The organism is Mesorhizobium sp. M0815, from assembly GCF_040319995.1.
Taxonomy (GTDB): domain Bacteria; phylum Pseudomonadota; class Alphaproteobacteria; order Rhizobiales; family Rhizobiaceae; genus Mesorhizobium.
In genome coordinates, this window is sequence record NZ_JAMYOU010000026.1 from 1 (window position 1) to 56,888 (window position 56,888).

The 56,888-nt window shown below is 61.2% G+C and carries 52 protein-coding genes and 10 pseudogenes (1 of these 62 running past the window's edge); 10 read left to right on the forward strand and 52 right to left on the reverse strand.

Going from position 1 to position 56,888, the window contains the following annotated elements:
• Window positions 1-81: 81 nt before the first annotated feature.
• The 3 pseudogenes from NKI01_RS23840 to NKI01_RS23855 all read left to right on the forward strand — a co-directional run.
• Window positions 82-684 (forward strand): annotated as a pseudogene (locus NKI01_RS23840) (IS91 family transposase); the annotation flags it as partial.
• A gap of 390 nt (window positions 685-1,074) precedes the next feature.
• Window positions 1,075-1,885: pseudogene (locus tag NKI01_RS23845) on the forward strand (IS630 family transposase); the annotation flags it as partial.
• Window positions 1,862-2,804: pseudogene (locus NKI01_RS23855) on the forward strand (IS701 family transposase); the annotation flags it as partial. The pseudogenes NKI01_RS23845 and NKI01_RS23855, both read left to right, overlap by 24 nt.
• Window positions 2,805-3,149: 345 nt before the next feature.
• Here the strand turns inward: NKI01_RS23855 and NKI01_RS23860 are convergent.
• The 6 genes from NKI01_RS23860 to NKI01_RS23885 all read right to left on the reverse strand — a co-directional run bounded on the left by NKI01_RS23860 (window position 3,150) and on the right by NKI01_RS23885 (window position 6,482).
• On the reverse strand, window positions 3,150-3,428 hold the full coding sequence (locus NKI01_RS23860) for a hypothetical protein (RefSeq protein WP_352964855.1): 279 nt from the start codon (window positions 3,426-3,428) through the stop codon (window positions 3,150-3,152).
• The gene (locus NKI01_RS23865) at window positions 3,425-4,012 is read right to left on the reverse strand and encodes an amino acid kinase family protein (protein ID WP_352964858.1); all 588 of its coding nucleotides are present in this window, start codon (window positions 4,010-4,012) and stop codon (window positions 3,425-3,427) included. Before NKI01_RS23865 ends, NKI01_RS23860 begins: the two co-directional genes overlap by 4 nt.
• A 126-nt stretch (window positions 4,013-4,138) precedes the next feature.
• A complete protein-coding gene (locus NKI01_RS23870; RefSeq protein WP_352964860.1) occupies window positions 4,139-4,651 on the reverse strand; it encodes a hypothetical protein in 513 nt (170 codons plus the stop codon).
• Between the two features lie 12 nt (window positions 4,652-4,663).
• Window positions 4,664-5,140, reverse strand: a complete 477-nt coding sequence (locus NKI01_RS23875) for an aminotransferase class III-fold pyridoxal phosphate-dependent enzyme (protein WP_352964962.1) — start codon at window positions 5,138-5,140, stop codon at window positions 4,664-4,666.
• A complete protein-coding gene (locus NKI01_RS23880; protein WP_352964863.1) occupies window positions 5,041-5,385 on the reverse strand; it encodes a hypothetical protein in 345 nt (114 codons plus the stop codon). The genes NKI01_RS23875 and NKI01_RS23880 overlap by 100 nt, the downstream gene beginning before the upstream one ends.
• Entirely contained in the window at window positions 5,382-6,482 is a 1,101-nt protein-coding gene (locus NKI01_RS23885; RefSeq protein WP_502899461.1) for an IS5 family transposase, read from the reverse strand. Before NKI01_RS23885 ends, NKI01_RS23880 begins: the two co-directional genes overlap by 4 nt.
• Here NKI01_RS23885 and NKI01_RS23890 point away from each other — a divergent pair.
• Window positions 6,442-6,978 (forward strand): annotated as a pseudogene (locus NKI01_RS23890) (integrase core domain-containing protein); the annotation flags it as partial. The gene NKI01_RS23885 and the pseudogene NKI01_RS23890 sit on opposite strands and share 41 nt — an antisense overlap.
• On the opposite strand, the gene NKI01_RS23895 reads toward NKI01_RS23890, so the two are convergent.
• Window positions 6,943-7,650, reverse strand: a complete 708-nt coding sequence (locus NKI01_RS23895; RefSeq protein ID WP_352964867.1) for an aminotransferase class III-fold pyridoxal phosphate-dependent enzyme — start codon at window positions 7,648-7,650, stop codon at window positions 6,943-6,945. The pseudogene NKI01_RS23890 and the gene NKI01_RS23895 sit on opposite strands and share 36 nt — an antisense overlap.
• 1,021 nt (window positions 7,651-8,671) lie before the next feature.
• On the opposite strand from NKI01_RS23895, the gene NKI01_RS23900 reads away from it, so the two are divergent.
• Entirely contained in the window at window positions 8,672-8,887 is a 216-nt protein-coding gene (locus NKI01_RS23900; RefSeq protein ID WP_352964964.1) for a helix-turn-helix domain-containing protein, read from the forward strand.
• A gap of 27 nt (window positions 8,888-8,914) precedes the next feature.
• On the opposite strand, the pseudogene tnpC reads toward NKI01_RS23900, so the two are convergent.
• The 32 genes and pseudogenes from tnpC to NKI01_RS24055 all read right to left on the reverse strand — a co-directional run.
• Window positions 8,915-10,156 (reverse strand): annotated as a pseudogene (gene tnpC, locus NKI01_RS23905) (IS66 family transposase); the annotation flags it as partial.
• Between the two features lie 562 nt (window positions 10,157-10,718).
• Window positions 10,719-11,006: an exopolysaccharide production repressor protein gene (locus NKI01_RS23910; protein ID WP_352964966.1), complete on the reverse strand. Its 288-nt coding sequence runs from the start codon at window positions 11,004-11,006 to the stop codon at window positions 10,719-10,721.
• Between the two features lie 65 nt (window positions 11,007-11,071).
• Window positions 11,072-11,389, reverse strand: a complete 318-nt coding sequence (gene fdxB, locus NKI01_RS23915; protein WP_352548332.1) for a ferredoxin III, nif-specific — start codon at window positions 11,387-11,389, stop codon at window positions 11,072-11,074.
• Complete coding sequence (locus NKI01_RS23920) at window positions 11,386-11,589, reverse strand: CCE_0567 family metalloprotein (protein ID WP_352571114.1); 204 nt, start codon at window positions 11,587-11,589, stop codon at window positions 11,386-11,388. Before NKI01_RS23920 ends, fdxB begins: the two co-directional genes overlap by 4 nt.
• 25 nt (window positions 11,590-11,614) lie before the next feature.
• Window positions 11,615-11,704: a hypothetical protein gene (locus NKI01_RS30870; RefSeq protein WP_502899462.1), complete on the reverse strand. Its 90-nt coding sequence runs from the start codon at window positions 11,702-11,704 to the stop codon at window positions 11,615-11,617.
• Window positions 11,668-12,012 (reverse strand): DUF269 domain-containing protein, encoded by a 345-nt coding sequence (locus tag NKI01_RS23925; RefSeq protein ID WP_502899463.1) that lies wholly within the window; start codon window positions 12,010-12,012, stop codon window positions 11,668-11,670. Before NKI01_RS23925 ends, NKI01_RS30870 begins: the two co-directional genes overlap by 37 nt.
• 422 nt (window positions 12,013-12,434) lie before the next feature.
• A pseudogene (locus NKI01_RS23930) lies at window positions 12,435-13,594 on the reverse strand (TlpA disulfide reductase family protein).
• A gap of 1,349 nt (window positions 13,595-14,943) precedes the next feature.
• Complete coding sequence (locus NKI01_RS23935; protein WP_352964870.1) at window positions 14,944-15,831, reverse strand: universal stress protein; 888 nt, start codon at window positions 15,829-15,831, stop codon at window positions 14,944-14,946.
• Window positions 15,832-15,937: 106 nt separating this feature from the next.
• Window positions 15,938-16,723 carry a response regulator transcription factor gene (locus tag NKI01_RS23940; protein ID WP_352964872.1) on the reverse strand — a complete coding sequence of 262 codons (786 nt, stop codon included), beginning with the start codon at window positions 16,721-16,723 and terminating at the stop codon, window positions 15,938-15,940.
• A gap of 27 nt (window positions 16,724-16,750) precedes the next feature.
• Window positions 16,751-17,230, reverse strand: coding sequence for a NifX-associated nitrogen fixation protein (locus NKI01_RS23945; RefSeq protein WP_352964874.1), 480 nt, complete (start codon window positions 17,228-17,230; stop codon window positions 16,751-16,753).
• Between the two features lie 16 nt (window positions 17,231-17,246).
• Window positions 17,247-17,744, reverse strand: coding sequence for a nitrogen fixation protein NifX (gene nifX, locus NKI01_RS23950; RefSeq protein ID WP_352964876.1), 498 nt, complete (start codon window positions 17,742-17,744; stop codon window positions 17,247-17,249).
• Window positions 17,710-19,092, reverse strand: a complete 1,383-nt coding sequence (gene nifN, locus NKI01_RS23955; RefSeq protein WP_352964879.1) for a nitrogenase iron-molybdenum cofactor biosynthesis protein NifN — start codon at window positions 19,090-19,092, stop codon at window positions 17,710-17,712. Before nifN ends, nifX begins: the two co-directional genes overlap by 35 nt.
• A 9-nt stretch (window positions 19,093-19,101) precedes the next feature.
• Window positions 19,102-20,592: a nitrogenase iron-molybdenum cofactor biosynthesis protein NifE gene (nifE, locus tag NKI01_RS23960; RefSeq protein ID WP_352964881.1), complete on the reverse strand. Its 1,491-nt coding sequence runs from the start codon at window positions 20,590-20,592 to the stop codon at window positions 19,102-19,104.
• 56 nt (window positions 20,593-20,648) lie between these two features.
• Window positions 20,649-22,190 carry a nitrogenase molybdenum-iron protein subunit beta gene (gene nifK, locus NKI01_RS23965; RefSeq protein WP_352964883.1) on the reverse strand — a complete coding sequence of 514 codons (1,542 nt, stop codon included), beginning with the start codon at window positions 22,188-22,190 and terminating at the stop codon, window positions 20,649-20,651.
• A gap of 128 nt (window positions 22,191-22,318) precedes the next feature.
• Window positions 22,319-23,821, reverse strand: coding sequence for a nitrogenase molybdenum-iron protein alpha chain (gene nifD, locus NKI01_RS23970; protein WP_352964885.1), 1,503 nt, complete (start codon window positions 23,819-23,821; stop codon window positions 22,319-22,321).
• A gap of 99 nt (window positions 23,822-23,920) precedes the next feature.
• Window positions 23,921-24,814, reverse strand: coding sequence for a nitrogenase iron protein (gene nifH / locus NKI01_RS23975; RefSeq protein ID WP_023801970.1), 894 nt, complete (start codon window positions 24,812-24,814; stop codon window positions 23,921-23,923).
• Window positions 24,815-25,300: 486 nt separating this feature from the next.
• Complete coding sequence (locus tag NKI01_RS23980) at window positions 25,301-26,557, reverse strand: type II toxin-antitoxin system HipA family toxin (RefSeq protein WP_352964887.1); 1,257 nt, start codon at window positions 26,555-26,557, stop codon at window positions 25,301-25,303.
• The gene (locus NKI01_RS23985) at window positions 26,532-26,858 is read right to left on the reverse strand and encodes a helix-turn-helix domain-containing protein (protein ID WP_352964968.1); all 327 of its coding nucleotides are present in this window, start codon (window positions 26,856-26,858) and stop codon (window positions 26,532-26,534) included. The genes NKI01_RS23980 and NKI01_RS23985 overlap by 26 nt, the downstream gene beginning before the upstream one ends.
• Before the next feature lie 315 nt (window positions 26,859-27,173).
• Window positions 27,174-27,547: pseudogene (locus tag NKI01_RS23990) on the reverse strand (transposase); the annotation flags it as partial.
• An 84-nt stretch (window positions 27,548-27,631) separates the two neighbouring features.
• Window positions 27,632-28,868, reverse strand: a pseudogene (locus NKI01_RS23995) (NAD(P)/FAD-dependent oxidoreductase).
• A 54-nt stretch (window positions 28,869-28,922) separates the two neighbouring features.
• Entirely contained in the window at window positions 28,923-29,972 is a 1,050-nt protein-coding gene (gene fni, locus NKI01_RS24000; protein WP_352964889.1) for a type 2 isopentenyl-diphosphate Delta-isomerase, read from the reverse strand.
• An 85-nt stretch (window positions 29,973-30,057) separates the two neighbouring features.
• Window positions 30,058-30,960, reverse strand: a complete 903-nt coding sequence (locus NKI01_RS24005) for a terpene synthase family protein (RefSeq protein WP_352964891.1) — start codon at window positions 30,958-30,960, stop codon at window positions 30,058-30,060.
• On the reverse strand, window positions 30,957-32,507 hold the full coding sequence (locus tag NKI01_RS24010) for a hypothetical protein (RefSeq protein WP_352964894.1): 1,551 nt from the start codon (window positions 32,505-32,507) through the stop codon (window positions 30,957-30,959). Before NKI01_RS24010 ends, NKI01_RS24005 begins: the two co-directional genes overlap by 4 nt.
• Window positions 32,508-32,654: 147 nt before the next feature.
• The gene (locus NKI01_RS24015; protein WP_352964970.1) at window positions 32,655-33,647 is read right to left on the reverse strand and encodes a polyprenyl synthetase family protein; all 993 of its coding nucleotides are present in this window, start codon (window positions 33,645-33,647) and stop codon (window positions 32,655-32,657) included.
• 154 nt (window positions 33,648-33,801) lie between these two features.
• A complete protein-coding gene (locus NKI01_RS24020) occupies window positions 33,802-35,139 on the reverse strand; it encodes a cytochrome P450 (protein WP_352964896.1) in 1,338 nt (445 codons plus the stop codon).
• 5 nt (window positions 35,140-35,144) lie between these two features.
• Window positions 35,145-35,990: an SDR family oxidoreductase gene (locus tag NKI01_RS24025; protein WP_352964898.1), complete on the reverse strand. Its 846-nt coding sequence runs from the start codon at window positions 35,988-35,990 to the stop codon at window positions 35,145-35,147.
• On the reverse strand, window positions 35,977-36,285 hold the full coding sequence (locus tag NKI01_RS24030; protein WP_352964972.1) for a ferredoxin: 309 nt from the start codon (window positions 36,283-36,285) through the stop codon (window positions 35,977-35,979). The genes NKI01_RS24025 and NKI01_RS24030 overlap by 14 nt, the downstream gene beginning before the upstream one ends.
• Window positions 36,286-36,291: 6 nt before the next feature.
• A pseudogene (locus NKI01_RS24035) lies at window positions 36,292-37,575 on the reverse strand (cytochrome P450); the annotation flags it as partial.
• Window positions 37,576-37,666: 91 nt separating this feature from the next.
• Window positions 37,667-38,869 carry a cytochrome P450 gene (locus NKI01_RS24040; protein WP_352964900.1) on the reverse strand — a complete coding sequence of 401 codons (1,203 nt, stop codon included), beginning with the start codon at window positions 38,867-38,869 and terminating at the stop codon, window positions 37,667-37,669.
• 604 nt (window positions 38,870-39,473) lie between these two features.
• Window positions 39,474-39,560: pseudogene (locus NKI01_RS30875) on the reverse strand (FitA-like ribbon-helix-helix domain-containing protein); the annotation flags it as partial.
• 104 nt (window positions 39,561-39,664) lie between these two features.
• Window positions 39,665-40,348, reverse strand: coding sequence for a GntR family transcriptional regulator (locus NKI01_RS24050; RefSeq protein ID WP_352964904.1), 684 nt, complete (start codon window positions 40,346-40,348; stop codon window positions 39,665-39,667).
• A 33-nt stretch (window positions 40,349-40,381) separates the two neighbouring features.
• Window positions 40,382-41,551, reverse strand: a complete 1,170-nt coding sequence (locus tag NKI01_RS24055) for an NAD/NADP octopine/nopaline dehydrogenase family protein (RefSeq protein WP_352964907.1) — start codon at window positions 41,549-41,551, stop codon at window positions 40,382-40,384.
• A 438-nt stretch (window positions 41,552-41,989) separates the two neighbouring features.
• Here NKI01_RS24055 and NKI01_RS24060 point away from each other — a divergent pair, with 438 nt between their 5' ends.
• A complete protein-coding gene (locus NKI01_RS24060) occupies window positions 41,990-42,871 on the forward strand; it encodes an SAM-dependent methyltransferase (protein WP_352964910.1) in 882 nt (293 codons plus the stop codon).
• Window positions 42,872-42,951: 80 nt separating this feature from the next.
• On the opposite strand, the gene NKI01_RS24065 is transcribed toward NKI01_RS24060, so the two are convergent.
• From NKI01_RS24065 to NKI01_RS24125, 13 genes are all read right to left on the reverse strand, one after another.
• Window positions 42,952-43,755: a dimethylarginine dimethylaminohydrolase gene (locus NKI01_RS24065; protein ID WP_352964913.1), complete on the reverse strand. Its 804-nt coding sequence runs from the start codon at window positions 43,753-43,755 to the stop codon at window positions 42,952-42,954.
• Window positions 43,756-43,793: 38 nt separating this feature from the next.
• Complete coding sequence (ctlX, locus tag NKI01_RS24070) at window positions 43,794-44,756, reverse strand: citrulline utilization hydrolase CtlX (RefSeq protein ID WP_352964916.1); 963 nt, start codon at window positions 44,754-44,756, stop codon at window positions 43,794-43,796.
• A complete protein-coding gene (ocd, locus tag NKI01_RS24075; RefSeq protein ID WP_352964919.1) occupies window positions 44,756-45,829 on the reverse strand; it encodes an ornithine cyclodeaminase in 1,074 nt (357 codons plus the stop codon). The genes ctlX and ocd overlap by 1 nt, the downstream gene beginning before the upstream one ends.
• Window positions 45,830-46,029: 200 nt before the next feature.
• Window positions 46,030-46,374, reverse strand: coding sequence for a RidA family protein (locus NKI01_RS24080; protein WP_352964922.1), 345 nt, complete (start codon window positions 46,372-46,374; stop codon window positions 46,030-46,032).
• On the reverse strand, window positions 46,371-47,870 hold the full coding sequence (locus tag NKI01_RS24085) for an FAD-dependent oxidoreductase (RefSeq protein ID WP_352964925.1): 1,500 nt from the start codon (window positions 47,868-47,870) through the stop codon (window positions 46,371-46,373). The genes NKI01_RS24080 and NKI01_RS24085 overlap by 4 nt, the downstream gene beginning before the upstream one ends.
• A 6-nt stretch (window positions 47,871-47,876) precedes the next feature.
• A complete protein-coding gene (locus NKI01_RS24090) occupies window positions 47,877-48,194 on the reverse strand; it encodes a (2Fe-2S)-binding protein (protein WP_352964927.1) in 318 nt (105 codons plus the stop codon).
• Window positions 48,175-49,290, reverse strand: a complete 1,116-nt coding sequence (locus NKI01_RS24095) for an NAD(P)/FAD-dependent oxidoreductase (RefSeq protein ID WP_352964929.1) — start codon at window positions 49,288-49,290, stop codon at window positions 48,175-48,177. Before NKI01_RS24095 ends, NKI01_RS24090 begins: the two co-directional genes overlap by 20 nt.
• Window positions 49,277-50,467, reverse strand: a complete 1,191-nt coding sequence (locus tag NKI01_RS24100; protein ID WP_352964930.1) for an enolase C-terminal domain-like protein — start codon at window positions 50,465-50,467, stop codon at window positions 49,277-49,279. Before NKI01_RS24100 ends, NKI01_RS24095 begins: the two co-directional genes overlap by 14 nt.
• Window positions 50,468-50,532: 65 nt before the next feature.
• On the reverse strand, window positions 50,533-51,258 hold the full coding sequence (locus NKI01_RS24105; protein ID WP_352964932.1) for an ABC transporter permease: 726 nt from the start codon (window positions 51,256-51,258) through the stop codon (window positions 50,533-50,535).
• A complete protein-coding gene (locus NKI01_RS24110; RefSeq protein ID WP_352964935.1) occupies window positions 51,258-51,968 on the reverse strand; it encodes an ABC transporter permease in 711 nt (236 codons plus the stop codon). Before NKI01_RS24110 ends, NKI01_RS24105 begins: the two co-directional genes overlap by 1 nt.
• 80 nt (window positions 51,969-52,048) lie before the next feature.
• Complete coding sequence (locus NKI01_RS24115; RefSeq protein ID WP_352964938.1) at window positions 52,049-52,900, reverse strand: lysine/arginine/ornithine ABC transporter substrate-binding protein; 852 nt, start codon at window positions 52,898-52,900, stop codon at window positions 52,049-52,051.
• A gap of 59 nt (window positions 52,901-52,959) precedes the next feature.
• Window positions 52,960-53,751 (reverse strand): ABC transporter ATP-binding protein, encoded by a 792-nt coding sequence (locus NKI01_RS24120; RefSeq protein ID WP_352964974.1) that lies wholly within the window; start codon window positions 53,749-53,751, stop codon window positions 52,960-52,962.
• Between the two features lie 62 nt (window positions 53,752-53,813).
• Entirely contained in the window at window positions 53,814-54,554 is a 741-nt protein-coding gene (locus NKI01_RS24125) for a GntR family transcriptional regulator (RefSeq protein WP_352964940.1), read from the reverse strand.
• Between the two features lie 576 nt (window positions 54,555-55,130).
• Between NKI01_RS24125 and NKI01_RS24130 the strand changes: the two genes are divergently transcribed.
• The 4 genes from NKI01_RS24130 to NKI01_RS24145 form a co-directional block, all read left to right on the forward strand.
• Window positions 55,131-55,418 (forward strand): hypothetical protein, encoded by a 288-nt coding sequence (locus NKI01_RS24130; protein ID WP_352964941.1) that lies wholly within the window; start codon window positions 55,131-55,133, stop codon window positions 55,416-55,418.
• A 458-nt stretch (window positions 55,419-55,876) separates the two neighbouring features.
• Complete coding sequence (locus NKI01_RS24135; RefSeq protein WP_352964976.1) at window positions 55,877-56,245, forward strand: Tn3 family transposase; 369 nt, start codon at window positions 55,877-55,879, stop codon at window positions 56,243-56,245.
• Window positions 56,246-56,376: 131 nt separating this feature from the next.
• Window positions 56,377-56,772, forward strand: coding sequence for an XRE family transcriptional regulator (locus NKI01_RS24140; protein WP_352964943.1), 396 nt, complete (start codon window positions 56,377-56,379; stop codon window positions 56,770-56,772).
• Window positions 56,773-56,826: 54 nt separating this feature from the next.
• Window positions 56,827-56,888 carry the beginning of a DNA-processing protein DprA gene (locus tag NKI01_RS24145; RefSeq protein ID WP_352964945.1) on the forward strand. Its footprint extends 991 nt past the window's final position, so only the first 62 of its 1,053 coding nucleotides appear in the window; its start codon is at window positions 56,827-56,829; its stop codon lies off the right edge, out of view.

The following is a 56,888-nucleotide window of genomic DNA, read 5'->3' on the forward strand; positions in this document are numbered from 1 at the left end:
CTCGATCGCTTCCGTTGTCCGCGACTTAGCGAAACGATTGTCCGCGATTTACTGAAACGGCTGTCCCAATTTAGTGAAATCCGCAGGCTATTCCTGGAGCGCCTGCAGGACGCCTTCGACGCCGGCCAGCTTCGCTTCTTCAGCGATCTCGCCAGCCTGGCCGACCCTGCCACTTTCTGCACCCAACTGGCTGGATTGAAGCGGATCGAATGGGTCGTCTTCGCCAAGCCCCCGTTCGGCGGTCCCGAACAGGTCCTCGCCTATCTGGGTCGCTATACCCATCGCGTCGCCATCGCCAACAGCCGCCTCGTGAGCCTGGACTAGGGAAAGGTCAGCTTCCGCTGGAAAGACTATCGCCACCATGACAAGTCCAAGCACAAGCTCATGACCTTAAGCGCCGACGAGTTCATCCGGCGCTTCCTGCTGCACGCTCTTCCAGACGGATTCCATCGCATCCGCCATTACGGCCTCCTCGCCAACGGCCACCGCGTCGCCAAGCTCGCCCAGTGCCGTCTTCTTCTGGCGGCGCCCACGCCGCCGGCGCCGGACCCGACTGCCGACTATCGCCAGCGTTACCGCTGTCTCACAGGGCGCTCCCTGGACATCTGTCCGGGCTGCGGCGGCGCCATGGCCTCGCTCGGCCCGATCCCGCGCAAGGCCCCGACCTGGCCAGACACCTCATGACACGCTGCGCACCGACACGCTCGCACCGCCCATCCCGGCGTCTGCTACAGTCGCCGAAGGGCCTTTGCGCGCCGCTAGTCAATGTCGCAGCCTGCCTGTCACCAGCAACGCTGCACCCTAGCGTCAACGGCCCAATGGCGCCGTCTCTCGCGTCGCAGATGGTCCTGCATCGCGACGACGGGCGACTACTCCAGAGCGATCGGCGAGCCCGCCCCGGCGCCTCGGACACACTGTCGAGCCCTAAATCCCCATAGCCCCGCCCGCCATCCCGCGGTTCAGTTCAATCAGGCTTCAATGTAGTCGCGACCCGTGCGTGCCCGCCCAATCGCGCCCGCGACTACACAGAACCCTCCAGATTCAAGATGCTGGCTGGACGGAGGCGAGCATCTGATGACGCGAGCCCTTTCAAACGATCTTCGTGAGCGTGTTGTTGAGGCAGTTGGAGCGGGTGAGAACTGCCGTGCGGTGGCATCGCGCTTTGGCGTTGCAGTTTCCTCGGTGGTGAAGTGGTCGCAGCGTTACCGTGCCACCGGCTCGGTTCCGCCGGGCAAGATGGGCGGACACCGCAAGAGGGTGCTGGAGCCGCATCGGGCTTTCATTGTGGAGCGGATCAACCAGACCTCTGATCTGAAGCTGCATCGGCTGAAGGAGGAGTTGGCCGCACGCGGGGTGACGGTCTCGCACAATACGGTCTGGATGTTCCTGCGCCGCGAGGGTCTAAGCTTCAAAAAGAACGCTGTTCGCCCTTGAGCAGGCGCGCGCTGATATTGCCCGCAGGCGCCGGCGGTGGCGATCCTGGCAGACCGGCCTCGATCCGAAATGCCTGGTCTTCATCGACGAGACATGGATCAAGACCAATATGGCTCCGCTGCGAGGTTGGGGGCCGAAGGGCAAGCGGCTGCGCGGCTTGGCTCGACACGGTCATTGGCGCACGCTGACCTTTCTGGGCGCGTTGCGCTGGGATCGGCTCGCGGCGCCCTGCGTCTTCGACGGCCCGATCAACGGCCAATGCTTCCGCGCTTATGTCGAGCAGCAGCTCATCACTGTGCTGAAGCCCGGCGATATCGTCGTCATGGATAATCTGGGAAGCCATAAGTCGGCGGCCATCAGGCAGATGATCAAAGCTGCCGGCGCAAGGCTCTGGTATCTGCCGCCCTATTCCCCGGATCTCAATCCGATCGAGCAGGCCTTCGCCAAGATCAACACAGCGCTGAAGGCGCGGGTTGGGGCGGGTGCTTCCTCGTCGTGAGTTGCGGGAGACGGGCGCAGATTTCCTTGACGGCCTTCTTTCCGGCATTGAGCGCAAGACAGGCTGGCTGATGGCTGAGCAGTCCGGAGCGGAGCGGCCCTATCGGATGCAGTCGCTGTTGGGGCGCAGCCACTGGGACGCTGATCGGCTCCGAGACGATGTTCGCGATTATGGGGTGGAGGAGGCGTTGGGCGATGAGGATGGCGTCCTGATCGTCGACGAGACGGGATGAAGAAGGGCGATCGTTCCGCCGGTGTCGCGCGTCAGTACTCGGGAACGGCGGGGCGGATCGAGAACAGCCAGATCGGCGTGTTCTTGGCTTACGCGAGCCGCTACGGCCAAGCGCTGGTCGATCGTCGCCTTTATCTGCCAGAGAGCTGGACAAAAGGATCGGGCGCGATGTGCCAGGGCGTCGATCCCGGAGACGGTCGAGTTTGCGACCAAGCCAAAGATGGCGCGCGCCATGGTCGAGGCGGCGCTCGATGCCGGCGTCCCGTGCGCTTACGTTCTGGGCGACGCTGTCTACGGGGCGGACAGCAGCCTTCGCCGGATGCTCGAAGCTCGCGAGCAGCCCTATGTCTTGGCGGTTCGAGGCGCTCACTTCATGCGCCGGGGAGGGGATCGTCTGTTTGAGGAAACCTCGCCCGAGGAACTGGCCAGCGAGTTCGAGCCCGACGACTGGGCCTGTCATGCGGCAGGTGAAGGCGCCAAAGGCCCTCGGCTCCACGACTGGGCACGCATCCGCCGCCCTTGGACGTCAAAAGGCGGCTTCGAGCATTGGCTTCTCGTCCGCCGCAAGCAATCGACATCCGGAGAAAAAGCCTACTACCTGGTCTTCGCCCCGCCCGGTTCCTCCTTGGCCGCAAAAGCCCTTCATCATCGCCTGGTCGCTGTGGCGACGGCGACATCAGGCTGCGGCCACCATCTGTCACTACAAACGATATCGACATCCGCAACTGTAGTACTAGACTAGATCACCAGTGAGGCGCAGTTCGAAGATGATATTTGCCGGGCTCCGCCTTTTGACTGCGGATGAGCCTCTTCATGTGGAAGCGATCCTGGCACGGCCTCAGGCAGTCGATCTTCGGGCAATATGGTTCGAACCACGCGCGGGCGGCATACAAAAGCGAGAGCAGCCATGATAAACGACAAGCAAGAGTGCGACGAAAGCGTGCGCTCGGGGTTGAGGTCCTACCCGGTGGTGACGCGATGCAAATCAACCGTCGACCTTCGGCGCGCGACTCAGTGTTGGCGCGTCCACATCACCGGAAGGCTGAACTGCAAGACGCAGCCGTGAATCTTCGATCAGGGTGCCGTGAAGCGCCCTAACCGCGTCATCCAAGCGCAATTCATCCACTATGAAGATTATATCTACGTTGCGCATGAGCTGATGTACTCCTAGGACCTCTATGCCCGCGTCCGCTAACGCTTGCGCAGCAATGGCCGTTAGGCTCTGGAGATTGAGAGCGCTTCCGATGGCTGAAACAATGCTCACCTTCTTATGGCAATACTAGCCGTTGGAAAGTCTTCCTCCAGCGCCTTGACAACGGGTGCCATTGCCTCGGGCGCCCCAGCGAGGTAATGCGTGATGGTATTTGCATTCGATGCCTTCATAATGACGCGGGCGGCATAACTTTTCAACGTTTTGAGAATGTCAGCATCATAGTCGTTCACACCCACCATGTCCGGCTTGAAGAACTCTAGGGCATGCACTCCCCTGAGGCCTGCGATGATTTCTGCCTGCGGTGTGTCAGAGACATAGTCGCGAGTGATGACGGTTCCGTCGTTCTGAGGATCGAACGTATTCTTGACACGAAGAGGTATATTTGCATGGCGCAACTCCTTGGACGTGGCCGAATGAATCGCTTCCAGTTCAAGGTTAGACAGCTGATTTGCGACATCATAGTTGGTGCGGCCAACAGAGCGGACCCGCTCGATGCCGACAATCTTGGGGTCGGCTGTCGATAGATGAAACTCCTTATGGATTATTGCCTCCTTGGCGCCTGTGAGCACAGCGACCCGAGCAAATGTGACCTCGGTGTAGCCACGGCCATAGAGCCGCACCAGGCCACCGGGCATCGGCTGTATCCCGTGACGATCGGCAGCTGCTTGCCGAGATCGATTGCGGATAGCGCTATCCCAATTCGCGCATCAAGGCTTATTCAGTTTCGTCGCGCCAGCCTGTCATGTCCACGAAGAGCGCCTCTACGCCGAGTGCCCTGAGGAGCAGAACCGTGTTGTGGGCACTGTGGGCTCGCCCTGCGCTGCCAGAATCTCGCGCACGGTATTCAGGTGTTCTTCGAGCCTGAAGTGGCCATATGAGCAAAGCCGCTGTAGATTCAACAGGCAGCCGCGCACTCCTTCAATGCGGTCGCTCACAAACTCATCGGCGACGCGCCTTTCCAGCGAGCCGCCGAAGATTTCCGCATTGAGCCTCCTCATCTCCCGGTGGACCTCAGCGATCGCTTCCAACCAAGCTGATCTTGATCTGGCGCGCGCGAAGAGCGCATAGACGCCAGCCTCGCCGGTCTTCTTGTGCTCGAGAAGCCGGTCCGTCATCCCGCTGTAAGCGGATACGACGAATATGCGGTTGTAGAGTGCGCTCCCCTTGCGTCCACCAACCAGGACGTTCTCGACGGCAGCGGCTTCGGAGATCGACGTGCCTCCAATCTTCTCGACGGTGTGGATGCCAGGGTTGCAGTTCGGCAAGAGAATCATCTCCAAGTTCTTTCAGTGATGTGGCTTGGCATGATTCACCTCTTTCGCTGTCGCGTTCACTGCGCTGCCGATCACGCTTTCGATAGCTTCCTCGAGGATGTCGAGGCCTTGGCTAAGCTGATCCTCCCGAATGACGAGGGGTGGCAGGCATTTGACGATCTCTTCTTTGGGACCAGCGGTCTCGACGATCAGGCCCTTCTGGAAGGCGATCCTGACGACCTGCCCGGCAATCTCGCCGGACTTCAGGTCGATGCCCCGCATCATACCCCGACCTTTGGCTGACGCTTCCCTTGGGTCGTACTTCTGCACGAGCTGATCAAGGCGGCTTTTCAGCAGATTGCCCTTCTCCCTGGCGGACGCTGCAAAGCTATCCGTCCGCCAGAAGTGCTCTAGCAGGCTGTTGAAGAAGTCTGACGTATTGCCTTGAGGATGGCCTCGTCGCTGTTGTGGTAGTCGAATGTGATCTCGATCGAGCCGTCGTCGAGCAATTCGGCATAGCCGTCGCCTGTGACTTCATCCATCTCGTCACACCCGGCCCATGTGAAGTGAACTATCGAGGGGCTGTAGCTCAGTTCGAGACCGGCTTGCAGGGCGCCAAAGGCGATCTCGCCGTTGTTGTCGGGTCCGATGGCGATGGTTACGGGTCCACCGAGGTTCAGGTAACCGCGATCCCACAGATCGGCTTCGATGATCCGCCAGCGGCCGATCAGTTGGCAGCCTGCGGGCACGGTCATTTCGACGCCGCCAAGAGCTTGGGCAGCCGCACCAGATTGTAGGCGGCGGCCGCGAAGGTGAAGGCCCACCCAACGCGGTCGCGGCCGCGCAATTTGGTCTTCTCCTGCCCAGCGACGGTTTTGATCCAGCCGAACGCCTCTTCGATGCGCTTTCTGATGCGCTGGCTGACGGCATAGCCACCGTGGCGCGTGGTGCGGCGATCGATCGCCGAACGACGGCCGTTCGTGTTCTGCGCTACGTGGGGTGTCACCTTCATCGAGCGCAACTCGTTGACGAAGTCCTCTGCGTCATAGGCCTTGTCGGCGCCGAGCGTGACCGCCCGCGGCCGGTCGGCACGAGGTTCGATCATGTGCAGGGCCGCCACCCGCTCGGCATGTCCGTCGGCCAGCGTCAGACAGGCTTCCACCAGCAGGCCGTGGCGGTTCTCCATCAACCCATGTCCCATGAAGCACAACCTGGCCTCCTTGCCCCGCCCTTTGCGGTAGAGCCTGGCGTCGGGGTCGGTAGTCGAGGTGTGCGTCTCGTTCGATCGCCTCTCGCCGTGGAAGTCCGCTTCCGCATTGCGTCCGCCGCCGTCTGCCGGCGGTTCGCCATGACCGCCGCTTGGGCCGCCCTTTGGCTTGACGCTCTTCATCGAAGCCCAGGCCTCGATCAGCGTGCCGTCGACCGAGAAGTGATCCGTGGACAGGAGCTTCTTGACTTTGGGTTGCGCCAGCACGGCCGCCAGGAACTTCGCCGCGATATCGCCCTCCAGCAGCCGGTCACGGTTTTTGGAGAACACCGAATGGTCCCAGGCTGCGTCGTCGACGCCGATGCCGACGAACCAGCGGAACAGGAGGTCGTATTCCAACCGTTCCATCAAAAGCCGCTCCGAGCGGATCGAATAGAACGCCTGCAAAAGCATCGCCCGCAGCAGCTTCTCCGGCGGGATAGATGGCCGTCCGATCGGCGAATATAGCGCCGCGAACTCACGCTCCAGCCTCGACAGGGCTTCAGTCACGATCGTCCTGATCGCCCGCAATGGATGATTGCGCCGAACCCGGACCTCAAGGTCCATCAAGAAGCTCGGCCGCTTCAGCCAGGTCGGCCATCGCATCACCAGCGATCCGCAAAAGGGCAAGTCGCGCGGCGCCGGCTGGGAGTTCGTCCATGTCTGCATCGACGACGCCTCCCGCATCGCCTTCTCGCAAATCCTGCCCGACGAGAAAAAGGAAAGCGCCATCGCCTTCCTCAAGGCGGCGGTCGCCTATTACGCCAGCCTCGGCGTTGCGATAGCCCGCGTCATGACCGACAACGGCTCCTGCTACAGGTCGAAGGCCTTCGCCAAGGCCTGCCGCGATCTCGGCCTCAAGCATGTCACGACAAGGCCCTATACACCCAAGACCAACGGCAAGGCTGAGCGCTTCATCCAGACCGCGCTCAGGGAGTGGGCCTACGCCATTGCCTACCCGACATCCGACCACCGCGCCGCCGAACTGCCGGTCTGGCTGCACAGATACAATTGGCATCGCCCCCACGGCAGCTTAAAGTCAAAACCACCCATCAGTCGCCTCGCCTTAACCGAGGACAACCTGTTGAGGCTCCACATCTAGGGCTGCACGCGCGGTGACGAAAGCATGGCCGTTACCGCGGAACGTTCCGTTGTGCTCTCCCGGCTCACACCTGTCGAATTTTCGATCAATAAGAACGAGAGCTGTCGGCAGGCCATAGCCCGATATCGACTTGGCCATTGAGACGATGTCCGGACGGAGCCCCGCTGCTTCGAAGGTGAAGAATGCATCGGTCCGACCAACACCGGCTTGAATGTCATCTACGATTAGCAGAGCTCCGTGTCTGCGCCCAATGGCTGCTACTTTGCGCAACCATGCCGCTTCGGCGACATTTAGGCCGCCTTCGCTCTGAACTGTCTTGACAATCACCGCCGCCGGGGCGTCTACCCCGCTGGAGGAATCCGAGAGCAGGTGATCAAGGTAATCGGCGGTGTCTACAGCGGATCCAAGATAGCCGTCATAGGGTAGCCGCGTGACGCCGCCGAGCAGCTGGCCGGCACCTGCGCGGTGATATCGGTTGCCGGTGCAAGAGAGAGCGCCAAGGCTCACGCCATGAAAGCCGTTGGTGAAGGCTATGATGTTGGGCCGACCAGTGATCTTGCGCGCTAACTTGAGGGCAGCCGCGACCGCGTTATAGTTGTCGCGGCATAAGGATCGTTTCGGGGAATTCTCGCAGAAAAGACTCCTTGGCTTCGTTATACAGATCGAGGCCATGGGTGATGCCGTCACTCGCAATGTAGTCTGCGAGTGCGGACTTCAGCTTGGGCGGTTGTGCCCATAGTTTAAACTTGAGCAACCCATAAGAAGGTCGGTATAGGCTGTACCATCTCGCGCAAACAGCTGAGCCCCCCGTGCCCTCGCGAAACGACGGGAAAGCTGCGAGCGTAGCTCCGCACTTCGGACTCAAGATGGTTGAAGATCGCAAATTCGTCCCCGTCATCTGGTGCACTTCGGTCAGTCATCGTTGCCTCCTTATTTGGGTATTGGCTAAGGCAGGCCAGCGGGCATGCCCGCAGCGCTAATGGAGCACGATAGGGCCGGTGGCTATCGTGTACTCGCTCTTATGCTGCCCCTTAAAATGGGATATCGCGGTCGAAGCGCGCAGCCTGCCGGATTGGCGCGTGCAGATCCCGAGCCACTCCTACGAAGAGCAACTTGGACGCCCTGTTGCTGAGCGTCACCCTGGCCTCAATGTGCGTCACGCCCCCGGGTTATTGCGGCCCAGCTCGAGAGGAGCTGGGAAGCCACGCTCAGGCGCGTGGAGACCTGCGAGGCCCGGCTCACCGAAGTCCAGCGTGTGGAGCCTGTCGACGTAATCCCTGACTTCGCGGGCCTCGCCCAAGATCTCGAGGCTGCCTGGAATGCGCCGGGTGTCGACATGCGCTGTCGTCAGCAACTGCTGCGCGCGCTCATCAAGGACATCGTGGCGGACGTCGATGACGATGCGCGCGACGTGATCTTGACCATCCACTGGCATGGAGGCCAGCACTCCCAGATACGGGTTCGCAAGCCCAAATCCGGAGAGCATAGCCAGCGTACGCCTGAGGAGGCTCTGGCGATCATGCGATCCATGGCAACGCGATGGTCGGATGCCAAAATCGCCGCCACACTCAACCGCATGGGCATGCAGACCGGTCAGGGAAAAACCTGGACCGCGCGTCGCGTCCAATCGCTGCGCACGGTGCATAAAATCAGCGGCTATCGCTCCTCCGACAAGAATGGCGAGTGGCTCACCATGTCGGATGCGGCCGCGAAGCTCGGCGTGTCGCACGTCAAAATCCGCCGTTTCATCAGGGATGGCCTCTTGCCCGCCGAGCAGGTCATGCGCGGCGCGCCCTACCAGATTCGCGCCAGCGACCTCGAAGATAAGCGGATCAAGGCCGATTTGGCGCGCAATACTCCGCGTCGCATCCACGACGACAACCAAGAATCGCTGTTTTCCGCCATTTGAAAAGGGGATGCATAATGAATCAGTCTTCGCGATGCCGCGCAGGGCTCGCTCGGCTGCATTGTTGGATAGGCAGATCCGCCCGTCGTCGAGGAACCGGGCGAAGGATGACCAGCGGCGCAGCATGTAGTTGAAGGCCTTGGTCAGATCGTGTCCGCGCGAGAGCTTGTCGCGCGTCTCGATCATCCAGGTCTCGAGCTCCGTGACCTGCGGCACGCTCCGCTCCTGGCGGACGGCGTGGCGTTGGGCCGGCGACAGGCCGTTGATCGCGCGCTCGATATCGAACAGGGCATCGATGCGCTTCACGGCTTCAACCGCGAGCGGATAGACCAGGTTGGGCTTCTCGCCGTGCGCCTTCTTGCGCGCCGCCGCTTCGACATCGGCCAGCTCGAACACTTTGCGCCGGCTGTGGGCCCAGCAGCTGGCTTCCAGAATAGGCGCCGGCTGACGGGCCGCCGCATAGAGATCGCCATAACCACCAAAGGCATCGGCCTGCAGAATGCCGCTCCAGCCGGCAAGATGCGCCGCGGAATGTTCGCCTCGGCGATCGCGGGAATAGTAGAACACCGCCGCCGGCGGATCGACATCGCCGAATGGTCGGTCATCACGCACATAGGTCCATAATCGGCCGGTATCGGTCTTGCCCTTGGCCAGGACCGGCACCGTCGTGTCGTCGCCGTGCAGACGTGAAGCGGCCAGCACATGGGCTTCGAGTCGCTTGAACAGCGGCATCAGCGCCGCGGCGCCGGCGCCGACCTGGTCGGCGAGCGTCGACAGGCTGAGTGGCACGCCTTCGCGGGCATAGCGTTCAGCCTGGCGGTTGAGCGGCTGATGCTGTCCGAACTTCTCGAACAGGATCATCGCCAGCAGGCCGGGACCGGCCCAGCCGCGCGGGGTGGCGTGGAACGGCGCCGGAGCCTGGCTGATCGCCTCGCAGTCGCGGCAGGTGAACTTCTCCCGCACGTGTTGGATCACCTTCCATTGCCGCGGCACCACCTCCAGCGTCTCGGTGATATCCTCACCCAGCCTGCGCAGCCGATGACCGCCGCAGCAGTGGCAAGCGGTCGGCGCCGGCTCGACCACGCGTTCGCGCGGCAGGTGCTCGGGAAATGGCTGGCGCGCCGGTCGTTTGCGCATGTAAGGCGCCACCTCGGTGGTCCGGGCCGCGGCCTGTTCGGCGGCGATCTCGTCTTCCGTTGCCGCGCTCTCGAGTTCTTCGAAGGTGAGCTCCATCTGGTCGTGCAGGCGGGCGGAACGTTCAGAACTCTGACCACCGCCACTATGGCCCCGGGCGCGAATGCCGCGGCCAGGATCCGGCACTGATCCTCTTCACGCCAAGGACGACGACGCTCCGGTCCGGTCAATAACGTCACATGGCTCATGCTGTGCTGCTAACTACGCTCGAAAGGACGACCTTAAGAGCGCAGCTTCGCTACCGGGCCATGCTCCCGCAAGGCGGCCCTCGCCGGAGGCGTACTAGCGTTCGAACTTTTCCAGCATGTTCTCTCCGGCAACACATGACTGAGCCGACATTAGCTTGCACGCGTCATTCTAAAAGGCGTGTTGGATTTGAGGTTTAGCTGCATCCTTCGACGTTCCAGAAGAGGCCCATCATTGGCTCCAGCCTCGTTTGTCATCGAGACCAAACACCCCCATGGCGGCGTGCTGCGATAAACTACTATGCCTACGGAACCGAAAGATTGCGTTTCCCGAATTAAATAGAATGACCGGATTTCGGCCGACATCGACTATCAAGCCAAGTATGTCTTGCAAAATCCGCTCAATGTTCATGGTTCATCCAAAGTATCCTGAGCACTGATCTTGTCATGGCACCTCAAGGCAGCAGCAGCGATATGGCTAGCATCTGATCGAGCTGGCGTAAGTCTACAGATTCATTCGTCACCTCATCATGGTCTGGCGGCTGGGACCCAACTTCGTTGCAACTGCCGAAATGCTCAGCCCTTGGGCCAGCTCGGCTATCGCAGCCAGACCGCCAGATCAGAAAGAGCACGCTTGCGAAATACGTCAGCTGGAGGAGCAGCGAACAAGCCAGCGTTATGACGACTACTGTGCCGATGGAATAAGAAGCGAAGTAGACAGTCAGTGCGGTGCTGCACAGCACCAGCCCCAGGACGCGACAAAAGATTCTAAAGGGCAACGCCGTTCTCCTGGTTTTGTCTCCTCAGATCATGCTGCGACCTGGTCGGCCGCAACATGGGTCTGGCAGTTCTTCGGGCAGACGCGGGCGCAGGCTCCGCAGCCAATGCAGCGGCCGGCATGATCGACGACCATGATCATGCGATTGAGCTCGCCATCGAAATCGTCATCCTCGTCGTCGCAGGCGCCCAGGATTTCACCCGCGTCATCGACGCCGTAAAGATGCATGACCTCGCGCGAGCAGACTTTGAAACAGCGGCCGCAGCCGATGCAGGTCGTACCGTCTATAGCGGTGAGATATTCCGGCATCCATCCGGAGCCGTCGCGGGTGGTGAATGTGCTCCTCATCGTAACTTCTTCATTGCAGCGAGCTCTCTCTTGGCACCATCCAACTCGGCAAAAACGGCGGACGTTTCCTTGGCAACGTCCTCTATCTCCGTCCATTTTCCCGGGAGATCCTCTGCAAGGTCGCGCAATTTCATCTTGGCGACTGCTGCGCGCAGCTGAAGCTTTCGGACTTTCTTCCCCATTTCATCTAGCTTTGACATAGACCCTTCCTCGAAATCGGTTTCATCACGCCGGCGCCACACCCGGACCGGCTTCAGTGGCTGCGGTCGCATCGTCGATCAGTTTCGCACCGGCCTCAGCCAGTTTCCGGAGCATCTCGAAGCCGAACCGATGAACGTCTTGCCAGAACGACCAACTGCCCGGCCATGGAAGGCATGCGGCCCCAAGTCCTCGTGAATTTCATCTCCATCATTGCCGATGTCATCAGGCCGGAGCGCTCCTCGAATCGCGAGCCCGACGGCGGTTTGGAACAAGTCGAGCCTCCACAGCACGTCAGGATCGGGATCATCGATGACAGGCATCCCAGGGCGCTGTTTTCTGGTGACGATCAAGTCGGCCAGCAGCGTGGCGTCCGATTTGCCTTCCCACGAGCCGTAGGAGTCTTGAGCACGGATCAGCCGCACGAGGCATTTGACGACGGGGTGGCAAGGGCCGCCTCGTCCTCGGCGACAGCAGGGCTGACCGCGGCTTCAGGCATTTCATATTCTCCTCCTTGCAGTCTTCTTCCTCGATGGAGATTTCCTCTTTCGGAGACGCCTGCTTCGGGCAGACTTGCGCAGCCGACGCCCGGCTCGGGGCGGCCGATACCACCCAAGTGACGTTCCTGTGGCCGACCTTGGGCGCGTCCTCGACTGCGAGGTCTTCCACCACGGCCAGAATTCACGTCGAACATCACTTCCGCCGCGATGCGGCCGCAGGTCATCGCAAGATACCAACCTCGAACCTGCTGCAAACGATCCGCCCTGTGCTGCATGGGGCCCGCTTGCTGCGGCCACGCCAGGGCAATGGATGAACCGGCCAGTAAACATTCCGACCACCCCCTTTCTTAAGTATTCTTCTCGTCCGGCCGCGCTTTGGCACCTCCGGGAAGCTTGTTTTGCGGAGCCGCACAGAGAGCGCCGTAACAAACCTTCCCGCCTCTGTAGTTGGCCAGGGCCTGCAGCAAATCCGGTAGAAGGTGGTCTTTCAGTTCGTCCGGGATAGGCTCCGGACCGTCCAGCGACTTCAGTGTCAATTCGACCAACTCGATCGCGCGATCGTTGTTGCCGTTATGGTGATAGTACCGGGCGACAGCTGGATAAGACCGGTACTTAGGGCTGTCGCCTTGCGGGGGATTCAGCGCCAGGATGTGTTCGGACAGTTCCTTGCCCATCGCGAAGCGCTCGGCAGGGGGAAGGCGCGAATGGTCATTAGCCGGGTGGAAAAGTTGGTCTAGCGCCGCAACCATCCAGTCCTCGGAGTTTTTGTCGATCGCGTCGCGAACCAATTGGCGCATGACGGGCAAGCCGGTCCACATGTCTTGAATTTTGTGAAGCAGCAGATGCGCATGAGCCAAGCGGAAATTGATGTCGTCCGGCATCAAAGCGATGCCCTCTTCGATCGCCCAGAGCGCCGTCTTCCAATCTTCCAACTTCACCGCCGCCCAGAATCTGTCATCGATCGGCTGCTTCAACGCTTGTTCGCGCGCCATGGGTTCGCTTGTGGCGATCCGCTCCGTATCGGTGGCTTTAGCTTTATCGCTGATGCGCCAGCTGCCGTTGAGCACTTTCGGCAAAACCTCATCGAGTTGGCTGGGATGACCGATAAAGGCGATGTGGTCGTCTCGGTCGACCACGAACGAGGTCGGAAGCCCAACAGAAAAGCTGGGTTTCATCCAAAGCTTGTTCATTTCACCTGTGTGGTCGAACGCGATCCGATAGTTCAGATGCGAGCACTTTTCGGTCAACCACGCGTCCAACTTGGTTCGAGCCTCAACGGCCGTTGGAGCGTCTTCATCAGCCGCGACGCCGACGACCTCAAGTCCGCCGCCCTTGTATTTTTCCTGGAGCCGCATCAGCTGGAGCATCTCCGCCACACATAGTTCGCACCAAGTTGCCCAAATTCGACGATATAGACTTTGCCGGGCTGGAAGTTCGCAAGGGGCTTGCCACGCAGCCAGTCCTCCACTTTGATCGAAGGAGCCGGTGACCCCATCCGCAACATCATTTTGCTCTCCAAAGCTGTTGCCAAAGGTTGCGTGACCTTATGCGCAAGCTTGTTCCCCCTTTGAGACGGGGCACGAGGGTTCAACGAAGGGGAGCATCGCTCGTCTTGCGCATCTGCATGCAGTCAGCCTTCACTCAGTGTTGCTGAATCTCAATTCGCAAAGGCCGTGCCAACGCGCTCAGCGGGCAGTAAGCGCATGAATCGCTAGAAAAAGCCTCCAAATGCCAAGATGGCCGGTTGTATTGAACGCGACGTGCTTTCTGCCGCTGTCAGGTTTTGGACAAGCATCACGCGCTTCGCGTCGGCAGAAAAGCGTGGCCCGGACGACTCAATATGCATTCGGGCCGAGGGACGAGGCCGATGGACATCATGACTGCGTTGGCTACCGCCAGGCTCGTCATCATCGTCCGCTTCACGCCACCGGCTTGAGCGTCTTACCGTTCCGGTCCGGAGGTAGCGATCTCGGCATTTGCGATTGCGAGGGGCCGCTCCATCCGAGCGCGGCCTGTGCCCCCTCGCCCGCCTTGCGATTGAATTCCTGGGCTGGCGACATCGGAGTTTTTCACGACGAAGCCGGTCCAGCTGTAGCTCGCCAATACCGCCATTCTCAGACCAATGATGATGTCGTGGCGAAAAAGGCCAGGATGAGTGCCGGCGCGTGTCGGCCGGTGAACTCTCCGAGTTCCTGCTTTGTGCCGATATTTTCTGTGTTCCCTTTGCTCAGGCGCTGCAGGCACCGCTTGGTGCGAATGTGAGGATTGTCGGAATTTGACCAGCCCCAAAGACCCTCGGGCGCCACGCGGGTCGGGCCCGGACCGACTGAACCGCTGAAGATGCGGCCGTCCTCACCCTAAACCCGGCTATCGTGCCAGACGGTGACAACGTGATTGATACGATCGATTCCTGCCGAACCCGGCGAGAGCCGACCGTCCCGAATCGAAGTTGAGGGGCGTCGTCCTCGGCACGGTCATCGCGTTGTTCAGCTCCCGGCCAGTAGTCAAGAGAGATCATGATACCGCCTATACGATGCCGCTACGGATCGGAACTCGGCCTGCCGCGCTGAACGACTCTCTTTGACCTGACGCCGACCTGCGAAGCCGTGATCTTCACTGCATTGAGGACTGCCCATATCTCTGCCCGGTGTTGGTCTCCGCGTTATGGATCATCTCGGGCGAGCAGAACCCCGAACGCGAGACGTCCGCGATGTTCTCGGCGATGGCGCTTGCAGATTGGCTCCGAGGAGCTTCGCGAAACTGAGCGCGTTTGCCTCAATGTTTCTCCGACTTGGATCAGGATAGGTGATCCAGGGAGTAGAGCTTCGAACAGCGTCGGTGCTGCTTTGGAATCCGTCAGCGAGCCAAAAACAACGGCAATGACGGCTTCCCAACTATCCATCTCGTCACGCCGCCAAAGAGTCGCTCACGTAGCCTGCGGTTGCCATAAGCGCCCATGACTATCATGTCGGCAGACGTGTCGATTGCGTGCTGCGCTAGCACCGTTGCTGCCGATTTTCCGGCGCTCGCCAGCAGGTCAACCGACACCCGAGCACCGTGCCGAGTGAGATAGGCAGCGATATCGGCTCCCGGCTCGGTACCGTTTCCGGTGCAGGTCGCCTCCGGATCGACTAGTGCGACACGAACTTCCTCAGCACCGGCTAGCAGTTCCAGCGCTTCCCGAACCGAACGGGACGCCTCGACTCGCGAATCCCAGCCGACCAGCACGCGCCGTGGAGACAGAGTCGCCTCAGCGCCCTCCGGCACGACAAGCACCGGCTTTCCGGTGTCGAACAGGCTGCCGTTGATAACAAGGGGACCGACGTTAATGTCGTTGAGAAGTGCGGGGCCGACGATTGTCAGGTCGTTGCAGAGCGCCCGCTGTCGCACCGCGTCACCGATGCTGGCCTGATCGCAGTTGGCAATATCGACATCATAGCACCGCCACGTGGCTCTCAGCAGTTTGTGAATTTCCCTGGATGTTTTTTCCAAACTGGCTATGTCCTGTGAAAATGTCTCGATTTGCCTGTACCGTTTTTCCAATCTGGCAATGGCCTGTGCGCGTTGTTTAGGCCATTCGGGGATGCCATCGCCTAGCGGCGGAGGCGACATAACGAGCCGAGGAGGCGACATAATCAGTACGGAAAGATTCGCGCCGACCTCGGCACACAAGCCGGCAGCTGTTCTGACGTCCTGATCGGAGTGGTCGGCTCCCGTCACGCTGAGTACGCTTTTGAAGGCCATCTGACTGCTTCTTTCTAAGTATGTCGGACCTGTAGGCGCGTTCGAAGCCGCAAGACTTGCCCTCAGCCTGACGTAGATGGGAAATGGCACTCCGCCCGTTCGCTATTTAGTCGTCCGGCTTCTCGAGCGAGTAACCGGCCGACCTGACGGTGCGAATGACGCTACCTGGCGAGGCCGCCTTCAGCGCCTTCCTAATCCGGCTGATATGGACGTCGACAGTGCGTGCACCGATATGGATATTGTCCGGCCAGGCCGCGTCGATCAGCTCGTCTCGGCTGAAGACCTTGCCGGGAGCCTCAAGAAAATGTCGCAGCAGGTTGAACTCGAGAGGTCCGAGATGAATGTCGTGGCCATTACCGCGAACCCGATGGGCATCGAGCTTCATCTCAAGGCTGCCGCAACAGAGCCAGCTGCCGTTTTCGATCCCGTTTGAACCCGGCTTCGGCAGCGCCAGCTTCGCCCGCAGACAGTCAAGCAGCGTGGCTGGCGCGATCGGCCGCACAAAGCTCTCGTCAATGCCTGCTTTCAACAGATCGAGGTGCTGGTTCTCGGCGCCCGGCGCGATCAGGGCAATGACGGGCAAGCCGCCGGTGCGTGGCTCGCTCTTGAGCCGCGCGCAAATTCTGGAGCCCGTCGCGCTTGCTGGCCCGCAGTCCAGCACGACCGCCTGGAGCTCCCGTTCATCGGCGAATTCGAGAGCTTCGTCCACGCCGCCCGCCGGCTCAGTTGTGAAGCCGTCCAGCCCCAGAATGTGGCTGAGGAACAGATACAACTCCGCATCTTGCGAACAGATCAGGACCAGTGGCTTCATCAGCGCTACCCCAAGAACCAGATCGGCCCCGACCGCCTCAGCTGAGTGGGTTGGCCATGGCCTGTCCTCAGAACCTGACATGATGCCCTTGCTTGAAAATCGGTTCCATTACGCCCGCGCCACCTCGGGATGAGCCTCAATGGCTGCGGTCGCATCGCCGGCCAGTTTGGTACCGGCCGCGGCGAGTTTCCAGAACGTCTCGAAGCCGAACCGGTGGACGTCGCGCAGGGTCTTCGACAGAACGACCAACCGCCCGGCCGTGAGAAGCACGCGCCCAAAGCCCTCATGGCTCATCTCCATCATCGGCGATGCCATCAGGCCGGAGCGCTCCTCGATCGCAAGCCCGACGGCGGTGTAAAACATCTCGAGCCTCCACAGCACGTCCGGATCGGGATCGCCGATGATCGGGATCGCACGGCGCTGTTCCCTGGTGATGATGAAGTCGCCCAGCAGCTCGGCGTCCGATTTGCCTTCCCAGGACCCGTGGGAATCATGAGCCCGGACCAGCCGCACGAGGCATTTGACGAACGGGGCGGCAAGGGCCGCCTCGTCTTCGGCGACAGCAGGGCTAACCACGGCGTCAGACATTTCGCCTACTCCTCATTCAGTCCTCGTCCTCGAAGGACGGTTTGTGTGCGGCAACACCTGCCTGCGCCAGCACCTTGCGCAGCCAAGGGGGAGGACACGTCCTGAGCATCATCTGCGTGCGCAACAGCACCTCTTGGATGGTTTGGGGGTGCGGCACTTTGATCGGATGAATTTTTGCCGAAACAACCTTGGCTGCCGAAGGCCCCCCGATTGCCAGACAAAAGAGGAGATGACAGCCCTTCAGCGCCTCCACCTTCGGCGTGATGCGGTCGTCGCCCTCAGTCCGATGCTTCCCGCTCTCGTCGGAAACGTCATCGAAGGCCACGGCTTCCACGAGATTCCACTCCTCGCGCATTACGTCGTAGACAGCAAAGCGCCTGGCCGACCCGAAATGGGCGTTGAGGTTCTTCATGTCCTGCGTGGCGATCGCCACGCGCAATGCGCCGGCTTGGCGTTCCGGCGTCGGTGCGTGAACCTCGTCAGTGACGAGCGAGAGGCGACGAACGGAGCTCATCTGGCATTTCTCGCTTACGGAGTGGATCAAGCGCCTCAGGCGTCGGCGCGTGCCGGTTGGCTTCAAAAATGTTGGCGACCTCGAAGATCAGGTCGCGGGTCCCCTGGTAGAGGATTGTGAGCTTGTGCTGGCTGCCGAGCCGGTCGAAGATCGGGAAGCCGACTCGCATGAGCGGAATGCCGAGGCGCTGCGCCGCCTGGCGGCCGTGGGAATGGGTGACGAGAAGATCAGCGCCGGCGCCAAGAGTTTCCAAATCGCCGAGATCGCCGATTTGAACCGACTGCGCCGGTACTTCCTCCAAAATTTTCGACATGTCGGTCGTGGTGACCGCCGCCGCGATTTCGGAGCCCATGCCGATGAAGAAGCTTGCGAGTTGGTAGAGTTGGTCTGGTTCAGCAGCGATCGCAATTTTCTTGCCTCCAAAGTGGAAATGTCCGTCGAGCAACGCGTCCTGCAACTGCGCCCGGCCACGGCGCACCCCAGCCGGCGCCGCCGCGCCCGAAACCGCGGACAGCAGCGAGACGAACCGGTCGGCGTCCTTCAATCCAGTCAGCGCCTGGAACAGCACGTAAGGCACGCCGGTCAACCTCTGCAGCAACTCGGCCGGGCGGCGCATATGCTCACCGATGACGATACATTGCTCGGCCGTGCCAAGCTCGCGGATATCCTCGACGCTGGTGCCGCCATAGGTGGTCGTGACCCAGCGGTCGGGCACCGTACCGTCGAGCGAGCCGGAGACGTCCGGCAGAATCACGGGCTTCAGTCCAAAGCTTTCAACCATCTCACGTAAATGCTCGATATCAGCCACAGTGAGGTTCCAGCCAGGCAGGATCACGATCTTCTTCGACTGCCGCGCCTGCTCGCCGGGCCGTGTAATCCTTTCGATCATCGCGGTGACAGCCTTGGCCCAGCCCTCTTCGATCGCGCCGTCGAAATCCGGTGTGTTGGCTAGCACCACCTCCGTACCCGCGAGTTCTTCCCTGCGCTTCAGCCTGACATTGGCGATATCTCCTGCGCAGTCTTCGCCCCGGGTTTCCACCAGCGCCGTCGTGCAGACCCCGATCAGCGTTGGCTTTGTGCGGGCCTTGAGGTTGAGGATCGCCTCTTCCAGATGGTCTGCCCCGCCAAGGATCGTCGCCACCTCGTCCATCGCCGTGGTCTGCAAGGGGATGGCTTCCTTGAAATGCCGCACGAACAGCACGAGCGCGAAGCTGGTGCACCCCTGGCTACCGTGGAACAACGGCATCGCGCCGTCGACCCCCAGGAAGGCGAAGGCGGCACCCAACGGCTGCGATGACTTCAGCGGATTGACCGCCGCCGCTTTGGTCTGGGGAAGGATACGGACCATCCGCTTTCCTCAACACTCGCCGAAATCGTCGGCCATCGTGCCGGCGAATTCCTGGACAACATGCAAGGTCGCGGTCTCGCTTTTCGTGCTCGGCAGTTCCTCCCTCACCGCAGGCTGGCAATCCCATGGTGCCGGTTTCCGCACCTGGCGCCAGATCGGGTTATGAATGGCGAGGTCGATCTGGCGTACGAGTTCCACCATGCCGTCATAGCCGGCGTAAGGACGTTGGCGCTCCTGGTTGATATCGAGCCAGGCTGTCTTGGCCTTCAGCGCGATGAATTGCGTGCGCCCGCCCGACAGCATGATATCGGCCTTGTGTTCTGAGAGCATGGCGTAAAGCTCGCGCGGCGTCATCTGCTCGAACATGTGGTTGTCGTCCTTGAGGATCTGCTTGATGCGCTCCTTGTCTCCGACGGTCGACTTCTTGACAGAGGTGCCGACGATCTCGATGCCGATCTCCATCAGCGCATGGACGACCGACCAGGACTTCACACCGCCGGTGTTGAGCAGCACGCGCTTGCCTTCGAGCCTCGGCCGGTAGGCCGCGAGCTTCTTCCAAGCGATCGCCTCCTCATCTGCAATCAATGCCTCGGTGCGGCCGAGGATCTCCGGATCGGCACCCTTCTTCACGAGCAGCTGAGAGATCTGTCGGAGCGCTTCCGAGGTGTCGGTGATGCCGTAGAAGGAGCCCTCGAAGAACGGAATATCCCAGCGCTGCTCCATCTTGCGGGCGAGATTGATGAGCGCGGTCGAGCACACCATCATAGCCGCCCGGGCGCGGTGCGCGGAGGCAATGTCGAGGTAACGCGCGTCGCCCGGAATGCAGGCGCGCACCCGGATGCCCAGCCGATCAAGGAGCGGCTTCACCAGCCAGAATTCGCCCGAGAGGTTGAATTCGCCAAGAATGTTGATGTCGTAAGGGCCGGCATCGTCGGGCTCCACCGTGCCGATGACATGCTCGAGCAACGCCTCGCCGGCAAGCTTGTTGCCAAGATTCTTGGAGCCGACGAAGCCCGGCGCATTGACCGGCACCACCGGTAGGCCGAACTTTTCCGCCGCGCGCTTGCAGACGGCCTCGATGTCGTCGCCGATCAGCGCCGTCACGCAGGTCGGATAGACGAAGATACCCGGCGGCCCATACGCTTCCTTGATCTCGCGGATCGCTTTGAAGAGCTTCCGCTCGCCCTGCCCCAGCACAACGTCGAGTTCGGTGAGGTCGGTCGTGAAGCTTGTGCGCCACAGCGTTGGCCCGGACGAAGCCGCACCGCGGTTGTCCCAGGAATTGCCCTCGCAGGCGAGCGGCCCATGGATCAAATGCGCAACGTCGGTGATCGGCTGCAGCACGATCTTGGCGCCATCGAAGGCACAGCCGCCGGCCGCCGCCCCGGGGGTCAGTGGCTTCGAACAGCCCTCCTTGCGCGCCTTGGCATCCTTGCGGCGGTTCTGCTCGCAGGCGGGCTCGTTGAAGACATCCTGGATTTTGGCTCTGAGCGAGGACATTGCGTCGGTCTCCAAAGTCCCTTGGGAAGACGACCGGCCAAAGCCGACCGTCACGCTTAGCGGGTGAGGTCATACGAATAGTCCGTCACGCCCGTCTCGCTTGTCTCGCGATCGAGCTTGTCGAAGATCTTGTCGAGGATCGTCGTCAGGACGCGCAACCCGCCTTGGTAGCCCATAATGGCAAACCGATGGTGATGGTGGCGGTCGAAGATCGGAAACGTCAGCCGGATCAGCGGCGTGCCGGCGTCGCGCTCCAGATACTTGCCATAGGAGTTGCCGATCAGCAGGTCGACCGGCTCGGTGAAGAGCAGCGAGCGCATCGCCCAGAGGTCCTTGCCCGCCCAGACTTGAGCATCCTTGCCGAAGGGCGATGATGCAAGCAGTTCCTTCAACTCCGCTTCCCATGCCGAGGTGCCGTTGGTGGCGAGGCAATGGGTCGGCTCGCCGCCCGTCTCCATGATGAAGCGGGCCATGGCGTAGACAAAGTCCGGATCGCCGTAGATGGCGTATTTCTTACCGTGCAGCCAAGATTGGCTGTCCGCCATGGCGTCAACAAGTCGGCCGCGCTCCAGGCGGATTGCCTCGGGGATTTGCTTGCCGGAAATCGCGGAGACCTCCATCAGGAAGTCGTCGGTCGCCTGGACTCCGAGAGGGTAATGGAACGAGGCAGTCGCCTGCCCTACCCCCTCGCAATACTCCAGTGTTTTTCGGGTGTTGTAATGCTGTAGCGAAAGTGTCGCCTCGGCGTTGAGTGCCTTCCTCACGTCTTCGATCTTCGTGCCGCCGTCGTACATGCGGTATTCGCCGTCCGACGGCGTGTCGAACTGGTCAGAGGCGTCTTGGATGAAGGTATAGGACACGCCCAGCAGATCGAGCAGGCGCTTAAGTTCCCGGTTGTTGCCAACGCAAAAGCCGTCAAAACCCGGAATGATGTTGATGGTTGCCTCGGCTTCCGTGCGCTCCTCGCCTTTCCAGAAATGCTCCAAAATGCCCTTGACCGTAACGTCATAGCCGTCGACATGGCTACCGACGAAGGCCGGCGTGTGGGCGAAGGGCACGTCGAAGTCGCGCGGAACCGAGCCTTGGTCCTTGGCGTTCTCGATGAAGCTGTGCAGGTCGTCGCCAATGACCTCCGCCATACAAGTGGTCGAGACGGCGATCATCTTCGGGTCGTAGAGTTTGTACGTGTTGGCGAGCCCGTCGACCATGTTCTTCAGGCCACCGAACACTGCCGCGTCCTCGGTCATCGAGGAGGAAACTGCCGAAGCAGGCTCCTTGAAATGGCGCGACAGGTGCGAGCGGTAATAGGCCACGCAGCCCTGGCTGCCGTGGACGAAGGACATGGTTCGCTCAAAGCCTGCGGCCGCGAACACCGCGCCGAGCGGCTGGCAGGCCTTGGCGGGGTTCACGACAAGCGCTTCGCGACCGAGGTTCTTTTCGCGGTATTCCCACGTCTTGGTGAATTCGCGTTGGTCGGTAACGATCTGGTCCGGGTGAGGACATTCGAAATTCAGCCTCTTCTCGGCGAGCATCTGCCTGTATTCCGGCTCGCGGAACAGGGGCGCGTGGTCGAGAACTTTTTCAGCCGACTGCGGCATGGGTGGTTACCTCTTCTCCATCTGGCCGCGCCATACGGCGGCACAGGGACGTCGAAACGTTTCAGGTCTCCCGCGGACAAACGGCCACAGGCGTTCAACGGCCTCCCGGCTTCCGGGAGGCCAGATTTTCATTCGGCTGCGATCGCCGCCGACGGCTCGGCTTTTTTCTTCCAGGGGGCGTCGTAGAGGTTCCAGACCGGGTTGTTGATGGCCAGATCCATGTCGCGGGCGAAGATGGCGAAGCCGTCGTAGCCGTGATACGGGCCGGAATAATCCCAGGAATGCATTTGACGGAACGGTATGCCCATCTTCTGGACCGGGTACTTTTCTTTGATGCCGGAGCCCACGAGATCAGGACGGATCCCCTCGATGAACTTCTCCAGCTCGTAACCAGTCACGTCGTCATAGATCAGCGTGCCCTTCTTCACGTAGTGGCCAGTGCGCTGATAGTCGTCGTTGTGGCCAAATTCATAGCCAGTGCCGACGATCACCATGCCCAGATCCTCATATGCCGTGACGACGTGACGGGGGCGCAGCCCGCCGACATAGAGCATCACCGTCCTGCCTTCGAGGCGCGGCCGGTACTTGGCGATGACGGCATCGACCAACGGCCGGTATTTGGCGATGACCGCCTCGGCCTTGGCCTCGATTTCCGGCCCGAAATGCTTGGCTATCTTGCGCAGAGAGGCTTCGGTCTGGGAGGGGCCGAAGAAATTATACTCCATCCAGTCGATGCCATACTTTTCCTCCATGTGCCGGCAGATGTAGTTCATCGACCTGTAGCAATGGATGAGATTGAGCTTGGCCTTTGGCGCTCGCTCTATTTCGGCCAGCGTAGCGTCGCCCGACCAGTTGCCGACCACGCGCAGGCCCATCTCCTCGAGCAGGATGCGCGAAGCCCAGGCGTCGCCGCCGATATTATAGTCGCCGATCACATTGACATCGTACGGGCCGGCCTCGAACTCGACCTCCTTCTTCTCGAACACCCAGTCGCGGATCGCGTCGTTGGCGATGTGGTGGCCGAGTGATTGCGAGACGCCGCGGAAGCCCTCGCAGCGCACCGGCACGATCGTCTTTTCGTGCTCCTTGGCCTTGTTGCGGGACACCGCTTCAGTGTCGTCGCCAATCAGGCCGATTGGGCATTCGGATTGCACAGTCATGCCCTTGTTCAGCGGAAACAGTTCCTCGATCTCGTCGATGATCCGTTCCAGCTTCTTGTCGCCGCCGAAAACAATGTCCTTCTCCTGGAAATCGGAGGTGAACTGCATCGTGACAAACGTGTCGATGCCTGTCGTGCCGACGTAGTAGTTTCGGCGTTGCGACCAGGAATATTGCCCGCAGCCGACCGGGCCGTGCGAGATATGGACCATATCCTTGACTGGGCCCCACACCACGCCTTTCGAGCCGGCATAGGCGCAGCCGCGAATGGTCATCACCCCGGGGATGGACTTGATGTTCGATTTTACCTCGCATTCGGAAAGGACCTCGTTTTCCTCGCCAGCCTCGTCGCCGCTCTTTGCGACGCTGAGGTGCTTCTTGCGGCGCTTCGCCGCCTTGTCAGGATATTGCGACAGCACCTCCTCGATAAGCTTCGCATGGAGGGCGCCGTCATTCTCGTATTCCAGGCTCATGGGACCTCTTTCAAAGGTTCAGGGTGACGCCTCACCGACGAGGCGCCGTTCTTCGAAAGGCGCGCCAGGTCAGGCCGCGCCCCCAGTCAGTAGCGGCCGTTACTGTGCGGCCGCCTTGGCCGCTTCCTTGACCTGAAGCTCGGCAAGCATCTGCTCATCCGTCTTCATGATGCCGAAGTCGAGCAGCATGTCCTCGAGCTCCTCCATGGTGATCGGGGTTGGGATGGTGCCCTGGCCCGAATTGGCATGGATCTTCTCGGCCAGCGCCCGGTATTCCCCGGCCTGCTTGGAGTCCGGCGCATATTGAATGACAGACATCTTCCTGAGTTCGGCGTGCTGGACGATGTTATCGCGCGGCACGAAGTGGATGAGCTTGGAATTGAGCCTGGAAGCCAGCGCTTCGGCGAGGTCGAGCTCGCGATCGGTTTGGCGCTCGTTGCAGATCAGGCCGCCGAGCCGCACGCCGCCCGAATGGGCGTATTTCAGGATGCCTTTGGCGATGTTGTTGGCGGCATAGAGCGCCATCATCTCGCCGGACATGACGATATAGATTTCCTGGGCCTTGTTCTCGCGGATCGGCATCGCGAAACCGCCGCACACCACATCCCCGAGCACGTCGTAGGAGACATAGTCGACATCGTCGTAGGCACCGTTCTCCTCGAGGAAGTTGATCGAGGTGATCACGCCGCGTCCGGCGCAGCCGACACCCGGCTCAGGGCCGCCCGACTCCACGCATTTGATGCCTTTGTAGCCGACCTTGAGCACGTCCGCGAGTTCCAGGTCTTCCACCGAACCTTCCTCTGCCGCGAGGTGCAGGACCGTATCCTGCGCCTTCGCGTTCAGGATCAGGCGGGTGGAGTCGGCTTTGGGGTCGCAGCCGACGATGAGGATTCTCTGCCCGAGGTCGACAAGGGCGGCGAGCGTATTTTGGGAGGTGGTGGACTTGCCGATGCCGCCCTTGCCGTAAAAGGCGATCTGACGCAAACCTGACATGTAGCTTTCCTTCCTTCGTTCCATTCATCGCGGCTGCCGCGACATGAATGCCGGTCGGGCAGCTGTCGCCGCCTCGCACCCAAGGATCTCAAGACTCGTGCCAATTTGGCTGATCGAACCGAAGAATAATTTCATGGTTGCTTTTCAGGGATTTAGCTTGAGGCCAAAGAAAGGATCGTCGGTACAAGCCGTGTAGCGGACCCGACAATGGCGACATAAAGCGTCGGATCGCGATCCTCAGTCACCGCATTCGTTCGAACCGCATCATTGTGTTGAGGTGGGCGAACAGCTTCTCGACCCTCTAACGTTAATTGCGGGATGGGCGAATTCTTCTGTTCCGGCGAGCTGACGTGCTTGGTCTCGCGTGTCCTCATCGACATTGCGCGGAGTCTTGCGCGCCACGCTGGCATACCATCGATCCACGGCCATCCATCCGGGGCCGCGGGCGGATAATTCGGCCATATCACCAACCCAGGTGGACTCGGCTCACTTGTCGGCGCAGGAGTTCAGTATCGGCGTCATCGCCTTCACATGTTCGTCGATCCGCTCGAGCACTTTCGCTGCGACAACGTCGCGCTCAGGCAGATGCCACCAGTGCTCGTTGACGAGTTCGACGGTCCCGACCACTGCCTTCAGGACTGCCGGCTCCGGAAGCCTTGCACGGTTCGCAAATGCTTTCCATCGCTGTGCTGCTAGCGCCTTGAACGAGCGCTCCCCTCCAAGCGACAGCGCCATGGCGTCGGCGGGAATATATGGCACGGTCGACAGGACGTCGTAGATTGGTGCAAGCACCGGCTTGTCGCCGTTGCCGGGATAAATCAAAGACCAGTTCTTGAGGTGCATGTCGCCATTGCCAGTGATGACCGTCAGCGCCAGGCGGCGGACGAATTCGAGAGCCGCCGTAGGGGAGACGGCCACGCCAAGGGCCAAGGCTATGTCGTGATAAGCGGCCCCCTCATATTTGCGCGAGGGATAGACACCGAAGACCTGAGCGAAATCCTCGATGTGAATCCTCTCCCCCTCAGCGCCGCGATCGAAGCGTTTGACGAGAAGGACCTTGCCCTCTGACAGCGTGTTGAATTCCTCGGGAATATCCTCGAAATCGGACTTCTCGACAAGTTCGCGTTCAGGAACCTCCATGCCGATTGCTGCTGCCAGCGCCAGGTTGACGAATTCGTTCTCGGAAACGCCCGGAAACGCCGTCGAAGGGAACTTGGCGATGGACCGGCCTTGCTCGTCGTCCATCGGCAAGGTAAGGCCGCCGCCTTTTCCAGTGTGCTTCATCACCGACAGCTTCATCTGCACGCCGGCAAGTGAGAACCGTGCCTTGGGCTTATCCTTTGAAGCATCCTGCGAAACTGCTATCGCGCTGTCACTGGGCAACGCCCGTACGGCTCCCGGCAGATCGGCGCCCAGCGCCGCTAAAAGATCGAAATCATTGCCTGGCCGCACATTGCCTTCGTGGTGCTTTTCCATCGCCTCGCGCAATTTCTCCTCCGGCAGGAGGTTCGCGAAGAAAGCGGGCAAGGCGCCCGCCAGAGGCTTCGGATCTTTCCGCAATCCTCCCGTCGCTGCCCGGAACGACAGGCTGAAAACCGGAAAGCCGCCCGTCGCGCGGTAGGCCTCATCGAAGTTGAATGCATTGAAATCGCCCGGCGTCCTAACGATTGTGCCGATCTTCAGTGCGTTCAAGAGCACGTCCAGCGACGGGATCGTCTTAGGTGCGCGAAAGACTGGAGCCATGATCGTCATCGTCAGGTTGAGAAACAAAGGCGGGTCGATCGTCATCATCACGCGGACGTAATAGAGCCTGGACAGCCGGCACCATGACTTGTGGAACCAGCATCATTTCCAGACCGAGCGCGCGAGCGATATTCATGAGCGTCGTCGCACGCGCCGCTGCGGCTCCCTTTTCGATGTCGCGATAGCGGGGACGGGATATACCCGCCAAGTCAGCGACCTGCTCCTGCGTCATGGCAGCGGCCAGCCTCGCCTGCCTGAAAAGCCCACCGATTTCGCGCAGAATTTCCGATTCAGAGTCCATCATGATACCTATACGATCTATTCTAATGCGCGATGATACGCAAAGGTATCTCATCCAGCGAGCAAGTCAAAACTTTTATGATCTGTTCGCGTATCATATATGAAGATAATGATATGCAAAGAGATCAATCCTTCTTCGAGGATCTCTCAGGCTTTAGCGCCGCACAGCGAACGGCGTTCCTCCGAGAACAGCTGCTATGGCCACCGGGCTCCTCTGATGGCGCCGCCGCCGGTTTGCCAGGCTTCTTGCGGCCTGCGGCCTGGCGCTGCTCTTTTTTTCGGCCTCGATCCGGCGCTCTTCTTGCGCGGCCAGCTTGGCCTCGGCTTCCAGCGACGCCATCGCCTGCTGGATCTTGGCCAGCCGGTTCTGCTTGTCGCCGGCCCAATCCGGCATCTCGTCGCCGCGCTTGTCCTTGCCGAAAGTCACGTCCTCCTCGGCATCCGCGGCTCGGTCGTCGTCAGCATGCGAGCGACCTCGGCTTTCAATTCCAGCTCGCGCTTCTTCATGCGCTCATAACTCATCGCCTTGTGTTTCGACGCGTTCGCCTTGATCTTCTTGCCATCCAGCGCGACATGGCCGAGTTTGACCAATCCTGCCGTCTCACACAGCTTCAGAACCTGCACGAACAGCGCCTCGAGCGCCTTCAAATGCCGCTTGGGGAAGTCGCTGATCGTCCGGAAATGCGGCGGATCGAGCGCGCCTGTCGCGTTCCTTCGCGCCCCTCTGTCCCTCCAGCATCAAAAGGACCGTCGCGACGCACCCGCCCTTCCTGCTCAAATCACATTCAATTCCCTGAAAGCCCGCCCCTCAGCGACACGGCTGTACCCGAACGCCGAGCAATCCACCGTGCGATAGCGGCCATGCACGATCAGTTCGGCCAGCGCCTTGCCGACCGCTGGAGCCTGCTGCAAGCCGTGACCGGAAAACCCGTTGGCGAAGAGGAAATTACCGACCTCGGGATGCGGGCCGATCACCGCATTCTGGTCGAGCGTGTTGTAGTCGCCACGATCATCACAAAATCATTCCGTTCGCGGCAGGCCCTGGCCGGCTGTTTTCGCCAGCTTTGGGCCATCGACCGAGGCGATCAAGCCGACGCGCGCCTGGGTCGGCCATTACGGAAGGCCGGAATACGGGTCGCCAGCACCGGCCAGATCACCTCTTCGAACAGCGGCCAGTCAGGTTCGAAATCTGTGGGGTCGGCGGGGCCTTCGCCCTCTTCCGGCTGGGCGCCGCCGGTGATGTAGACCGAACCTTCCGGCCGGACATAGATGCCGCTCGGGTCGACCAGCAGCGGCATGTCGTCATATTTTTCGCGCGCCTCGAAGACGAAGACATTGCGCTTGCGCGGCTCCACCGGCAGCGCCAGCCCGGCCATTGCTGCCACCTTGCCGGCATTCGGCCCGGCAGCATTGACGACGATGCCGGCCTCAAGCCGCTCGCCATTTTCGAGGGTCACACCGGTGACGCGGCCGCCTTGCCGCTCGATGCCGACGCCGTGATGAAGTCGATATCCTTCGTCCGCAGCGCCTTGCGGAACAGCATCAGCATCGCATGCGCGTCGAACCAGCCCTCGCCGCTGCGGCCGTAGGCCCCGGCAGTGATACCCTCGGCCGACAGCCACGGAAAGCGGCGGACGAGCGCCTCTGCATCCTCGAGCAGGATGTCGGCGCCCTCGGCCATCTGCGCTTCGTGGTTGGCCCGCAGGATAGGCAGCCCGTTTTCGCCGGCAAGGATGAGATAACCGCCTTCGCGAAAGCCGATATCGGCGTCCGCGCCAAACTCTTCCCTGAGCCGCCGGAACAGTTTCAGCGTGAACTGCGACAGACGGATGTTTTCCGGGATCGAAAACTGCTGGCGGATGGAGGCGCAGGACAGTGTGGTCGCCGCATGAGAAAATTGCGGGTCGCGCTCGACAAGTGCAATCGAGCCCGAAAACCCTTCCTCGCGCAGATAATAGGCGACCGAGGAGCCGACGATGGCTCCGCCGATGATGACGATGTCGTAATGCACTTTTTCGCTTCTCCAGTTCTAGGGGCCCGCCGCCACGTGCGGGCGATGCCGGCATCAACCGGCGGCCAGATGTGCGGAGGGCAACAAGCGCGCCTGACGCAACGCCGCCAGATCAGCCGAGCCGGTGCAGAAGCAGGCGACGGCCAACTGGCGGATGACGATCTCGAAATGCGCGACAACCGCCTCGGTGGATACCGTAGCCGCGCGCAGCACGCCGGCCGCCTGCCCGGCGATGTCCGCGCCGAGGCGGATGGCCTTGGCCACGTCGACGCCGTCGCGGATCCCGCCCGACGCGATCAGCTTCACCGTTGGCAGCGCCCGACGTACCGCCTGCACGCTGGCCGGGGTCGGAATCCCCCAATCGGCGAACGCTATCGCCACTGCACGGTCGGCGGCATCGCGGGCGCGCTCGCCCTCCACCGCGGCCCAACTGGTGCCGCCGGCGCCGGCGACATCAATCACCACCACGCCCGCCTCGACGAGCGCACAGGCCACCGAAGCGGACAGGCCCGACCCCACTTCCTTGGCCACGATCGGCACGCCCACGCTGCGCGCAGCGCGAGCGATCTGCGCCAGGACGCCGCGCCAGTCGCGGTCGCCCTCCGGCTGTACCGCTTCCTGCAGCGGATTGAGATGGACGATGAGTCCATCCGCCTCCAGCGCATCCACCGCCCGGCGCGCCAGGTCCAGGCCGTCAGCCTCGCGCAGTTGCGCGGCGCCGATATTGGCCAGCAAGGGAATGTCTGGGGCCAGGCGGCGCAGCGCGCGCGTCAGCCCCTGGGAGTTGCGGGATTGCAGGCTCACGCGCTGCGAACCGACGCACATCGCGATCCCCAAGGCTTGCGCTGCCTCGCTCAGATGCCGGTTGATGGCCTCGGCGCGTGGCAGGCCGCCGGTCATTGAGCTGATCAGCAGCGGCGCGCGCATGGTCTTGCCCAGCAGCGAGGCGCGCAGGTCGATCTGCGTCAGGTCCAACTCGGGCAATGCGCAGTGTTCGAAACGGATGTACTCCCAGCCGGCGGCGACCGTGGCCGACGCCGTTCGCCGATCCAGCACGATGTCCAGATGGTCGTCCTTGCGCCGGCTCAGGGCGGTGTCGCTCATGCTCGCTCCATCCGTCGCATCGGGCGACGGCGTTGCGTCGGATCGGACCGACGGCAGCGCGCGCACGCCGCCGCCTCCCGCGCGTTCAGGCCGGCGCACGCTGGCCTCCGCCCGCAGCGTCGCTGCGGTAGCGGCTGGTCGAGGTCTGGTAGTACTGCGCGCGGATGGCCGCCATGGCCTCGATCAACGGTCTCCACGGCGCGGGAAAGCGTTCTTCCGCCATCATCCGGCGCAGCATGCGCATATGGCCGGCCAGCTCGTCGTTGAGAAACTCCTCCACAGGCATAGCCGGATAGCGCTGCAGCAGCAGGATTGCCGCGTTGTCGGCCTCGCCGGCCGACCTGTCCTTGTCGCGTCCATGCAGATCGTTCTGCAGGCGCCCTATCGCGGAGATGAGCCGCAGGACCTGGCGAAACGCCGGACCCGCGCGCAAGGTCGCCATGTCCAGTCCCCACAGCAACGACAGGCAACAGAACACGTTCGTGTAGGCGATCGAATCGATGCCGTTGTGCAGGTACTCGGCGTAGGACCAGCGTTCCGCCCCTGCCGCCTGCGCGTGTCCGGCGCGCAGCGCCGCGCAGTAGCACCGGGTATCGTCGAGAAGCTGAGCATAGTCGCGACGATCGTAGGCGAGCGCGGCCAGCGAAGCGCGCAGCACAGCGCAGCCATCGAATCCGGGGAGCGCGCACGGCACGCCCTGCCCCAGCGCCTGCTCCACCGCGGCGAGCTGCTCCGGCGCGATCAGGCCAAGGTCGTTGCAATCGTCGAGCCAGAACAGCAGCGCCAGTTCGCGATAGAACGCCACGATCAGCGTTTCGTCCTGCGGATCGCGGCCGGTGCGGGCGCTGGTGTCGCGCAGGCTCGGGTGAATGCGCTGCAGGATGTACTGGCCGCCCCTGACCGCTTCCACGGCATGCTCGTCGGCGAACCCGGTCAGGGAACGCCCCCACTCCAGCACCTGCTGCAGCGCGCGTTCGGTCTGGATCATGGCGCCGCTCCTGCTCCCTCGGCCAGGACGCGCCGCCCCCAACGAAGCGCCAGCCACAACCCGGCGAGTTCGGCCACGCGCACCACCCGGGTGGGGCAATACAGTTCCTTGCCGATCCACAGCGGCATCTGCGGCCATGCATGCGCCGCATGGCGGGCGAGCATCCACTCCAGCGCACGCGCCACCGCCTCCGCGATGCGCCGGCGCCCTGTCGGCTCTTCGCTCCCGTCCATCACGTGCAACGCGAACAGCGCATAGGCGGTTTCCTCGAATGTGGACGCGCGACCGGCGCCCCAGCCGCCGTCGCCGCGCTGCGCCTGCAGCAGCGCCGCCAGCGCGCGCTCGTCGCGCCACTGGGGCTTGCCTTGCGCCAGCGCAGCGACCGCATGCGCGGTGGGATACAGCCACGAAACGTGCCATTTTTCGTTGTCCCATAGACCGTCCGGGTTGCGATTGGCCTCGACGTAGGCGCTGGTGCCGGCCGCGGGCTTTCCCAACATCCGCAACGCATGCAGGGCATGGATGTTGGTCGACACCGAGGCATTGCGCTCGCCGGGGAAGGTGACGAACAGCTCGCCGATTTCGAAATGGCGCAACGCATCGATCGCCGGGTCGCGGCCTGCGAGGCGCAGGACGCACAACGCAACGGCTGTGTCGTCCGCATCGGCCGCGAAGTGCAAGGCCGGGCCCAGACCGCGCACGCCCAGGCGGGCGTCGAGCTGCGCGACGATCACTTGCACCGCCTCGGCGAGCGCGGGATGCGCGAACAGCCCGGCCAGATGCAGGGTGTACAGCGACCAGCATGGCTCGAACACATTGATCGGCCAGACGTTGGGAACGACACCTTCGATGCCGCTGCGCGTCGCCCGCGATGCCGCCTGCATATACGCGTCGGCGCGCCCGACCTGCGGCGTGCTTCCCTGTGTCACGGCGTGCGCACGCCACGCGGCGGTGGCCGCCGGACTGATACCGATGCTGCCGTCGTCGTCCGGGCATGCGGTGGTCGGCGACGTTCCCCAGGCTTCCCAGGAGTGCAGCAACGGATGGCCGCTCGGCAATGTCGCCACCGCCGCCAGCTTGACCAGGCACGCTTGCCGCAACGGCAACAGCGCCGGGTGGCGCGGAAACGCCACGCCGCCCAGCAAGGATGCGGCCTCGCCGCACAACTGCGGCAGGATCAGCTCCGCGCCGATCGGCGCGTCGTCCGGCACCGCATGCGCGTAGGGATCGGGATGGCGTTCGAGGAACCGGGTTGCAGCCTGGACTGCGTCGGCAGCGCCGGGAAGAGGATCGGCACGCTGCAATGCCAGCAACGCCGCCCACGTGGGCGCAAGGCGGAACAGCGGGAAGTCCGCGCTTCCCCATCCGCCATCGGCCTGTTGCTGCGCGATGAGCCACGCGTATGCATCCTGCCGACCGGTGACGTTGCCGTGGAACTGCAGAGCTCGCGCCGTGTCGTAGACGGACGGACCGACGCTGCCGCCGTCGCTCATCTCGCTCAGCAGGTGGCGCAATTCGGAAAGGATATGTTCGGAAAGCGCGTTCACGCGGGATGTTCCTTCTGCAGAGGGCTAACGACAACCAGGATCGGGCAGACGCCGCGCACGTCGCCGACGGTTCGGACACAGTGCAGCATGCACCGCCCGCCGGCCGATCGCAGCAGCACAGGGGCGAGTCCATGCGGACGGACGCGCTCATGCGTATGGCGCGGACAGATACGCGTTGGCCCGCTGCAGCATCTGCGCCAACCGTTCCGCGCGCGGCCCCAGCGGGACGATGGCCTCCCTGGCGTCGCGCAACAAATCCAGCGCGAACTGGCGCGCTGCCTGCAGCCCCATGATCGACGCGCAGGTCGGCTTCTGCGCCGCCGCGTCCTTACCGGGGGTCTTGCCCAGCGTCGCGGTATCCGCTGTCGCGTCGAGAATGTCGTCGACCACCTGCAACGCCAGGCCGAAACAGGCGGTGTAGCGATCGAGCGCACAGTACAGCGCAGCGTGCGCGGCATCCTCCGCGATGGAGTATAGCGCGCCCATGCGAACGGACGCGCGCACTAGCGCTCCGCTCTTCTTCCGGTGCATCGCCACGATCCTGTCCAGCTCGGCGTGCTTTCCGACCAGCGACAGATCCATGGCCTGCCCGCCTGCGGCACCCTCGGCGGACACGGCCTGCGCCAGTTCGCGCACGAGCGCGATACGGTTGTCGCCCGGCGCATCCAGGCTCGCCAGGGTCAGGAAGGCGTGCGCCTGCAGCGCATCGCCGACCAGGATCGCAGTGGCTTCGCCGAACTTGACATGCACGGTCGGAAGGCCGCGGCGAAGCACGTCGTCGTCCATCGCGGGCAAATCGTCGTGGACCAGGGTACAGGCGTGCATCATCTCGATGGCGGCGCCGACGTCGTCGAGCATGTGCGCCGGCGTGTCGGCCAGTGCGCCGGCAGCCAGACAGAGCAAGGCGCGGGTGCGCTTCCCGCCATGCAAGGTGGCGTAGCGCATCGCCGCCATCAGCTCGGTCTCACCGTCGTCTTCGGCGCAGAGAAGACGCGCCAGCGCCTGTTCGACCCGCTTTGCGCCGTCCTGCATCCAGATCTCCGGCAGCAGCCTGCCGGATGCGCCGCGCGCCTGCGCGCCCAATCCGCGGAGCGCGGAAACGCCAATTCGGTCGTCGTGTAGCGTGGAACCGGTCTGCATGTTTTTCATGTCCTTGTACCTGACACGAGATGGCCACGGCGAGCGCCAAGCCGCAGCGGTGTTGCCGGCGTCGCACCGAGCGCGTGCGCTGAGTGCAGCAATGCCGCGCCTCGCCGGCGCCGCTGCCTCGCCAGACGGGACATGCGATGCCAGCTCATGAGAAGCCTATGCGGATTGCCATGGACGGATGTGCGGTCGGGTAATAGCGCCGGCCTTTTTCGACGCCGCTCAGCAACCGCGGCTGCACCCCGGCCTTGTGCATGGTCAGCGCCAAGGCGATGCAGAACTGCACCATTTCCAGCCATACCAGGTGGTAGCCGATGCAGACGTGTGGGCCGGTACCGAACTGCAGCATGTCCACCGGCCGGATCGGCTCCGTGCGTTGCAGCCACCGCGCCAGGCGGAACTGATCAGGCGCCTCGTGCAGCAGCGCCGAGGTCGAGAAATGCAGCAGCGGGATGCACAGATGGGTGCCCGCGGGAATGCGCCGTTGGCCGAGTTGCAATTCCTGCAGCGCGCGACGCGGCAGGAGCGTGGTCGCCGGATGCAGGCGCAGCGTCTCGCGGAATAGTGCCTCGGCGACCGGACACTGTGCCAGGTCCGCGTGCCGGATCGGCACCGCGCCCACGCGTTGCGCCTCCTCGACTAGGGCATCCCACAGCACAGGCTGCCGCGCCAGCTCGATCACCATCCAGGCCATCGTTGAGGCAGTGGTGTCGTGACCGGCAAGCAGCAGCAAGCGGATATTGGCGACCAGGACGTCGTCGGAGAGCGCATCGTCGCTGCGGTCGAAGGCGCTCACCATGTCGTTGATCAGCCCGGTGCGCGCGGCATGCGCGCGCGCGTCGCGGACCAAATGGCGCAACTGCGCGTCGATCCAGTCGCGGGCGGCGCGGCCTCGCCGCAAGGGCAGTCCGGGCAGGTCGACCGGGGGCGCGACGATCAACTGCAGCAGTTGCCGGTATTTGCGATGCCATCCCGGCAGGTCCTGCGCGGGGATTCCCATGAGGCTGAAGATGAGCTTGAGCATCAGGTCGCCGGTTTCGCGCAGGATGGTTACGTCGCCGCGCTCGCGCCACGCCTGCACCCGCGCCCAGATGACGGGCGCGAACAGGTCGCCGATGCCGGCCTGGGTCAGCCCCTTGGGCAGGAACGCCGCCTTGATCGCATCGCGCGCTTGCCGGTGCGCGCGGCCGTCCTGGGCAACCAACGTTCCGCCAAGCAATTCGGGCGCGATCTCTTCGATCAGCGCCGAGGACACGTCCTTGTGCCGGAGCAGTGCGAACGCATCCGGATGCACGCAGGTCATCAGGTGTCCGGCAGGGCCGAAATCCAGCCAGAAGTGGCTGCCCAGCGTCCGTTCCGCGCGCCGCAGCAGGCGCGGCAGGTCGCAGACGATGGCGGGAAGATGCCCGACCAGGGGGAAAGCGCCGGGCATGACCGGGATGTCGTATCGCAGCCGGTGCCGACGGTTGAGCGGGTTGAGCAGCATGTCCGTCAGCAGCGCGCCGCCGCGGCCGCTTCGGCGGTGTCGCCGGCAGGCCGCGCGGCGCAGCTGTTGCCACCGTCGGCGTACGTCGGCACATGGGCCAGCATGCCGCCGTCGATGCACACGACCTGGCCGGTGATGAACGCAGCATCGTCGGAGAGCAGGAACGCCACCAGTGCGGCCACGTCCTCGGGGCGGCCGACGCGCGGCAGGAGCTGGTGCCGGCGCAGATGCCGTTGCATGCACTCGTCCAGCTTGGCGAGGAGACGCTCGGTCATGACGAGGCCCGGCGCAACCGCGTTGCAGCGGATCTGCGCATGACCGTACTGGGTGGCGAGCGAGGCCGACAGCATGTTCATCGCCGCCTTCGACGCGGCGTAGGACGTCTGCGCGGTGTCACCGCTGAGCCCCTGGCACGACGACATGTTGACGATCGCGCCACCGCCGCGGGCGATCATCCGTGGGATAGCCTGTCGGCAGCAGAGCAGCGTGCCGCGCAGATTGGTCGCCATGGTCTGATCCCAGACCGCCAGGTCCAGGTCGAGGATCGCGCGGTCGCGCGGGGTCAGATGCATGGCGCTCGCGTTGTTCACCAGCAGGTCGACCCCACCGAAGTGCCGCTCCGCCGTCTCGAACAGCGCTGCCACCGCCTGCGCATCGGCGATGTCCATGGCCAGGGCCAGCGCGTGGCCCGCTTCGGCCGCGATCTGCGCGGTGCAGGAGATGGCCGCGGAGCCATCAATGTCGGCCACCACCACTCGGCCCCCCTCCCGCGCGATGGCGAGGGCGCATGCCTTGCCGATGCCCGCGCCAGCGCCGGTCACCACGGCAACCTTGCCCTCAAACCGTCCCATCGTGTCCTCCCTGATTATGTTGGTCTTTCGCGGCATGCCGCCCGACCCTCGCCGGAGAGGGCGCAGGATCGGCGCTGGCGCGCTCGTCATCGCCAGCGTGGCTTTCGATGACCCGAATGGCGGCGACCGGGCACTGGCTGGCCGCAAGCCGCACGGCGGCGTGCAGCGCCTGCGGGACCGTCGCCACGCACACTTCGGCCACGCCGTCCGGTTCGCGCTGGCGAAAGGTGCCCGGCAGCGTCAGCGCGCACTGCCCGGTAGTTCCGCACAGATCCTGGTCGACCACGACGCGCATCTCAGCCCCCTGCGCATGCAGCCGCACCGGCAGGGCGCGGAACGTCCTAAGGAACGCGGAGGGCTCCCGGGTCGGCCGCTCGGCCAATGCCAGCGTGGGGAAGCGCGCCTGGATCCGCGGCAGGCTCTCGGCCAACTGCACCCGGGCCAGTTGCGCACCGAGGCAGAAGTGGATGCCGTGGCCGAAGCTCAGCATGATCTTCCCGTCGGTCGACATGCCAGGACTGGTGCCGTAGAACCGCGCGGGATCGAAGCGGTCGGGATCGGCGAAGGCGTCCGGGTCGCGATTGCCGGCCGCGATCAGCACGCGCACGTCCGCGTTCTTCGGGATCACCACGCCGCCCAGTGCGATGTCGCGCTGGGCGATACGCGGAATGGAGCTGAACATGGCGGGCGCGTCGCAGCGCAGGACTTCTTCGACGAACGCCTTCACCCCCACGGCATCTCCCTGCAGCCAGTGCCGCTGTTCGGGATACGCCAGCATCGCCAGGACCGCATGGTCTATGGCCGCAGCAGTGGTGGCGAAGCCGCCCAGCAGCATGCCCCACAGCATGCTGATCAACTCCGCATCCGACAGCATGTCGGCATCGTCGTCGTGTGCGCCGACCAGCATTGACACGATGTCGTGGCGGGAATCGGTGCGCTTGCGCTGTATGAGGTCGCCGAAGTAGGCCTGCACCCTGGCGCTGGCCGCGTCCGCCGCGGCGAGCTGGGGATCGCTGGCGTGCGGGCTCAGGCCTTCCAGAATGGCGCTGATGCCGGCGACGAGCCCCAACATGTCTTCCTGGGGCATGCCGAACAGTTCGCCGAAAACCAGCATGGGCAAGGCCAGCGCGAATTCCCGATGCAGGTCCACCGCCTCCCCGCGCTCCAGCGCGGGCGCTATGCCGTCCAGGCGCGCTGCAACGATGCGAGCGATGGTCGGCCTCAGGTTGTCGATCTGGCCCATGGTGAAATCGCGCGAGATCAGCCGGCGCAGACGCGTATGCGTTGGAGGTTCCTTCATCGCTAAAGTGGACGCCAGCAAACTGAGCGACAGGCTGGTCGCCGCACGCGGGAAATAGCGCGCCAGTTCGCCCGGCGCCGGTCCCCGAAACGCATCGCCCGTGGCCTTGAGCGCCCAATAGATGTCGGCGTGGCGGCTCAACAGAAAGAGGCCCGACGCCGCGCGATGCACCGGATCGTGCTCGCGCAACCACCGCATGAACGGATACGGGTCGTGGATGCACGCTGGCGACGCCAGTTCGGCGAAGGCGTCCCGGCATGCTGCCGTGGTTTCTTGCACGTCCATCTTGGTCACCTGTTGGCTGGCTGATCCGACCGGCGCGCGCCAGGCGCGCCGGCAAATTGCGGAGAAGATCGCGATTCCCGGCGTCCGCGCATCACCAGAGCACCGGGAACTCCTCGAACCCGCCAGTGATGATTTCCTTGCGCAACTTCAGTTCTTCGGGCGCCACGGCCAGGCGCAGCGCGGGAAAGCGCTGGAAGATCGAACCGAACACCACCTTGAGTTCCAGCCTGGCCAGCGCCACGCCGATGCAGTAGTGCGGCCCATGGGAGAACGCCAGGTGCGGGTTTTCGTCGCGTCCGATGTCGAAGATTTCCGGGTCGTCGAAATGGCGTGGATCGAACGACGTCGCCGGCAGGCCAACCAGCACCTTGCTCTCCGCGGGAACATGCACGCCCGCGATGGTCACGTCGGTCCTCGGATAGCGCATGATGCCGTCCCAGCCCGCGCCCGGCGGGTACATGCGCAGGATTTCCTCCACCGCCTTGTCCACCAGGGATGGATCGCCGACCAGGCGTTCGCGCTGTTGCGGATGGCGGAACATGGCCAGCAGGCCGAATTCGATCTGCGCGACGGTGCTCTCGTGCCCCGCCACCAGCATGCCCGTCGCCAGGCCGATCGCCTCTTCCTCGGTCGCCTTGCCCTGGTCGACCGCCGCGAGCAGATCCGTCAGCAGGTTGTCGCCAGGATGCTGGCGCTTGTCCCGCATCTTGCGGCGAATGTAGGCGCGCAGTTCTTCCCAGGCCAGGCGCGACGCGCAGCGCGGGCCGCTTTCATGCTGGTGCGTCATCACCTCGTCGGACAGCCCGGCGAAAAAGGCGTGATCCTCGTAGAGCACGCCCATCAGCGCGCTGATGACCATGGCCGGAAGCGGAAAGGAGAGGTGGCGCCGCAGGTCGGCGGGCTGGGGCTGGGCCGCCAGCGTGTCGAACAACTGCGCGGCGATCGCCTCGACCTGCTGCTCCAGCAGCTTCACCCTGCGGTTGCTGAAGGCCGGCGCCACGATCCTGCGTAACCGAGCATGCTCGCCCCCGTCGTGCGAGACCAACCACCCCGGCGATCCGAGAATCACCGAATCCGGGGTGAATGCCGCCGGCGGCATTCCCGAGGGCCGGAACTCCGCGTCGGACAGCACCGCCTTGGCTTCGTCGTAGCCTGTTACCCACCAGCCTTCGTGCCCGGACGGGAAGCGCACGCGGTGGATCGGACCCTTGGCGCGTAGCGCCAACATCTCGGGCGAGGGCTCGATGTGATCGACGCGCCACATCGGCAGCGTCGGCAAGGGTTGTTCGGACATGGTGACACTTCACTCTCTAAGCGATGGAAGGGCGGAAGGCCACCGGCAGGCGCGGCGGCAGCAAATGACGTAAGAAGCCGTGTAGACGACGTCCTCCGCGGCGATGGTCGCCGCCAGATCCTCCAGCCGCACGAATAGCGCGGGGAAGGCGCAGCTCAATTGCAGGCCCGCCAGCGCAGCGCCCAGGCAGAAATGCGGCCCCTGGCCGAACGACAGGTGCGGGTTCGTGATATCGAACCTGTCGGGGCCGGGACCGAAGGCCTTTTCGTCCCGGTTCGCCGCATGGAACGCCATCAGGACGGCGTCGCCGCGGCGGCCCCGTGCATCCGTCGATCTCCACGTCCTGGGTGGCATAGCGGAACGGCAGATTGGCCACTGTGCTGCCCCAGCGCAGGATCTCCTCGATCGCCTGCGACCACGGAACTTGGCCGCTGCGCACCAAGTGCATTTGCTGCGGATGCGTCAGCAATGCCAGCACGCCATTTCGGATGACGGCGGTGGTGGTCACGAAGCCCGCAGTGAGCACCATGAACAGGATGTCGATGAGCTCGGTGTCGGAAACGAGCTCGCCGTTGTCGCGCGCGACGATCAGGGCCGAAGCCAGATCGTCGCTGTGCCCGTGTTGAGCGGCCCGTACCCGTAGCGCGCGATGCACGTCGTCGGGCAGATTGCGTACTGTCAGCACGGCCATGGCATCACCTTATAAGAATATTCTACGCATTCATTTTTCAAATTGCGGTTCACTCATAGACGTGACAAACGGGAATTCGCATGCAAGTGGTCATCCAACCACGACTAATGATTTTTTGCGGTGCGCCTTATCATTTGATCTTTGGCGTCCAATATGTATGCTCTCATCAAAACCGACGCTTCTTTTGAGTTTCGATCGTGAATTGCTGAGAAAATGCGTTTTTCTACGCTGTCGTTCGACTGCCCCGGACTAAGTTGCGGGAATTTTTTGCGAAATAAGGCAATCTGCCCCCAGATCATCTTCAGCATCTTAAGAACGATCTGGCTATCCGACATTTCCGCAACAAGCCGATGAAAATTGACCGCATTGTCAAACACCGATGCCGCGTCCGCGAGTATGATAGAGCACTCTGAGCTATGAAGGCATTGCGCCAAGAGTCTTAGATCAGCATCGGTCCGGTTTTTCGCGGCCAGTTCGGCGGCGAGCGCCTCCAAAGAGGCGCGTACGTCATAGAGAGCCCACGCCTCTTCAGGCGGCACATCGCGGACAAAGGGCCCTTTGTTTTTGGTGATTTCAATCAAGCCATCTTTTTCGAGTTGTCGAAGAGCTTCCCGAACGGAGGCCCTACTCACGCCCAATGAGCCAGCCAGCCGGTTCTCGTTCATGTGTTTGCCGGGCTGCAATTCGCCCGAAAGAATCTTTTCATGAACTTGCTCGTAGACAAGTTCCGAGATGGAAACTCTTCGAAGAAGCTTAAGGCTACTGCTAACACTTTCCTGCCTGTCCACGCTGTGCTCCATAGGACCGCTTCCCTTACAGTCTCAAGTCCCAACGTCTCCGACGCTGGCTAAAGCAAACGAGGTGCTCTCCATTGAGGGGGTTACATGGCCCGATGGCGAAGACGACGGTGAATGGCATGTCGCGTTCTCGACAAATTGCGAAAGTTCCCTCCTCGACATATGAGCCATACCCAGTCGCCTGAGGTTACGGCCGCTCTCAAAATAGTTATTCCCATTCATTGCTGACGCGATGTCCACAAAAGCCTTTATGGTTCGAGCGTCTACGCCTACTTTGGCCCCGAGCTCGTACCAAGGCACTAAAATATACGGTATGTCCTCCACCACATATCTGTCTTGCATATGGACCGGGGTTGCCCTGGTTGTATTGTGAACGCGCGTATGAAATGCAAAATCTGAGAATGTGTCGAAGGATCCGCCATAGAAGCCCACCATTTCCTGCAGGAATGTCTGGAGTCGGAAACCCAAAGCATCGGCGATCGCCAGACGCTCTATGTCCACAGCTTCGATGACTTTCCCGACCGAGGATGAGATTCCGTCCCGATAGAAGAAAAATTCTCCTTTTGTGCTTTCGATCCGACCTGTGTTGAGGATCGCTGCAACCGGATGTATCACTCCGTTGTTGGACTGCATCCCAATCTCGAACACATTATTGTGCAATTGGAGCGGCTGGGGAAATATATTCGCGATCTGCGACCATTGCTTCTCATCCAGCGTATTAGGGAAAGCGGCGATCGGCAGACTGGCTTTGATACCCGCGACCAAAACTTCGCCCTTCTGGATCCAAGATGCATATGGTGACGCATTGGTTTCCAAGATGGTCAGGGCGTTCAACTCTCTTGAGCAGGCTAACGCGAAGAAATTGCCGTTGATCGCCACGATGATGTGACGGCTCAGATCGAAGTCCTTTAGTTCGCTAACGATGTCGTCATGCCCATACGATGGAACGGTGACTACAAGAACACGGGAAAATTCTACGGCAGTAGCCATCTCCGTGGTGACAGTCGGCTCAAACTGCCCCTCGATCTTCATACGAGCCGTCAGGTGACCATCTCGCCGGATCGCATCAATGTTACGGCGGTGATGTGGGTGACCGTAAAGAAGGACGCCGAATCCACGGTTGATCAAATCAACCGCAAAAGCGCATCCACAATTTCCGGCACCAATGATCGAAACTCGCATTTTGGAACCCACTGTCGCTCTCTCTCGGTTGGTGATTGTCCCGCCAGGTAGCGCCAGCCCTGAGCGGTGGGTGCATGAAAGAGGCCCCCCCCTGTAGAGCACCCGCAAAAATTGCGCCAACTCCGTAGAGGAGGAGGGCTCATGATGATTTTCCTATTATAATCAAGAGATGCACTTCAGCTGGGCGGCGAGCTCCATGTCGAGAATTCGACAAAACCCCTGTCGCCTTCGCTCCAGGCAACGCCTCGATCAGAACGATCAGAGGCATTTGCAGCCCGCTGCACCGCGTGGCGGACACGGCCTTACGTTTGTGTCCGGCACGATTTTTGCTGCTTTATCGCGACCAACGCGGCCGTACGGAAGCTTGAGATTTGGCTGAAGAGCAGCTTGTGGCCTTCGGAAGAGGTGCTTTGAAGCTATATAGCGTGGACGCCGAACTGGAGGTATCAAATGAATGAAACCAATACATTCGCTCACGCGGATGCTAAAGTTCCCAGATGGCATTTCACAATGATGCACGACTCCGCACGAAATGCGGCAATTGAAGCGGCGATTGCATCTTCTAATGTCAGAGGGAAAACTATTGTTGAAATAGGAACTGGGGCTGGTCTTCCGGCGATGCTCTTCGCTAGGTACGGGGCTGGAAAGGTATTCTCATGCGAGATGGACGAGCGAATTGCTGGCGCGGCGCGGGAGATTATCAAGGCCAACGAGTTGCAGGATCGCATCGCGGTGATTGCAAAATCCTCGAGGCAAGCAATTCTTGACGGCGATCTTCCTTCAGCACCCGACATCATTTTCACGGAGACATTGGACGCTGGAGTCGTTGGTGAGGGATATGAAACGATTGCCGAGGACATCCGGCAGATCGCGAGTTCCACTACAGTCATTATGCCGAATTGGGTCCAGCAATTCGGCTTTCTCTGCACTGACGCCAAGGCTTTTCAGAGAAATTCCGTGTTCAACCAATGCGGGTTCGATCTTTCTGGTTTTAATTTGTTTTCGGAACACTCTTACTTCCCGGTAAGCCAGATGCAGCACGATCCGGTACCTCTCTCGCCAACCTTTATTTTAAGGAACTATGACTATCTAAATCCAAACGCTCTGGATCGGGTAGAGCACCATATCATAGCCCACAATACGGGTCTCTGCCACGGAATGACATCATATTTTGATGCCCATTTTGGGAAATTCCTCGTCACTTCCAAGGGTCGGAGGGGGCATTGGTTGGCCGCCTTTCACCCTCTGCAAGAACCTATCCAGGTTGAATCGGGGCGGCATTATGCTTTGAATGGAGATAAAACGGGGTTGATCGATTTGGTTTCGTTATGATTGAACCGTGGGTGCCTGTAGGCCTCACGCTGTGCGTCGCTCCTGCTAAGCCAATGTGATCTCGGCTCTCCAAGAGCAGCCTATTGGGTTTCCCGATACCAGCGGAGTGACATGCAGGAAAGCCCGGCGTCAATTTTCTCAATTTCGACAGTCTTCAGCGGAACGACCCTGTAGCCCTCCTTGTCAAGCATCTCGAGAGTGCGAGGGTAATGGGCACTGGCGAAGACGACGTCATTGACCCGAAGCACATTCGCAGCTGGCTCTTCGCCTTCCGGGACGACGATTCTGCGGAAACCATTGAATGCGGCAGCGTCGGCAAGTGCAGCCGTCGAAATCACGGATTCGTCGTCGAGCAGCGACGATGCTGTTTTGAAGTGCAAAACACCCTTTGGTGTCTCGGCCACATGGGCCTTTCCGCCGAGCTTTCCGATGCAGGCAATTAGCGCCTCTGCACCTATCCTATCGGTGCGCGCCGAGAGGCCAATCAGCACCCCCATTGGCGTATACATGATGTCGCCCCCGTCCGCCTGGCCAGGAGCCGGCAGTTCCAGCACAGTCTCAAACATGTCGCGCAGGACCGGGATGAGTTCCACTGTTTCGTCGACACGGCTTGGCGCGCCAGGACGAAGTAGAATCGCGCCACTGGTAAACACGAGAGCCGGGTCCTCGACGAAGAGGGAGTCGGGGAACATCTCAAGCGGCGGAAGGACTTTGACCGCGACGCCGGCATTGCGTAGGGCCGAGATATAGGCTTCGTGCTCGGCCTTGACACCTTCGTAAGTCGGACCGCCACGATCGTTGGCGCGCAGCCCGTTGACGACGGAGGAGGAGGGCTCTCGGACGATTGCCGAGTTGAACTCATAGACTGATCTGGTCTGCGACATTGTTGGCTATCCCCATAGATGTTTTGAATGGGCGGCTCTTATTCAGCCGCGAACAACAGGTGTTCCGTCGGTGCCGCGCGCCGCGACAAGTGAATTCCAGCAAGCATGCACCGCACCGAGCCTCCGGCGAGCTCGATCGTCGAAACGTCAAACGACAAGAGCTTTGCGGAACGCTCGATCGTTGATATCTGCTCCCGATTCAACGCCCCCTCGGCACGAGCTGAAAGAGCTAGGATACGGCCTTCCCGGCCTTCCAGCTCTATTGCATTGCCGGCGAAGTTCTCGATCTCTCCGATTGAAAGCTCGATGACTTGACGACCGGTTTCCTCCAGTCGGGCAATGATCTCCTGCCGGCGTCGGAGATCGGAAATCATCTGCGCCCCCAGCAGCGCAAAATCGGTCCCGATGCACATCAGCACATTCGTGTGATAGATCGGCCTGCCGCTGCGATCGATGGCATCGAAGACCATCGGCTCAAAGTTGAAGTGCGTGCAAAACCGTTCGAGCGCCAATTCATTGGTGCGGTTTGAGCGTATGGCATAGGCAACCCGACCAATGTGATCGAGGACCATGGCACCGGTGCCCTCGAGAAAGACATTGTCTTTCTCGAGGCCTGAATAGTCGATGATGTCCTGGACCCGATATTCGTTCTTCAGCATCTCGATCACGTCACCGCGACGCTCTTTTTGCCGATTGGCCGAGTACATCGGATAGACGGCGACATGTCCGCCCGAGTGGGTCGAAAACCAGTTGTTGGGAAATACGGAATCGGGCGTTGTCATTGCCCTATCTTCGAAGACATGGACGGTGACGCCAGCAGCGGCGAGACCTTCCGCCATAAGCGTCACCTCGTCGTATGCCGCGCTCGCGACCGCCGCGGCGGCACGCTTCTCGTCATTTGACTGAAACGAGTTGTCGGCGGCGGTCATCGGGTTCGGCGTGAAGTGACGCGGCCGGATCATCACGACACCCTTGGGGGCCTGTACGGACTGCCTGCTCATCACATCGCTCCGATCTTCTGAGGAATGGGAGCTGCCTTCGCAGCGCGCAGGATCATGCCGAAGAGATCGCGCGGGTCGTCGGGATCGGCAAGGAGATCGAGCTCCTCATAGAGGCCGGTGCCCTTAACTCGGTCGCGGACATAGCGCAGCGCGGAGAAATCCTCGATGGCAAAGCCGACCGAATCGAACACCGTGATCTGGCGGTCGCCCGAGCGGCCTGGCACTATCCCCGCAATCACCTGCCAGAGCTCTATCACCGCATGATCGGGATCGAGTTGCTGGATTTCGCCCTCGATCCGCGTCTGTGGCGGGTATTCGACGAAGATGTCCGACCGCAGAAGGATGTCGCGGTGGAGCTCTGTCTTGCCGGGGCAGTCACCGCCGACCGCGTTGATGTGGATGCCGGGGCCAACCATGTTGTCGGTCAGGATCGTCGCATACTGCTTGTCGGCCGTCACGGTGGTGACGATTTCGGCTCCTTCGACAGCTTCCTGCGAGGAGGCGCAGGCCTTGATCTCGAAACCCATGCCGGCCAGGTTCTTCCGACATCGGGCGGTGGCGGTGGAATCGAGGTCGTAAAGTCGGAGTTTGTCGACGCCGACGATCTCTTTGAAAGCGGTCGCTTGGAACTCCGACTGGGCGCCGTTGCCAATTATGGCCATGGTCCGCGCGCCCATTGGGGAAAGATACTTGGCGGCGATGGCCGACATCGCCGCGGTCCTGAGCGCCGTCAGTATCGTCATCTCCGTCAGCAACATAGGGTAGCCGCTGCCAACATCAGCGAGCACCCCGAAGGCAGTGACCGTCTGGCGCCCGAAGTGCGTGTTCTTCGGATGGCCGTTGACGTATTTGAAGCCGTACGTTTCGCCGTCACTAGCGGGCATCAGTTCGATGACACCGTCAACGCTATGAGAGGCAACGCGCGGTGTCTTGTCGAAGCTTTCCCAGCGCAGGAAGTCTTCCTCGATGTACGCTGCAAGCTCAATGAGAAATCGCCCAACGCCGGTTGTGTTCACCAGCTTCATCATGTGGTCCACGCTGACGAAGGGGACGACGTTCAGTTCTTCGTGCATGCGTTTGCTAGCTCCTCAATTGGCGGAGGTGCGTTTACCCTTGATGCGCACCAGAAACAGCGACGCTGAGATGCTGGCCGAATTTTCGGCGGGCTGGCCGCCGGGTTTTCCAATTCGCAGGTCTCGTCCTTCATTGAGCCCTCCCCGTCAGCGAGAAATTCCATCGCAGCCTGAGACGGCTCGATCGCTCGAAGGAATTCTCAGTAATGCGCAGTGGCAATGAGTTCGATCAGGGCCCGCTCGCCGAGGTCAGCAATACCGATCGTTGCGCGCGCTGGCAGGTCTTCCGGCGCGAACCACTCTTTCCACACCGCATCCATGTCCGGTTTGACATTCATGTCTGTGATGAAGATCGTTACTGCGAGCAGCTTCGATCGGTTCGATCCCGCCTCTTTCAGGTACGTGTCGAGCTTGGCCAACACTTCCCGGGTCTGGCCGGCCATGTCCTGGCTGTCGTCGTCGGCGACGATGCCACCGATGTAGGCGATGCCGTTGTGCTTAACGACGCGATGGAGGGTAGGCGTACGAAGCAGCCGTTCGGTCATAACGAGTATCCTTCTTCATTAAATTGGTGATCAACCGGATCTCTGCCGGTCACGGCCTTCAAGGCGCGCGGCGCATGCGGAAGGGCCGCCAGCTCAACCAGGCGAACCGGCTTTACCGGAGAGCGCAGACGATAGGTGCCTATCTCGCCAGGATTCATCCCTTTCGCGGCGGCCATGATTTCCGTGACCGTCGCGGCGCAGAGGCGCCCCTGGCACGGTCCCATTCCGCAGCGAATGAAAGTCTTCAATTGGTTCGGACCGGGTGGTCCGAGCGCAATCACCTCGCGAAGCTTGCCCGCCGAAATCTCTTCACAGCGACACACGATCGTTTCTGGATCGGAGGGGACGAGAAAGGCACGCGCAGGCGAGTACAGCGCGTCGAGGAAGTCTCTGCCCTGAAAGAAGCGCTGGCGTCGTCCCTGAAGGTCCCTGATCGATGAGGCCGACTTTGCGAGGCCGAGGTCCGAAAGAGCAGCCAGGGCGGCAATCCGTCCGCCCATTTCGGCTGCTTGAGCGCCCCCGATGCCGGCGCTGTCTCCCGCGATGAGAATGCCTCGCCTTGGCGTGCGCCCCTCGGCGTCCGTCACTGGCTGAAAAGCGCGTTGGCGCTCGTTCCATGTCAAGGGGCAACCGGCGGCAGTTGCAAGATTGATGGCTGGTACAACGCCCTGATGCAGCAGAACGGTCTCGGCTTGAAGTGTTTCAGTTTTCAGGCGAGTCGCGAAACGAACGCCCTCGACGGTATTTTGCCCAAGGATCGCTAGCGATTGAACTCGGGTCACCACACGAATATGGCGTTTCGTTTTGAAGAGCAGGCCAAGCCCCTTTACCAGATACGGCGAGCCCAGAAATCCTGGCAGGTGGCGCAATGCTTCCCACCGGAGGAGCGATTGCGACGTATCAAGAAGAGTCATGTTGTGCCCGCCTGCATCGGCAAGCTGGCTCGCCAGGAGGTATAAAAGCGGCCCGCAGCCTGCGAGGACGACCGGTGCGCTCGGCACGGCACCGGAGGATTTGAGTGCGATCTGGGCTGCACCGGCCGTCATGACACCCGGCAGAGTCCACCCGGGCACGGACATCGGCCTTTCTTGAGCACCGGTCGCAAGGACCACCGCAGCCGCCTCAATCATGCGCGCAACACCAGCTACCGTCAGCCCCACGCGATGATGATCCTTGCCCTCCCCATCTTCGGTGTGCTCGATGCTCCACACGGTCGCTTTCGCGGCATAGTCTCCGCTGCACTCGGCGAACAAATCTGCAAGCGGTTTTCCCTTCCAGTAGTCGGAGCCGAGGTAGCCTCGCTCGCCGGGCCGGTTGCGCGTGATTTCGCGGTATATCTGACCACCGGGACGAGGGTTTTCGTCCAGCACGACAACCCGTGCACCCGCGTTAGACGCTTCTATCGCAGCCGCCATTCCCGCCGGCCCTGCCCCAACGATCAGGATGTCATAGACGGGGAGCAAGTCTTCTGCCTTGGACACAACACGTGCTGTCATAATACCTCACGCCCCTTCGTCAGGGCCGGAATGTGGAGGCAAGCTCGATGCACCATTTTGGCTGAGCACGGTCATTCCGTCATCTACTTCAATGAGACAGGCCTGGCGATTTTGAACACCATCGACGGTGACGAGGCATTCGAAGCAGACACCCATCAGGCAATACGGAGCGCGAGGAGCACCGCTGACCACCGAATGACGCACCTGATGAACGCCGGCGGCAAGCAGAGCGGTGGCGAGCATGTCCCCGCGCTCTGCCCGCATCGACGCGCCGTCGAAGGTGAAGTGAACGGACTGTTCGATTTCACGCAATCTGGTCAGCATGAAACCTCCTTGCCGAAAATGAGCTCAGCTCTTCCCTCATCTGTGAGGCGTAGATCTGCGGGGCCACGACCAGGGCATGGTTCGCCGCTAGCGTCACCCCTGAATGGCAAGCCACCAGGAATGCGCTTGGATGGCTGGGGGAGCGATCGTAGATCGGTACACCATCGGCGGTTTTGACCCTGAATCCGGTCCAGCTGCGCACCACGCTCAAGTCTGCAAGAGACGGGAAAACCCGAATTGCACGGCTTGCAAGGACGGCAGTGATGTCCGAAGACGTCGCTATGCTGGAGCTGTCCGTCTCTTCGCTGTCACCGATCATGACGCCGCCTTCATCAGTTTGACGGATCGTTGGCGACAGACAGGGTAGAAAAGGCTTGCACTTTTCGGTGACAAGAACCTGCCCCTTGCTTCGCTTGAGCGGACATGAAAGGCCCACCATCGGGGCGAGCCTTTCATTTTCAAGTCCGGCCGCGAGCACAATCTTGCTGGACATAATCGAAAAGCCATCGCCCGTGACGATGAAGCCATCGGCCACGGGCCGGATCGCGTCCACCTTGTGATTGGCTCGATAGCTCGCCCCTTTTCCGATCATTGCCGCGTGCAACGCATGAAATAATCGCAGCGCGTTTACGTGGCCGTCCGCTGGGGAATAGACCGATCCCACGACATCAGGTCCCACATGCCTCAAACGCTCGCGTGTCTGACATCTGTCCAGCAGTTCGAAGGTTGGAGCATGGGCGGCCGTTTCGGAGGCGATGCATTCCATGTCCGCCCGAATGGCTTCGAGTTCCTCATCCGCAAGTGCAAACGTGAAGCCACCGTTTTGAATGAGGCCTACGTCGATGCCGCTATCCTCATAGAGCGCAGCAGCCATCGTCGGCCATATCTTCGCCGAGCTGTCGGACCACAGCGCATAATGGGGGGCATGCACACCTTTGCCTTGTACCCACACCAACGCAAAATTCGCTCTCGACGCCCGCAGGTCTAAGTCCGAGCCATCGAGGACAAGCGGCTTCACGCCTGAGCGGGCAAGTCCCCAAGCGATGGACGCGCCGACAAGGCCGCCGCCTATGACGAGCAACTCAACGTTTTGCATCGTTCGCACGCACATCGTTGCTGGAGGCCCCGAGCACGAAACTGGACGTCGTCAGCCGGCGGACATGGTCCTCATCGATCGCAACGCCCAATCCTGGACGCTCCGGCAGATGCACCATGCCGTTGCGCACGAAAGACGAAAAATCCGTCGGGTCCTCAACCAGCCGCATGGTCGACATGAAAGCATGACCAACGTCGATGAGGTTTCTAACGGTGACTGCATGTTGGAGTGAGGCGGCCTGTGTAATGCCGAACTCGATCATCGAATTCATGTAGCATTGGATGCCGAATGCTTCCGCGGTTGCGGCGATGCGCTGCGCGCGCAGAGGCCCGCCATTCTTGCTGCTCTTGATGCTGAAAACCTTTGCCGCACCGGCGACAGCTAGGTGAGCAGCATCAGTGTGTTCAATAATCGATTCATCCGCCGACAGCGGAAACTGGCTTGCGCCCGACAGTTCCGCCATGCCTTTAGTAACGTCATCGGCCAAAGGCTCTTCGATAAAGGCAAGTTTCGAGCTGGCTATCCCAGCCAGGAACTCCCGCGCTTGATCGAGGCTCCAACCTTGATTTGCATCTGCAATGAGCTTGATGCTCTCGCCGTATCGCGCCTCCAAAGCTGCCACACGTTTGATCTCGCTAGCGATGGGCGAAGTGCCCATTTTCAGCATGAAGCTTGAGAAGCCTTGGGCGGCGCGCTCTTCGATGATGGGAATATCGTCTTCAGCGGTGCCATTGCTCAAAGGCCACAGGACCGGCAGCGAGCGGCGGATCGCCCCCCCGAGAAGCGTCGCCGCCGAAACGTTCAACCGTTTGCCAAGAATGTCCAGCAATGCCATCGACACGGCGCCTTTAGCGCAGAGGTGGCTCGGGAGAAGCGAGTCGACCAACGCGTCGATCGTGCCTGGCATTGGCTCCGCTGCGCGGAGAACTATGGGCAACAGCGTCTCCTTCAGAACACGCATCACGCCGGCCGGCGTCTCGCCATCCACCGTCCCGGCGGGATTGGCTTCGCCCCACCCCACAATACCGTCAGCGTCTGTGAGCTTCACGAGGACTGCCTGGGTTGCGACCAATACTCCTTCGGTCAGCTTGTAAGGTACGCAAAGCTTTGCTTCGATTTCGAACACATCTGCGCTCACAATCGGAGCAATGGTCTCTGTGGTTGTTTTCTCGTTCATTCTAAATTCCTGGAACAATGGAGGCGAAGACCGCGCGTGTTGGGCCGAGCCCATGCGCCAATCCATTAATGGGTTGCCGCGGCGGTCGTGGACCGGAAGGCACGCTCGGTGCGCAAATGAGGATTGAGCCATATCTCGGTTACCGTGACGGCGCGGCTGACTATGAAATTAATTGACAGGTAGATAGCGCCTGCGATCACGAAGACTTCGACCGGCTGGAATGTGTTGGAGATGATCTGCTTCGCCACCCCGGTGACTTCCACAATCGTGATCGTCGAAGCGAGCGAAGTCGATTTAACCATAAGGATAATTTCGTTGCCGTAAGCAGGCAGTGCAAGGCGCATCGCGATGGGAAAGACAACGCGACGGAATTGCAGGACACCCGACATTCCGACTGCGCGAGCCGCCTCAATTTGACCTACGGGAACAGCCTGAATAGCGCCTCGTATGATTTCGGTGCTGTAGGCGGCCGTACTAAGTGTGAGAGCAAGGATCGCGCAGAACCAGGCATCCCGGAAGAGAACCCATAACCCGACCGCTTCAAAGAAGGCTCTGAACTGCCCGGATCCATAGTAGACCAGGAACATTTGAACTAGGAGCGGTGTTGAGCGGACTACGTACACGTAGGCGTACGCCAGGCCAGAAAGAAGCCGACTGTTTGACACACGCATCAAGGCCAATGGCACGGCAAGCGCGAAGCCCAGACAAAGCGAAACTGCAGCCAATATTAGGGTGGTGGGTACAGCGGCAATAAGTTTCGGGAATGCATCCCGCATGGCATCGAAATCCATTACTGGCTCCTCACCCCGCGGTTTGCCCATTTCTCAGCCCGGATAAATCCACGGTTGGACAGGGAGGTCAGCAAGAGGAAGAGAACAAATGCCGCAAGATAGAAGGTAAACGGCTCTTTCGTTGAACCAGCCCCAACCGCAGCGGCGCGCATAATTTCCACGAGACCGACCACAGAAATCAGAGAGGTATCCTTCAGCGTATATTGCCAGACGTTGCCCATGCCCGGCAGCGCAAACCGCGCAGCCTGCGGAATCAGAATTCGCCGCAGACGAAGGGCTGGCCCCATTCCGATCGCCCTTGCGGCCTCGATTTGACCCTTCGGAATCGCGAGAACGGCAGCACGGATAACCTCCGTCGCGTAGGCACCGGCGCTCACACCGATGCACAATATGCCAATGGCGAAGACCGGCGGCTCCACATAGCCCTCGAACCCGAAAAGCGAATTTCCGAGGTAACGGAGCATTGATCCGCCCCCGAAGAAAACGAGAAAGATGATCAGCAGCTCCGGAACGCCTCGCACAACGGTCGTGTAAAAATCGCCGAGGAGTCTAAGCCCCCAGAACCTTGACAGCTTTGCAGCAGCAAAAGCCGAACCAATAAGGATGCCCAAGGCGAAGGCGAAAGTTGCCACCACAAATGTCATGACTGCACCACGGGCCAACTCGTCGCCCCAGCCGGCGTCGCCCCATGCAAGTTGTGTGAGATCCATGGTTGGCACTCAAATTTTAGAATAGAGGTAAGATTGGAGCGCCGAGTATTGGCTGCCGGCGCGCCAGTTCCAGAGGAGCATCAATTCAGCGGTGTCGCGTCGTAACCGAACCATTTCATCGACAGATTCTTCATCGTGCCGTCGGCAATCGCTTCGGCGATCGCCTTGTTGAACATTTCGCGCAGCTGCTCGTCTTCCTTGCGGACACCGATGCCAGTACCCTTGCCAAAAGGTCCGCCGGTCATGTTTGGCCCGAAGATTTTGAGATTCTTGCCTTCGGGTTTCTCGGTCAACGGCTTAAGGCGAGCCAAGGAGGATAAGCTTGCGTCGATCCGACCGGAGTTCAGGTCGAGAATCATGTTGTCGGCAGTGTCGTAGCTCGCTAATTCAACATTCGGCAGCAGCTCTTTCATGAAGCTCTCGGTGGTTGTGCTGACCTGCACTCCGACTTTCTTTCCCTTGAGAGCCTCACCCAGTTTATCAAGCGCCGCCCGCTCCTCGGGACTCACGTCATCAAGCGCAAGGCTATCCAAGTCACTCTTGAAGTCGAGTAAGGGGCTGCCAGCCGGGGCGATGAAACGGATCGGCGTCCTGATATAGGGTTGCGTGAAAGAGATGATCTTTTCGCGAGCAGGCTGGATGTCCATTGCGGCGAGGATCACGTCATAGCGGCCAGCGACAAGTGACGGTATGATCCCATCCCAAGCCTGCTCCACGACCGTGCACTCGACTCTCATGCGGCTGCAAAGATCGTTGCCAAGATCGATGTCGAAACCCATCAGACTGCCGCCAGCGTCCTTGTAATCGAAGGGTGCGTACGATGCTTCCGTTGCTATCGAGATACTCTTATAATCCTTAGCCACTGCTTGCCCTGCCACACATGCAGCGCCTGCAAGAATTACGAACAACGCATTTATTTTGAAGTTTTTCATGTTCTCTCCCTCTGGTCGTCGTTGTTTGAGGTTTATCTAATGCTGGCGTCACGATCAATTCACAGAACGCTTGCAAGGAACTCTCGACACCTCTGCGAAGCGGGGTTCCTGAATACTTCTTCTGGTGTCCCTTGTTCTTCGATCCTCCCTTTTTCCAGAAAGACGACCTTACTTGAGACGTCCCGAGCGAAACCTATTTCATGAGTGACCACGATCATGGTGCGTCCCTCTTCCGCGAGCTGCCGGATAACCTTCAAGACCTCGCCCACTAGCTCTGGATCAAGCGCAGATGTGGGCTCGTCGAACAGAAGAGCGGCCGGCTCCATCGCAAGTGCGCGGGCAATGCTCACACGCTGTTGCTGGCCACCGGACAGTTCAGAGGGATAACTCCCATGCTTTTCGGCAATTCCAACCTTGCTCAGGAGGTCCATGGCTCTGTCTCGCACTTCATTCCTCGGCTGCTTGAGCACGTGGACCGGCCCCTCCATGACGTTCTGTAGTACCGACATGTGCGACCACAGATTGAAGCTCTGAAACACCATGCCAAGCTGCATCCGCATCCGGTCGATTTTCTTGCGATCGAGCCCAACCAGACGGCCTTTATGGCTGGTCTCAACTTTGATTTCATCTTGACCGACCGCAATCCGACCTTTGCTCGGCATCTCGAGGAAATTCATGCAGCGCAGGAAGGTACTCTTGCCGGAACCCGAACTGCCAATGATCGAGATAACGTCCCCTCTGTTGGCTTCGAGCGACATTCCCTTCAGCACCTCAAGCGTGCCGAAACTCTTATGTATGTCCTCTGCAACGAGGGTTGGTCGATTGCCGATAGCCGGAGGGACATTGGGCATCGCCGTGCCTTCGGTGACGTACGCGCTTTGTAAAGCAGCCGCGAAAAGGAGGCCTGACGACTTCATGATTGTTTCCTTCCAACTGCAGCAGCCTTCCTCCCGGCTGACGCTTCATGCTCCTGCGCATGCCTCATCAAGCCCTCTTTTCCTCCAATGATGTGAGTTTTCATAAGAGCTGATGCTGCGTCGGCATCTCGTTCTTGGATGGCTGCCAAGATGCGCTTTTCCTCGGTGTTCCCCGGCTCGCCAAGATGGAGGCGCGAGAACTTGCTGCGGAACAGGACAAGCCGCCCCCAGACGCTCTTCAGCATGTCCACAAGGTTCTGACTGCCGGACATCGCCGCTACGAGCCGATGAAAGTTGACGGCGTGGTCAAATATCGCAGGCTCTTCCCCACGCGCGATTGCGCCGTCCATATTCTTGAGGCACTGAGCGAGCAGGCTCAGATCGTTTTCAGTGCGGTTCTTCGCAGCAAGCTCTGCAGCGAGCGCCTCCAAGGAAGCGCGAATGTCGTAAAGTTCCCATGCCTCTTCGGGGGGCATGTCGCGGACGAACGGCCCCTTGTTCTTGGTGATTTCAATCAAGCCGTCCTTCTCGAGCTGCCGGAGCGCCTCGCGGACCGAGGGCCTGCTTACGCCAAGCGCGGTGGCCAGTCGGTTCTCGTTCATATGTTCGCCCGGCAGAAGCTCGCCTAACAGAATTCTTTCGTGCACCTGCTGATAGACCAATTCCGAAATGGAGACATTCCGGAGCAGCTTCAGAGCGCTGTTCAGACTTCCCTGTTCCCGCTCACTCTCCCGCATCGGGGCTCCTCTCGCGCATGCTAAATGTCGATTGCCGGCAATCTGCATTACTAAGGCCAGCCTGTCAAGCAGCGCGAATTGGTCACTCCTAGTCGGTGGTCGGGCCGGTAAGAGCGATTTAGACCTGACCCAAGTTCGTAGCGGTAGCTCAGGACAAGCTCCCCATCACTCGAACCTCGTAGTGATCTGGCTTTTGACCTTTCTGACGTCCGGACGAGAGATTTGCCCCGCGGCAATCTCCTTAGGAGCGATGGTCGAGCAGGTTTGTCTGTGGTGCCGGGATTATGGTCTCCAAAGCCCGGCTGACGGCGAGGTGAAGCGATTGGTCCGCTCGGTGCGGCGCGGCTTCGAAAGCGCCTTGCTATTCTAGAACGGATCGCCGCCGGGCTGCATGTAGACGCGATCACGAAGCTGGAGGCTTCACTGGCCGACGGACGGTGCGACTGGCTTCAACACGATGAAGGCGGATCCTGGCCGGCTTGGGCTGGAAAGCATCCTTGCCGTGGCGGAACGGCTTTCCTTCATCCAGTCGCTGCGGCTTCCCGCAGATCTGGTTGGCGTTCGCGGCGCCCACTTTTGGAACAACTCTATCGTCGCGTCGGCCAAGAGACGGCCCGCGAGGTGCGCCGGCATCCAGAACCGCGCCGGCTCGGCCTCTACGCGATCTATCTTGTTCCGCGCGTGCGGGAAATCGTCGACGCTGTTGTCGATCTTCTGATCGAGACGGTGCACAAGATGGCAACGATGGCGGAACGCAGGGTCGTCAAGACGATCGCGAGGGATTATCAGAAGGTCCACGGCAAGGAGGGAATTCTGGCGCGGAGCCGAGGCGGCCATTGCGACACCGGAAGGGGCGGTGTGTGATGTCATCTTTCCCGTCGCTGATCAGGTGGTACTTGCCGCGGTTGTCCGCGAGTACAAGGCCGGCGGTTCCTATCAGAGCCGGGTCCATACGGTTTGCGGTCATCCTATGGCAGCCATTACCGGCGTATGTTGCCGACGCTGTTAAGCCTTCTGGAGTTTCGATCGAATAATGCAGCGCCCAACTATGATATCTGTGTCTTGACGGCGTTACGGGAGCCAATTTGCTGCAAGCAAATCTGGGTGGTGGGGCTGAAAGCCTTCGTATCCCGGTTCAAGGTGGAGATGGCGGCTGCGCTGCATCGCCGGAACGCCGGACTGCCCGACAACCCGCATGTCCGGCTTCTTTGGCGCGGCCGCAACCGCATCTCGCTCTCGCCGCTGGAACCGTTACCCCCGCCGAACCTCGATGCGGTGAAAGCCGAAATCGAGCGCCGGGGCCGGGCAAAGGCTTGCGGGACGTGCTCAAGGAAGCGGCACTCAGGACCGGATGTTTGGAGGCTTTCAAAACCTCGGGCGACCGCGTCATCCTTGATGCATCCACCTTGCAGAGCCGGCTGCTGCTCTGGCTCTATGGACTCGGCACGAATGCCGGTCTGAAGCGCGTCAGTGCCGGGACGGAGGGTGTGTCCTATGCCGATCTGCTCCATGAGAGGCGTTGGCGCGCTATCGGTCGCTCGACCGCGGGCCTGTCTACCGCAACTTCGGCTGGGTCGGTCCGGTACGCCGTCGATGAACTCGACGCCTGGGCGGAGATCTGCCGGCGATCCAACGACGGCTTTGCCGCCTGCATGGCAGGACGCATTCCGTTGACCGCGCATAGCCTCTAAGCTATCGAATGGCAGATTCGATGGGTTTTTCTTGATTGCGACGGTCGCGTCTGCTGAGATCCCAGAGAAAATGAGATCTCCGGCTATGGGGCAATATGGTAATGCCGGATAGTCCAAATGAGGAGTACGGCATGGGCCGCCGTTTTGATAAAGCCATCGCGGCACTACCGCCGGACCAATGCGATCGGATCGACGCTCGCCATGCTGATCTGAGGCAAGAAATTGAAGGTCTGCGTGAGCTCCGCCGGATCGCGGGCAAGGCTCAAGCCGAAGTGGCCGCCGCGCTCAATATCAAACAGCCGTCGGTTTCGAAAATCGAAAAGCAGGCCGACATGTATCTTTCGACACTGCGTGGCTATGTCGAGGCAGTCGGCGGCGAACTCGAACTCACGGTGAAGCTCCCGAAGCGACCTACTTTCTGCATTCATAGCCTCGGGAGGTTTCACCCCCCAGCTCCATGCGCCAGCCTCGATGGCCAAGGCAGGACAGCGGAGGCGAGTCGTGACGCCTCGATTCAGACTCGATAGCCATAGGTTCCAAACGCCGACGAGCGGCCAAATCTGTGAAAGGCGCTGAATTCGATGATCGCGACCGAAACAAAAACCGCTGCAGGCATTCTCACGCTCACGGCCTTGCGTGGCAT

Coding starts and splice junctions, on each gene's coding strand:
- NKI01_RS23865 (WP_352964858.1), bottom strand. CDS start 4,012: ATGCCCGGTGGCCTGGTGCGGCTCTATGGCCGTGGCTACACCGAGGTC.
- NKI01_RS23870 (WP_352964860.1), bottom strand. CDS start 4,651: ATGATTCTCTTGCCGAACTGCAACCCTGGCATCCACACCGTCGAGAAG.
- NKI01_RS23880 (WP_352964863.1), bottom strand. CDS start 5,385: ATGACCGTGCCCGCAGGCTGCCAACTGATCGGCCGCTGGCGGATCATC.
- NKI01_RS23885 (WP_502899461.1), bottom strand. CDS start 6,482: ATGCGATGGCCGACCTGGCTGAAGCGGCCGAGCTTCTTGATGGACCTT.
- NKI01_RS23895 (WP_352964867.1), bottom strand. CDS start 7,650: ATGGCCTCGATCTGTATAACGAAGCCAAGGAGTCTTTTCTGCGAGAAT.
- NKI01_RS23900 (WP_352964964.1), top strand. CDS start 8,672: ATGTCGGATGCGGCCGCGAAGCTCGGCGTGTCGCACGTCAAAATCCGC.
- fdxB (WP_352548332.1), bottom strand. CDS start 11,389: ATGAGGAGCACATTCACCACCCGCGACGGCTCCGGATGGATGCCGGAA.
- NKI01_RS23920 (WP_352571114.1), bottom strand. CDS start 11,589: ATGTCAAAGCTAGATGAAATGGGGAAGAAAGTCCGAAAGCTTCAGCTG.
- NKI01_RS30870 (WP_502899462.1), bottom strand. CDS start 11,704: ATGCTCCGGAAACTGGCTGAGGCCGGTGCGAAACTGATCGACGATGCG.
- NKI01_RS23935 (WP_352964870.1), bottom strand. CDS start 15,831: ATGGCCTTCAAAAGCGTACTCAGCGTGACGGGAGCCGACCACTCCGAT.
- NKI01_RS23940 (WP_352964872.1), bottom strand. CDS start 16,723: ATGTCAGGTTCTGAGGACAGGCCATGGCCAACCCACTCAGCTGAGGCG.
- NKI01_RS23945 (WP_352964874.1), bottom strand. CDS start 17,230: ATGTCTGACGCCGTGGTTAGCCCTGCTGTCGCCGAAGACGAGGCGGCC.
- nifX (WP_352964876.1), bottom strand. CDS start 17,744: ATGAGCTCCGTTCGTCGCCTCTCGCTCGTCACTGACGAGGTTCACGCA.
- nifN (WP_352964879.1), bottom strand. CDS start 19,092: ATGGTCCGTATCCTTCCCCAGACCAAAGCGGCGGCGGTCAATCCGCTG.
- nifE (WP_352964881.1), bottom strand. CDS start 20,592: ATGTCCTCGCTCAGAGCCAAAATCCAGGATGTCTTCAACGAGCCCGCC.
- nifK (WP_352964883.1), bottom strand. CDS start 22,190: ATGCCGCAGTCGGCTGAAAAAGTTCTCGACCACGCGCCCCTGTTCCGC.
- nifD (WP_352964885.1), bottom strand. CDS start 23,821: ATGAGCCTGGAATACGAGAATGACGGCGCCCTCCATGCGAAGCTTATC.
- nifH (WP_023801970.1), bottom strand. CDS start 24,814: ATGTCAGGTTTGCGTCAGATCGCCTTTTACGGCAAGGGCGGCATCGGC.
- NKI01_RS23980 (WP_352964887.1), bottom strand. CDS start 26,557: ATGGCTCCAGTCTTTCGCGCACCTAAGACGATCCCGTCGCTGGACGTG.
- NKI01_RS23985 (WP_352964968.1), bottom strand. CDS start 26,858: ATGGACTCTGAATCGGAAATTCTGCGCGAAATCGGTGGGCTTTTCAGG.
- fni (WP_352964889.1), bottom strand. CDS start 29,972: ATGAGCGACACCGCCCTGAGCCGGCGCAAGGACGACCATCTGGACATC.
- NKI01_RS24005 (WP_352964891.1), bottom strand. CDS start 30,960: ATGATCCAGACCGAACGCGCGCTGCAGCAGGTGCTGGAGTGGGGGCGT.
- NKI01_RS24015 (WP_352964970.1), bottom strand. CDS start 33,647: ATGCAGACCGGTTCCACGCTACACGACGACCGAATTGGCGTTTCCGCG.
- NKI01_RS24020 (WP_352964896.1), bottom strand. CDS start 35,139: ATGCTGCTCAACCCGCTCAACCGTCGGCACCGGCTGCGATACGACATC.
- NKI01_RS24025 (WP_352964898.1), bottom strand. CDS start 35,990: ATGGGACGGTTTGAGGGCAAGGTTGCCGTGGTGACCGGCGCTGGCGCG.
- NKI01_RS24030 (WP_352964972.1), bottom strand. CDS start 36,285: ATGCGCGTCGTGGTCGACCAGGATCTGTGCGGAACTACCGGGCAGTGC.
- NKI01_RS24040 (WP_352964900.1), bottom strand. CDS start 38,869: ATGTCCGAACAACCCTTGCCGACGCTGCCGATGTGGCGCGTCGATCAC.
- NKI01_RS24060 (WP_352964910.1), top strand. CDS start 41,990: ATGAATGAAACCAATACATTCGCTCACGCGGATGCTAAAGTTCCCAGA.
- NKI01_RS24065 (WP_352964913.1), bottom strand. CDS start 43,755: ATGTCGCAGACCAGATCAGTCTATGAGTTCAACTCGGCAATCGTCCGA.
- ctlX (WP_352964916.1), bottom strand. CDS start 44,756: ATGAGCAGGCAGTCCGTACAGGCCCCCAAGGGTGTCGTGATGATCCGG.
- ocd (WP_352964919.1), bottom strand. CDS start 45,829: ATGCACGAAGAACTGAACGTCGTCCCCTTCGTCAGCGTGGACCACATG.
- NKI01_RS24080 (WP_352964922.1), bottom strand. CDS start 46,374: ATGACCGAACGGCTGCTTCGTACGCCTACCCTCCATCGCGTCGTTAAG.
- NKI01_RS24085 (WP_352964925.1), bottom strand. CDS start 47,870: ATGACAGCACGTGTTGTGTCCAAGGCAGAAGACTTGCTCCCCGTCTAT.
- NKI01_RS24090 (WP_352964927.1), bottom strand. CDS start 48,194: ATGCTGACCAGATTGCGTGAAATCGAACAGTCCGTTCACTTCACCTTC.
- NKI01_RS24095 (WP_352964929.1), bottom strand. CDS start 49,290: ATGCAAAACGTTGAGTTGCTCGTCATAGGCGGCGGCCTTGTCGGCGCG.
- NKI01_RS24100 (WP_352964930.1), bottom strand. CDS start 50,467: ATGAACGAGAAAACAACCACAGAGACCATTGCTCCGATTGTGAGCGCA.
- NKI01_RS24105 (WP_352964932.1), bottom strand. CDS start 51,258: ATGGATTTCGATGCCATGCGGGATGCATTCCCGAAACTTATTGCCGCT.
- NKI01_RS24110 (WP_352964935.1), bottom strand. CDS start 51,968: ATGGATCTCACACAACTTGCATGGGGCGACGCCGGCTGGGGCGACGAG.
- NKI01_RS24115 (WP_352964938.1), bottom strand. CDS start 52,900: ATGAAAAACTTCAAAATAAATGCGTTGTTCGTAATTCTTGCAGGCGCT.
- NKI01_RS24120 (WP_352964974.1), bottom strand. CDS start 53,751: ATGCCCAATGTCCCTCCGGCTATCGGCAATCGACCAACCCTCGTTGCA.
- NKI01_RS24125 (WP_352964940.1), bottom strand. CDS start 54,554: ATGCGGGAGAGTGAGCGGGAACAGGGAAGTCTGAACAGCGCTCTGAAG.
- NKI01_RS24140 (WP_352964943.1), top strand. CDS start 56,377: ATGGGCCGCCGTTTTGATAAAGCCATCGCGGCACTACCGCCGGACCAA.